Here is a 57,133-nt window from a genome sequence, read left to right as displayed (position 1 = left end):
CTGACCGACTTTTTTTGCTGCAAAACGGTTAAAATCCCCCTTATTCTGTCCATACTGGATAATCGTAGTTAGTAGTTCGGGAGAGGATGGCAGCCGATGCGAAATCCAGGAATTTGGTCAGATCGATTCAAAGTGTTTGTGTACCGACACCCCTTCATTTTCTTCTTAACCGTACTGCTGCTTATCGGACTTAATATATTGGTTTTTACCCGGATCCATTTTGTCTTCCATCCGTTGGCCGTTATTCTAAAGACGGTGCTGCTTCCATTTATTTTGACAGGCGTATTGTACTATTTGCTGAATCCGATCGTGGATTACTTCGAAAAACGGAAGATACGGAGAGTGTACTCCATAATCCTCCTTTATTTAGTCATCATTGGCATCATTTCGTTAATCGTCGGAACCGGCATTCCGATCATTCGTGAGCAAGTGTTAAGTCTAGTTCGTAATATTCCATTTTACAGCCAAACTATCAGAAGCCAGTTCGAACGGGTCATCGGCAGCGATTTGTTCAATCAGCTCACGCAAACGATTCATTTCAACTCCGACGAACTGATGAACACCATCACGGAGCGGATTACTGCCGTGCTGAATCGCACATGGTCAAGCTTAAGCGGATTTCTCGGGGTGCTGACGGAAACGCTGCTTGCCTTGGTGACAGTGCCGTTTATCCTGTTTTATTTGCTGATTGACGGCGATAGGCTGCCTCCCTACCTCTTGTCATTCGTACCGGTTGCGATTCGCGACCAGTCGTATCGGGTTATGCAGGAAATGAGTCACCAGATCAGCTCGTACATCCGGGGACAAATTATTGTGAGCTTCTGTATCGGCTTTTTGCTATTTATCGGGTATCAGGTCATTGGTCTGGATTACTCTCTCGTTCTTGCGGTGATCGCTGCCTGTACCAGCATCGTGCCTTATTTGGGACCAGCCATCGCCATTACTCCCGCTTTGATCGTCGCCAGCGTAACCTCACCGGTCATGCTGCTCAAGATGATCGCGATATGGACCATCGTCCAATTGGTCGAAGGCAAATTTATTTCGCCGCAAATTATGGGAAAAACACTGCACATCCATCCCGTAACCATCATCTTCGTTATTTTGACGGCGGGAAATTTGTTCGGTGTGCCAGGTATTATATTGGCGGTCCCCGGTTATGCCGTACTGAAGGTGATCATCACACATCTGTTCCTATGGTTTAAGTCACGATCCGGGCTATACGAGCCAAAGGACAACCAATAAAAAGCTTGCTCTAAGGCATCAGCCTGCGGCAAGCTCTAGCTGCGTTTAGCCATAGCCATAGGTTCGATCATGCAAAATGACTCTTGTGCTGTCCCTGGCGTTCAGCAGCGTTTCTACAATACGCTTCGCATCGGTGCCTACCCCTCCAAGCAATGCAGACCCTCTTGTATTCTGCCAAGCCTGGCCGATATAGTAGAGACCCGGAATCGGGCTTAGCCCCCCATCATGCAGCGGCTGGCCGGAACGATCCTTAGCCCCCTCGATCTCCATCCACTTGTACTCGGACACAAAGCCTGTCGCCCATAGGACATTGTCCACTTGCAATTGGGTGCTGTCGGCGAACGTAATCCAGTCGGAGTGGATTTTCACCGTTTTGGGCTTAATCCTGACTTTGCCCTGTTCGATCAGGCTCATTAGCTCCTTGCCGAAGATCGGATCCTTTTGTGCCCGCAGTCGGCGTCCCGCCCAGGAATTCCGTTGGAATCCCAGAATGCCCAGCTTCTTAAACCACCAAAATATACTTTTGCCCAATATCTCCATGGGAAGAAACTTCATTGGATGGCTGACGGATAAATATACTTCCCGCTCCGATGCCAGCTCAACCGCAATCTGAGCTCCTGAGTTACCTCCGCCAACTACCAGAACAGAGCCTTCGTTTAAACTCGACATATTCGCATAAGCAGATGTATGGATTTGCTTCACTCTCGGCGAGAAACGATCTGCAAAATCCGGTAAGCGCGGGCTCTGGAACGGTCCCGTAGCCACAATTACCTGTTGTGCAGTAATGGTTCCCTTAGTGGTTCGCGCTGCAAAGCCGGTATCGGTTCGGACAAGAGCTAAAAGCTCCGTACTAAGCTGGACTGGCAAAGCATACCGGACTGCATACCGCTGCAAATATTGAGCGACCTCATCCTTCCCTGCATACCCGTCCGGCTCTCCGTCCAATTTCATGCCTGGTAGCGAGCTGTACCACCTGGGCGTGAACAGAACCAAAGAATCGTATCGTCTGCTCCATACGTGACCAAGCTTTTCGCCTTTATCTATGATCAGAAAGTCGATATGACGTTCCTTCAAATAATAACCTGCCGCCAGCCCCGCTTGACCAGCTCCTATGACCAGAACCTCCGTATTCTGCCTCATATGTATTCCCCCATCTTTTGATGTATATATGATCATGTATTCATATTATATCCAGAACCATTTTATTGTCAATATTCGGATTTTGTTCAACCGAAAAAAAGAAGCTATGCCAAAGCAAGCTCCTCACTTCACTCTTATCCTACCTCGAAATAGTAAACCGATTCCCGTCGGGGTCGTACAGATGAAATAACGATACATTTCCTTCCATGTCGGAAACCTTAACCCCGCTTTGCAGCAAAATATTGTGATACGTCTGAAATTCCTGTGTATCGTGCATAACAACGTATGGCCGAACCGGACTATTCACGCACTCCTTGTGTGCCCCTTCCGGCAGACGCTCCAACACCCAAGTCGAAACATCGTCGGGATGATGTTCAAGGGCCAAATGCATTACAGCATAGCCTTCCTTCATATGCGTTGCGAAGACTTGCATGCCTAAATATTGGCTATACCAATCAATGCTTGCCTGCAGATCACTCACTCCGATACGGGTCCATGACGGTACAAAAAGCGGGGCATCCTCCGCGATGGTGTCATCTCCCTCCGCCGTTAGCCGTACTCCTTCAGCCGTTGCCCAGAAATCGAAGTAATAATGCCCGCCCGGGCCAGCATACAGATCGGTCACCCGAATTCCCTTCTTCTGAAAATCACTGTGTACCGCCTCCAGATCACGCGTTCTCCAGCACCAGCGCACATGTCCCTCAATCGCAGTCCGATCGGCTAAGACATGCGGTCTGATTTTGGGAATATAGGACTTAATCCATGTCCCGAAGCCCAAATGAGTTTGCCTGCGCATGATGAACCAGTCGTTCTCCCCGCTCTTGAATTGATCACGCGCTTTCCAGCCCATATATTGCTCGAACCATTGCACGGCTTCATCGTGATTATCCCATAATATTTCGATGTGCCATCCGTCGTAAGTCAGTTTAGGCACCGTCGTCCTTTCCGCTGACATTTGATTCTCTTCCTCTCAATTAACTTATTTATCCAACATTTCCATATTAAATGATTCTTCGATAAAATGTAAACGATGATTTGGGATTCGTTCCATTTACTGGATATGCATTGTGGTTAAAAAAAACCCATCCCCCCAAAGGGGATGAGCTCACAAGTTCGCTTGGTTGCGAAAATCATCGAACCGGTCGCGTTGACCGTGATCGTTTGTAGTGTTAATAGAGATAAAACTAAAACACCCTATCTCTGGCAAATAACCAGAAATAAGGTGTTCGCATTACAAAGCACTAAGGCTCAAATCCGTTCCTTTTCCCGAATATAGGCAAGTAATCGATCGCAACCTTCGTTCACCATATCGAACACTTCCTCGAAGTTTCCGGTATAGTACGGGTCCTGCACATCGCCGCCTTTGCGCTCAGGAATGAAATCCAGCAGCTTGCTTACATTCGCCTTTTGGAAATCCTCGGACAAGCTCTTCAAATTCCGGACGTTGGAATCATCCATCGCAATAATATACTGAAATCGGGTAACATCGTCCGCTTTGGTCTGCCGCGCCCGGATGCCGGTGTAATCTATGGCATTTTGCTTCAAAATACTGCGAGTGCCCTCATGAGGCGGCTCGCCCAAGTGCCAATCTCCCGTTCCGGCCGAATCGACGGATATCTTGTCTTCCAGACCCGCGCTCCGTACTTTGCTTCTGAATACCGCTTCCGCCATCGGAGAACGGCAAATGTTGCCGAGGCATACAAACAGCACGTGAATCAAAGTGAAATCTCCTTCCGATCTTATCCGTTGGCTCTGACCAATTGGTCGGTTACTTCAACCATCCAGCCGAACGGATCTTCCACTTCGCCTTTTTGGATGCCGGTCAACGTATCGTATAGCTTCTTGGACAGCTCGCCGGTCTTGCCTTCGTTAATAATCATTTGATGATCGTTCCACAACAACTGGCCTACCGGAGAGATTACGGCTGCGGTACCCGTTCCGAATGCTTCTTCCAATGTATTGTTGTTGTACGCTTCGTAAATTTCGTCGATAGACAGCTGGCGCTCTTCCACAGGAATGTTCCAGTGACGAAGCAGCTGAAGGATGGAATTGCGGGTAATCCCGTCCAAAATACTGCCGTTCAAAGCAGGAGTGACGACGGTTCCGCTAATTTTGAAGAACACGTTCATGCTTCCTACTTCTTCAATATATTTACGGTGAATGCCGTCGAGCCACAATACTTGGGAATATCCTTTGCTTGTCGCTTCCTCCTGCGCTTTCAAGCCCGCGGCATAGTTGCCAGCCGTCTTGGCCACGCCAGTTCCGCCTTTAACGGCACGAACATAATCGGACTCGACGTAGATTTTTACCGGATGAATGCCTTCCGCATAGTAAGCGCCGACCGGCGACATGATGATCATAAATTGGTATTGCAGCGATGGTGATACGCCCAGAGACGCTTGTGTTGCAATAATGAACGGACGGATGTAGAGCGACGTTCCCTCTTCATTCGGGATCCAGTCGCGGTCTGTCACGATCAGTTGGCGAAGCGCTTCTAACGCAAGCTCTTCATCCAATGCCGGAATGCTGATCCGTTCGTTGGAACGGTTCAAGCGCTTGAAGTTTTGTTCGGGACGGAACAACAGAACTTTTTCATCTGCTGTCAAATAGGCTTTCAAGCCTTCGAATACCGTTTGTCCATAATGGAACACACGTGCAGCAGGATCCAGCGTAATCGGCTGATAAGGTACGATGCGCGCGCTGTGCCAGCCTTTTCCTTCCTCATAATCGAGAATGAACATATGATCGGTAAAATATTTGCCGAATACCAGCTGATTCGATGCCGGTTTTTGCTTTGGATTCGTTGTTTTTTCAATGTGGATGGAATGGGCCGTCATTCGATACATCTCCTTATTTGGATACTAATAGTTGAATCGTACCACTCGTTTGAGTATATTAAAAATATCTGTTTTATGGGGTTCCCATACCTAAAAGGTATTGAGAAGGAGGGCAAGTATGGATATCCGTCAATTACGATACTTTCTCGCTATCGCCAGAGAAGGCCAAATTACCCGCGCCGCCAAAGCGCTCAATATGGAACAGCCGCCGCTGAGCCGCCAGCTGAAGCTGATGGAACAAGAGCTTAACGTGACGCTGTTTGACCGTAACGGCAACAAGCTGATGCTTACTCCTGCCGGTGAGCTGCTGCAGCGAAAGGCGGAGAATCTGCTGCTGCAATTCAATGAGACGCTTCAGGAAGTCAAAGAGCTGGACGACGGCGTTCAGGGGATCCTGTCCATCGGCTCCGTCGTTTCCTGTATCTCGCTGGTTCCGCCCAAAATTGAAATGTTCAGGAAAACCTATCCTCAGGTTACCTTTAAAATTTTGGAGGGAGATCATTTTTTGCTCGGCTATCATTTGGAAAAAAGACAGATCGAGCTCGTTGTCGCCCGTCTGCCGTTCGAATCGGACGAAGGAAGCGACCATTATTCGGTGCTGCCGCTGCCCTCGGATCCTTTCGTCGCAGTAGTACCTAGGAAATGGAGCGACGATCCGGATAAGACCACGATGAAAATGAGCGAGCTGGCGAGCTATCCGCTGCTCACTCTGAAGACGGACAGAACCACCGGGCTGCATGAGAAGGTCATGAACGAGTGCCGCCGCCACGGCTTCGAGCCTAATATCATATGCGAATGCTCCAGTGTTGCCATTATTATGGCTTTGGTGGAAGCAGGCATCGGCGTCACCGTATTCCCGAAATCGGTCATGACTTCCTTTCCCCTGCCTAACATCAGGGTCCTGAATATTATCGATGCGGAATTTCAATCCGACGTCGGACTGGTCTGGCTGAAGGACCGGTACTTGTCCAAAAGCGCACGGCATTTTATCGATATGTTCGCAAAATAAAGCTTCTGCCTGTGAGCAGAGCTAGTGCAGGCGCTAGCTGCGAGGCGCCCATAGCATAATGGATACGCCAACGATGCATACCGCGGCTCCGATCCAATCGTACAGATCAGGCGTTTTCCGGTCGACCAGCCATCCCCACAGGACAGCTAAAACGACAAATACACCGCCGTATGCGGCATAGACGCGTCCGAAGCTCGGAAAGCTCTGAAGTGTCGGTACAATACCGTATGCGATCAAGATCAGACTTCCCGCAATTCCATACCAAATCGATTTGGATTCCCTTAACCAAAGCCATACCAGATATCCTCCGCCGATTTCAGCCAGCCCGGCTATCAGGAATAATAAGACGGCTGAGACCATACCGGTAAAACTCCTTTTTCGACACCAACCGTTTGAAAACGGTTATTTTCTTCATCTTAGCGCAAGGAACCCGGTATAGCAAGCGGCGAATATGGGAAATCCGCAACAAAAAATCCGCCGGTCCAGCTATCGCTATCCGGCGGATGAGAAGATCGAAACCTTTGAGTACGGCTAACGTTGCTTCAGCAGCTCCTTATCGGTCCACGTACGCGATTCGTGCTTCGTCCAGTTGGTCAATGTATTACTGTAGCGATTGATAGAAAAAACATTACCACTACGGTCTCTATAGAAGGCGATATCGTCCATCGGATCGGGTGCTCCCGACAGTTTTTTCAATTGAAGGCTTGTATCCACCTCATACAATCCGTCTTTTTCAGGATCTCCATACTCCACCGTCAGTGGAAATCGGCCGGAGGAAGGATCGACTGCGCCCCCCTCTGCAACTTTCCTCGGTTTTCCGTACAAGCGGACTATTAGACTTCCCTTCGAATCCACAGGATTCCCGGTTAACTTCCGAATCCCGACGGGAGAGACATCCTGTTCGTCCCACAGCTCGTTGGCAAGTCGAATCGAACCATCGGTATCCATCAATGCCAGAAGTCCTGAGTTGAGATAGTATAAATTCCGGAACGGCTGCCTATCGCGGGCGATCCAGACGGTTCCATCGGCATTTTTCAGCACAAGCTCGGGTAAATAGGGATATTCCGTCACTGCCTTCAGTTTCCCGTCAACTATAGAGAACAATTGATACCTGCTATGAGGAGGCGGTCCGATTACGGCAATGGGGTAATACGTATATACGGCAAGCAGCTTACGTCTATCGTCAATGTCGTACAGCGTTCCTTCTATTCGCAGCGTGGTGCCTCCCAATTCGTTCTTTTCCTCGTCCCGCAGCTCGGACAAGGTCATGTTATTATAACGAAGCGTATTGCCATCCTTCTCTATAACCGCTTCCTTTCCCTCCACCCGGTTCGTGTCCCCGGATTGCTCGGCTTTCTCACGTATCGCCTGCTCCTCTCCTGTCTCCAGCCATTCCGGCGCAGCAGACAGCGATTTGCTCACCTTGAGCATCGTTTTCTCCTTATTAGTGCCCGTAGTGCTGATATATAGCGATTCTTCATCGTCATAAACGATCTGCTGCATAACGCGATCCTCTCCGCCCCACAAGCTTAAGCCCTCCTCCGGACTCCACTGTAAATCCATCATGAGCTTGAGATGAGCCAAGTCCCACGTCAGAGGCATATAGGTCACGTCCCGGAATTGCAGAAATGGATACGTTTGAGCCGTATTATCGACAGGCATCCCTCTGATTTCAATGGGATAGGAGCTTGGTACGGCATTGTATGAACGTTGGATCGCATTGTTCGCCGTCCCGGCTTGCGTGAGAGGAGGCTTCTCCAGTGCCGGGATATCCCCGTAATCGTTAGCGCAGCAGGTCCGGTATATTTTCAAGCCCTCTGTATCGCTCCATTCGCTGGACAACTCCAGTTCCCTCAGCAAATCCCAATTCAGTGGAAGATAGGTAATATCTTTATAAATGAGAAACGGATATTCCTTCTGCGTGTTATTAATGATCTGACCATTTACTTTTACTGGAAATTCCGTTATCCGTACCTGGACCGTATTTCCAGCCGCTCCTGCCTGCAGTGGCAGTACGGAGGCTGCCATTAGGCTGATCAGACTGGCCAGCATAGTTTTCTTCAGCATCTTCCCACACCTTTCCTCATTCCATAACACATTAGACGAGAGAAGGCTCCACAAGTTACGCTTCGGCGCAGCATTTTCCCATTAAATTTGTATGAATCGTATTGGAATAGGATGGTGACTCACGGCATGGCGCATTGTCGAAAAATGAAGTAAAATGAAGGTAATCTATCATCTGGACAAGGAGCGTAGGAGAAATGAGAGGCAGGCTTTTTCCGGTCTTATGCTGGGTTATCGCTCTTTTTATTATGATTGGCTTTCAAGCGGCCGCTCCCGTCGAAGCCGGCTTCTGGGACAAAGTCAAAGACGTATACAACATGCCCGATAAAGTAAATGAGCTTCAGGAAAAATACGATTCGACGATGCAGCAGCTATCCGAACAGGAGCAGAAGCTCAAGGAAGCTCAGCAATACTCTGAAATGCTTGTCAGCCAAAACTCCGAACTGCTCAAGCAGCTGGAACAAATGAAGCAGGAGCGAGAATCAAACCGCCGTACCTGGATTAGCATTGGTGCCGCTGTGGTACTGCTGATTGCGCTTTATATTTTATCCGTCCGCATTTGGCGGTTTACCGTATGGCGCAGGCAAAGAAGCCAAGGCAGCGGCTCGACCTTCGGCTCATGAACATAAGTGCACCCCCGCCATTAGAGCATGTCCGCGTATCGATGGAGGAAGCGGAATCTCTGTACATCCTGCATCCCAAGTCGATTATCGCGTACCAAGGCATGCCTCAGAACCGTCAGGATCAGCTGATGAATTTGACAGGAGTATACGGCAAAAAGAAGTGGATCCGCTCCCTGCTTCGAGGTCCCTGCCAAATGATTCTCGGTATTCCGGCCGGCTGCTCTCTGACTACCGTCGACCTCGGTGAACAGGAGGAGCTTCTGTTCGATCTGCGGCATGTGATGATGTTCTCGGAATCATTATCCATGAAAAGTGTCATCCAAAAAATGAAAACAGCCTGGATTACACGCGATTTGGTCCGTGTACGGTTCACGGGTCTTGGAGTTGTCGGACTGCTGACTGCCGGTGATCTGGCCACGCTGCACCTCGATCCGGTCAAACCGATTTTCGTCGACAAAAGCGCCTTGGTCGCTTATCCGCAGAATGCCAAGATCCGGCTATCCGTCTATGGTAATCAGCTGGCAAGCCAGCATATGAATGTACAGTGGGAAATTACCGGAACGGGGCCGATCCTGATTCAGACCGGCAGCCGCGATCACGAGCTGATGGCTCATCTGCAGGACGACAGTCTGTTCAAAAGGATACTGAGAGAGCTGCTGCCCTTCGGCAATGTCATTATTAAATGAAAACGTGCCGCTATTGCATCGTTGCAATGGCAGGCACGTTTTATTGCGTTTTACGGCGTATCAGGGTCAGGCTCTTAAGAAATCAAGAAAGATTCGTTTTAATATATGAAGCTGCTCCTCGGGCTCCATCTTAAGGTGCGGCAGGATGTGGTACCTTTGTGCCGACAGCTTCTTCGATACCGTGCCGAACGTATTGGCTATGGACCGCAAATAGGCATCGACTGAAATGTCCGAACGGATCGACCCGTCGGTCTGACCCTGGGCGAAAATGTCGGAGTAAATGCCGTTCAGCCTTCTCGAAACCTCCTCATACGCGGCTATATCCTCCATGGGCTCATGCAGCAATGAAGTGTAGCTCTCGAATGCTTCAATCAGCTTCGTATTGTCGCTATGCTCTTCTGTCACGAACGAAATGAACAAATCCAACAGCTTCTCGACCTTGACGAGACAAGGTACCGGCATTTGCGCAATTTCTTCGAAAGCAGACATTTGAGATTCAAGAATTTGCGTTGCTACGGCTACGATCAGCTTCTCCTTCTTAGGAAAATAGCGAAAGACGGTCGCCACTCCGATATTGGCTTCCTTCGCTACATCCTGCATCGTGCTCTTATCGAGCCCTTTGCGGACGAATACCCGTTTGGCCGCCTCTAATATATCCGTAAGCCGCTGATTCTTCCCTTCCAGCCGCTCCTGCTCCCATCTGTTTTTGGGACCCATACGATCCTTTCACGTCCCTTCGATCGTTGATTTGATAGCCATGCTATCAAAACTTGGTTCCAGTGTCAACATGATGGGAGGTGTTGCATTGTGGACTAAGCAATGATATGATTTATATCGTAATGATAGTCGTACTATCACATTGATATTATATAAATCATACCTAAGGAGACGATGATCATGACGAATAGGAACCAGGTTGCCGTTGTTACCGGAGCAGGAAGCGGAATTGGACGTGCGTCCAGCTTGAAGCTGGCTGCTAACGGATTTAAGGTTGTAGTGGTAGATTATAATATGGAAACCGGAGAAGAAACCGTTCAGCTGATCCGGCAAGCCGGAGGCGAGAGCATATTCGTACAAACGAATGTAGCCGTTGCTGCAGATGTGCAGAACTATGTTGCCAAATCGTTGGAAGCTTACGGGCGTATCGACGTATTTTTTAATAACGCCGGCGTACTGCAAACTTTCGCGCCGCTTACCCAAATTGAAGAAGCGGAATTCGACCGGATCATGTCGGTCAACGTCAAAGGTATTTTCTTCGGTCTGAAATATATCATTCCCGTCATGGAGCAGCAAGGCGGCGGCTCGATCATCAATACGGCATCGACGGCCGGACTCCGCAGCGAGCACAGCCTCGCGGCTTACTCGGCAAGCAAGCACGCCGTGATCGGCCTAACCAAATCCGCCGCGCTGGAGTATGTGAAGAAAGGCATTCGCGTCAATGCCATTTGCCCTGGCGGCGTCGCAACAGCATTGACCGCTGCCGTCGCCGATATGTTCGCGCAAACCGGCTATGTGCCGGAAGAGCTTCCGAACATGCGGATGGGCCGCTATGCAGAACCTGCCGAGCTGGCCGAGATGGTCGCTTTCCTCGCTTCTCCTGCATCCAGCTATATGACCGGTTCCGTTATAGCCGTTGACGGCGGATTGACTTTGTAATAAATCAAAAAGATTGGGCTTGGCTTCACGCCAAACCCAATCTTTTTTTTGTTATGATCTTACAAGACAAGGCCGTTTGGGATCGAAGGTCCATCCGGGGATTAAATATTGCATCGCTTTGGCATCATCTCTCGCGCCAAGTCCCATACTTTTATACAGCTGATGTGCCTCCTCGATCCGTTCCATATCCACCTCGATGCCGAGTCCCGGCTTGTCGGGTACCTTCACCTTCCCGCCAACAATCTTGAGAGGCTCCTTGGTTAACCGCTGGCCGTCCTGCCATATCCAGTGGGTATCGATTGCAGTAATCTTACCCGGAGCGGCGGCAGCGACATGTGTGAACATGGCAAGAGATATATCAAAATGATTATTAGAATGAGAACCCCATGTCATCCCCCATTCGGCGCACAGCTGGGAAACCCGCACCGAGCCCTGCATGGTCCAGAAATGCGGGTCCGCCAAAGGAATGTCCACTGATTGAATCTGTACGGCGTGTCCCAGCTCGCGCCAATCGCACGCAATCATATTCGTCGCCGTCTTAAGTCCGGTTGCTCGTCGAAACTCTGCCAGCACTTCACGTCCGGAGTAGCCCTTTTCCGCTCCGCACGGATCCTCGGCATAGGCAAGAACCGAATGCTTGTTGCGGCATAGCCGTATGGCTTCGTCCAGAGACCATGCGCCGTTAGGATCCAGCGTGATCCGTGCCTGCGGGAAGTGCTCAGCAAGCAGCGTAACCGCTTCGATCTCTTCTTCACCACGAAGCACGCCGCCTTTTAGCTTAAAGTCGTGAAAGCCGTACTTCTCGTGAGCAGCTTCGGCAAGACGTAATATAGATGTTGCTGTAAGCGCTTCCTCATTGCGTAATCGAAACCACTCATCTTGGAAGTCCAGCTCGCTGCGATAAGAAAGATCCGTCTTCATCCGATCTCCGATGTAGAACAAGTATCCGAGCATCTCGACGTCATCCCGCTGCTGACCTTCACCGAGCAAAGCTGCCGCCGGCACTTCTAGAAATTGCCCCAACAAGTCTAGCATGGCCGCTTCCAATGCTGTAACGGCGTGAATCGTCGTACGCAGGTCAAACGTCTGCTTCCCTCGCCCCTCGGCATCCCTATCGGCGAACGTTCGGCGAACATTGCCAAGAACTTGGTTGTACGCGCCAATCCTTTGACCCAGCACCAGAGGCTTGGCCTCCTCTAACGTTACGCGAATTTTTTCTCCGCCAGGTACCTCACCCACTCCTACACGGCCTGCATCGTCCTTCAATATGACGACATTACGGGTAAAGAACGGACTATGGGCTCCACTGAGATTAAGCAGCATACTGTCATGTCCGGCTACAGGAATTACGAGCATTTCTTTAATGCTTGGAGTTGCATGTCCTTTGGAACCATCTGCATTCACAATGTTTGCCCCCTCGTATGATCGGGATTGAACTACACTTTTCATTACATCGTATTTGTCAACATTATGCAATACGAAATTGGCGGTTTCCTGAAAGAAAAGGAATAAAATCAACCGTTCCGTTTACCCTAAGAGAGATGAATGTCTTCCCGAAGCGAAAGGATGAGTATCGATGGAAGCAGATGACAAGAAACGGCTTGAAGAGAAATTCGACAGAGATTTAACGGACGGGGAAGCTGCCGAGATCATGAACACCCCTGTGCTGCATTCGGACGATGAGAATTATTACGAGAACGACGATATGGATCTACTGGACACCATCCCTATCGGACTGCAATTCCGACAAAAAGGATGACTTCCCAGTCTATAAGGAGGTATTAATCCCGTGCCCAACGAACAAGTGGACAGAGAAACCGACGGTAATCCGCAAACGATGTATGAAGATACGGCAGTGCATGAGCGCCCAGGATTTCGGGTCGACGATGAGACTCCTCTGCGCAATTATGGCGAGCCCGGAGAGATGGAAGACGGAGTGCCTATAGAATAGAGGAAAAAAATAACCGTCCTGATCCAGGACGGTTTTCCTTACTTAACTTGCTTGCTGCATCGCTACGGTGCTCTCTTGCTTCCCGTCCTGCTGCCTGGACAGCTGGAACAGCATGAACCAGATCAACAGGAAGCCGGCGACTTGCGCCACTGTAATTTGCTGTTGGAATACAAGCCAATTCACCAGCACACCGATGGCCGGAAAGAACAGCTCCGCTAGTGTGGCATACGATGCTTTGGTCCCTGAGAGTCCCTTGTAGTACAGGAGCAAGCTCAATAATCCGGGCAAAAAGGCTTGCAGCAGCATATTTACCGAAACGGCGAACCATTCGGTCGGTTGGGCCGGCCAGTTCCAGCTCTCTCCTCCAACCCAGGCAGTTGCGAACAGCAGCGGCAAGGCTAGCGTAAAGCGCAGCGCCGTAACGGCTTCAAACGGCATTTTATCAAGCAGCAAACGCCCCATAACCGTAGATCCGCCCCACAAAGCTGCAGCACCTATCGATAACAGACCCCCGATCACCCCAAAACGGGAAAGTCCGTCAAAAGGAAACGTTATGCCGAATGTCAGCAAGTACGTGCCTGCCAGAGCCACAATAACCAGAATGAAAAACCGTGCCGGAAGCATTTCCTTCAAAATCCATCTTGCCATCAGGATGGCGAACAATGGCTGGAGCTTTTGCAGCAATAGTACGCCGTTCAAATCACCATGCGCAAAAGCTGAAGTGAACATGATCGTCGCGATAGCAGAGCCGCCCCAGGATATAAACAGCAATGCACCAATATGGCGCAGGTTCAAGCCGCGGAGCGATTTACGGTACAGCCACAATATCGGTACGGAGTAAAATAGCAAAAGCACGTGTTCGATAAGTACGATCTGAGTCGATGTAAAATACTTAAGCAGCAAAATGCGGAATAGCGGGTCTACGCCCCACAGGGCAGCTCCCAGTGCAACCAGCCATACTCCGTTGCGGATTCCCGTGCGGGACGGCTCTTGCCGTACGGACGGGTTAATCGATGATACATTTTCCATATCCAATCCAACCTCCTTATTTTGAAAAGGAAGCTTCGAAAGAAGTCAGCCCCGTTATCATTATGACAACGGGGCATACTGAAACAGGCTTGGATCTGGAACGTTTTTTCACATCAAAGTGAACGCACCAAACTACAAACTTGTTTTGACCTTCTCCCATCCGGACTATACCGTCGGCTTTGGAATTTCACCAAATCAGTCGTGCATCGCGGCTAACACGATGAACGAGTCGCGGGCTGCGGGTCATGACGTACGACCCTTTACCGCCGGTCGGGAATTGCACCCTGCCCCGAAGATCCTTTTTCAATTAGTTTGGATTTTACCATATGCTTTGCATTTTAACAAGATGCTAACTAAAAATTAGTTGCTTGTTTAACTATGTAAAATAATTTATACACAAAAAAAGCAGCCCGAAGGCTGCTTTTTTCCCGTTACTTCTTCTGATTCACCAGCTGCTGAATGGCAATGTTGGATTCTTCCTCGACAGCGCGGATAGCCGAATTGACATCCATGCTGCTTTTATAGATGTTGTCGAAAATTTTGGCCGTATTCACGTTGTAATCTACGAGTCCGTTAGCACGGGCAGCCGGCGGTTGAGCATTTTTGCTGTAATACACGGCACCGGTGTTTTTGCCTTTGAGCTGCGGCAAGCTTTGACCGTACAAATCGCGAACCGGCTTGCTCTTGAGCGGAGTCACGATCCCCTGCTTGGACAGCTCGGACTGGACTTCTTCCGACAATAAGTGCTGGACAATCTGGAAGGCTTGATCTTTATATTTCGAGTTCTTCGTTACGAAAAGCGAATATGTATTAGGCTGCATGCCGGTATTGGGCAGCTCTTTGAAGGAAGGCGGAGACGCGAGATCGAAGTTCAAATCTTTGTTGGCGTTGTACCAGCTTGTTACCTTCTCTGCAACATGGACACCGATAGCCGTCTGACCTTTAGGGAAGTCATCGATATTCGTATATGCGTTGCTTGGAATATCATAGAACCGTTTGAAATTTTCGATTAGCTGCTTCCACTTCTCGGTATTGATAGCCGCTTTGTTCTCCTTCAAATCCAAAGGATTGAGCGACAGCTGATTATAACCCATCATCACACCCGGATGCGCAGACAGACCTTTATAATCCACTCCGTCCACCGTTCGCGACATTTTCTTCGCAATATCGTACACTTCATCCCATGTCATACCGTCTTTCGGATACGGAACGCCGAATTTATCGAACAAATCTTTGTTGTAGAACATGACGATATTACTGAGAGTAAACGGCAATCCCCACAGCTGCCCCTCCGGGTTGGCGTTACGCACCTGTGCAAGCGCCGCATCATCGATTCGGTTCAGATCGAAATTATGCTTCTTGATCAGCTCAGACAAATCGAGAGCCAAGTCAAATTCTTTGATACGGGATAAAATATTGCTCTTGGACTCCAGCACGATGTCCGGAATTGTTCCTGCCGCGACCAGATCGGCGTAATCTTGGCCTTTTCCTTTATGAATATGCTGAATCGTTACATTGGGGAATTTCTTCTTGATGTATTGCCCGATCTCATTCTCGAACCCGCTTTCATCTGCATAAACAGAGTTTTGCGCCGTGAAAAAAATGAGCGTCACCGGTTCATTGCTGGCTTTGGGCGTACTTGTGTCTGCCGGGGCGGATGATGGTGCTTGGCCGCTTCCGCTGCAACCGCTTACTAACATGACCAAACCTAGAGATAGTGAGACCATCTTTGCTACGTTTTTCTTCATGCTTGTTCCCCCTCTTAAGTTAACCGCCTTTTACATGGTAAATCGGACTGGCATTACATAATTTGAATGGGTAAAAAAGCGCTTACATTTCCTATCATACTATATCCTGTTCACTGTTTAGGATGCAATTTATTCACTTACATTTGCACAATATTAACATCTTATTCATTTGATTAATGAACCTAATATTTAATGTTATTAATCATTTTCTCCAATCTTTTTTACAAAATCTATTTTTACCGGCAGTAGTTTATAACTAATCTCCCCCCTCTTACATTTCTAAGTCAGCCTGATTAACGAAAAAAAAGAGCCTCGAGGGCTCTTGATCCATCATCTTTATGCAGCTTTTATGAACGCATTAACTTCCTTCCTCTGAATGAGCAGCAGCCGCATGAAGAAGCCTACGGCCGCCAATGTCAAACCGATTGTAATTCCGACCCAATACCCGAACGGACCCAGATCTGTATATACCGCCAGCAAATAGCCAGAAGGGATACCGACGACCCAATAGGATACCAGAGCGGTTATAAAAGGGACGGTTACGTCTTTATAGCCGCGCAGCACCCCCTGTAAGGCAGCTTGGGCCGCATCGGATAGCTGGTAGAAGATGGCGAAGATGAAAAAATGCATCGTAAGCCCGACGACTTCCGGGTTGTCCGAATAGAAATAGGCGATCTGTTCCCGGAACAAGTACAAGAACACGGAGCTGACGCCCAAAATGCCGACTGCGCACGAAACGCCGAAGCTGCTGTACTGTCTTGCGTCCGCAAGACGTCCCGCTCCGATCTCATAGGCAACAAGAATGGTGAGCGTCATCGATATGCTAAGCGGCATCATAAACAAAAGGGAAGTAAAATTGATCGCGGATTGATGCGCAGCAATCGTGACGGTATCGAACATCATCCCCATCAGCAATGTCACAATAGAAAAAATGCTGGATTCAAAAAAGACGGAAAGTCCCATAGGAACCCCAATTTTCAGCTGCTCCTTCCATGCCTTCCAAGATGGTGCGGTCCAACTGCTGAACAACCGGTAAGCGCTTATGGGATGAACTCGGAATGTCATCACGATGCCAATAAGGAATATTAGCCAGTAGGTGAGCGCCGTAGCATAACCCGCCCCGATACCTCCCAGCTTCGGAAAGCCGAGATGACCGAACACGAGCAAATAATTGAGCAGCATATTGAACGGGACCGCGATGATCATGATCATCATCGTTATTTTGGTATTGCCGTGCGCATCAAAGCTGTAACAAAGAACGCTCCCTGCAAATAGCGGGACGATGCCGAAACCCAGTCCGATCAAAAAATGTTTGGCAATATGCTGTACTTCCGCATCCAGTTTCATAGCCGATAAAACGGGATTTAAACCTATACTGCCTGCCGCCAGCACGATCATGGCCAGCAAAACCGCCAAGTATAGTGCTTGTTTTATGGTTCTGCCGATTTGTTGGCTTTCTCCCCGGCCATTCAGCTGGGCGACCATCGGAGTGACGGCAAGCAAAATACCGTTAATGCCGACGGCAATGGGCATCCACAGGCTCGCGCCTATCGCAACGCCAGCCAAATCGTTGGTCCCTGCTCTCCCTGACATCATCGTGTCAATGACGGTCAACAAATTGTAACTGATTTGCGTGATCATGATTGGACCTAGTATGGTAAAAAATAGTGATGCTTTCTGTTTTAACGATTGTGCATGATACATAAATCATTCCTCCACTGCTTTTAAACAAACAAAAAGAAGGGCAACCGGTATCGCCCCTCTTCAGATTTCCATTTTGAAATTGACAATCAATGGAACTTCGAATTCGACCGCTTACTTGTATTTACGCCAATCCATGCCGCTTTGTTCAAGCAAATAACCGAAATCGCCTTCCAGACGTTTTTGTTCGGCCTTGCGGGCTGCTTCCGCTTCTTTGCGGGCATTCTCCCGCTTCTGGGCTTCCTCCGCTTTCATCTGGTTCGCCTGAGACTTCAATTGCTCCACGATGGACGGGTTCAACAGATCTTTTAACGTAGCCGGTTTATCTGAAGCAGCGGAGCTCGGGACCGCAGCCTGTTTTCTCTTTTTGACCAATGTAATCACCCCGTAACACGAATTCCTCTATTCCATACCTTACACGTATGGTACTCTCCTATTCCGCTTCTGTCAAATTGTTTTGGTTAACGGGCATGCAAAAAAACCGGTGGCGAGACGCATCAAGGATGCTTCCTTACGTCCGGTTTATTCATAGTACTCCCTATGCAAAGGTTTGGGCGGCGTCCAAGCTGCCCGAGGCCAGATTGCCTCTATGGAATACCGCAACTCTTCTCGGCAGTCTTGCCACGGCTTCCGCCGAGCAGCTGGCGTCTACCAGCACGCCGCTCGCTTCAACACCCGGTGCCGGCCACACCTGTACGCCCTTCTCGTCCAATGGTATTACACCTCCGGTGGCCAGTGCCAAAGCACGGGACAAACTATACTCGCTGGACCAGCCGTAAAGCTGTGCAGCCAGATTGGATTTTTGCAAAATATCGCCGGTGCCGAACGGAGACCAATGGTCTATTATGCTGTCATTGCCGAGCATGACCTCGACCTTGTTAGTCATAAGCAGCGGGATTGGCATCATTCCTTTGCCGGCGGGAACGGATGAGGCTATGGATATGCCCAATGACGCAAGTCTTCCTGCAAGCTCCTTGTCTTCTCCCGGAGCGGCGGATGCTAGAGAGAATGCATGGCTGACGGTGACGCGTCCTTGAAGTCCGGCTTCCTCCGTCAGATCGGCTAGGCGGCGAATCGTATTTAATCCGGTTTCGCCTCCGTCGTGGAGATGAATATCAATACCGGCTTCGTATTCTACGGCAAGCTCGATGATCATCTGCAGCGATTTTTCCATATCCCCGTCCACTGTAGCAGGGTCGATCCCTCCGACATGGGTCACTCCCATCTTCATAGCCTCTTTCATAGAAGCAATGACGGAAGAGGCCACTTCGGGACGCACGAGCCCATGCTGCGGGAAAGCGACGATTTCATGCGAAATTTTATCCTTATAATGATCCAGGGCGCGAAGCAGACTCTCCAAATTGTTCACGCCAATGACCGGATCGATATTGCAATGGCTTCTAACGTAGGTAGAGCCGTAGCCTAAAATCATCTCGATAAGCTTCTCCGCTCTCTCCTGCGCCGTTGGCAAGAGCAGCGGCAGCAGCTCCTGCTCCTCGCGGATTCGGTCCCATTTTCCGTTAGGGGCAGGCCGAACAGCTCTCCACGGACCGCCGTAGAATGTTTTATCAAGGTGAATATGCATTTCTCTGAACGATGGAAGCAGCAGCAGTCCTTTGGCATCGTAGCGCGGCAGCTCGGGAGGCAGAAGGGCTCCCTTGCTCAACACTTCCGATATCATTCCATCATCGATGCGCAGATTGAAAATGGCCGTTTTCGTTCCTGTCACCTGATCGTCTTCATATACATATCCGGTTTCCAGGAGTACGTTGGTCAACAGGTATGAAGAGTACTGTGTGGTTTTCATCTTAGACATGTCATCATCCTTTTCCTTACCCGCCATACTTGCTGCAGCAGGCATCATTCGCTTACGAACCCGATCTTACTATGGCTTCAACTTCAATTTCTACCAAAAGATCCGGTAGTTCGATATTTCTATAAGATTATCGTCGGGGTCTCTGATGTACACAGACACGATATCTCCTATAGCTCCGGTTCGTTTTACCGGTCCTTCTTCTATAGGGACGCTCATCGCTTCCAGCTGCATCACCACTTCTTCAAGCGGGGTCTGCGTAATAAAACAAACATCGGCGGATCCCGGCGTAGGAAGCTTGGCTTTTGGCTCGAATTCTTTGCCTGCTTCATGCAGATTGATCTTTTGCTCCCCGAATACCAGCGCCTTGCGGCTGCCGCCGAACTCCACCGGCTCCATACCCAACACCTCGGTATAGAAGCGGATCGCCGCCCCTATGTCCCGGACTGTCAACACAATATGGTCTATGCGCTCCAGTTTCAACTCTATCCCTCCTATGTATCTAGTCGTGTCACCATATCATATCGTGTGGTAGAGGGTGGGAGCCGCCGCAGCCATCGCCGATAATCTCATTCAGCAACCCCGTTTCTCCCAAGCGACAACAAAGCGCATATATCAATCGCGATACCACCGCGGCTTCACCATCTCAAAGTAGTCATGGTCATCCAGTACGCCATATAAGCGGTTGAGCATTTGCTCCGTCTCGTCCGGCTTCACCTTCAAAATCCAGACTACGGACGAAATCACCGTCATAGCGGTATACAAGGAATACAGCTTCCAGAACATATCATCAGGTTGTTTTCCCTCAAAGTATCCATGAATTTGTCCAATAGAAAAAGGTACGCTGACTTCCTTGCTGAACATCCCGATTTTCAAAAATTCGTGCACCGGATCTCCCCAGTCGTAACGATTGAAGTCAATAACGCCTGCAAGCCGGCCCTCTTTCACAATAAGATTGCTAAGATGAAAATCATCGTGCTGAAACGAATTAGGCCGGTTTTTCATGAGCTCCAGGTGCTCGTCAATAAAAGAAATCATTTTATGATCATCTCTGATCCTTACGCCGCACGCTTTATATTGTTCGCTATAGCGCCGGTATTTGGATACTTTGCTTTCATACCAATCCGGTGCGTGCCGAGGAGCCTGCAGCTGATGCATCTTCCACAGCTCCTTGCCCGCCTCGAGCCCGATTTGATATTGCACGCTATCCGAATAATGGGGCAGCTCCTCCGATGCATCAACACCTTCTACATATGAGAGCAACATGTAACCGATCTCAGCTTCCGGCAGCTGTCCGAATTCCAAAGGCTTGGAGCACCTCACTCCATATTCCTCCATCATGGCCAATACGTCGTATTCTCGCCGCTTGCTTTCGGAGCTCTTGGCAGCAAAAACCCGCAGCAGAAAATGCTGTTCACTAAGACTCACTCTATACTTGCGATCGCTGGAGTATCCCTTGTCTATTAATGTTAATTGACAATTCTTCCCTTGGAGCAAGTGAATTTGTTCTTTCAACCGTTCACCTTCGATTTCCATTGGCAGCATGTCCGGCCTCCTAAAGATAGTTTTTTAAGAAAAAAACTGTTGCTTACGGATTCGCCAATCAATCGAGTGGGTTGCGCCCACCAACGCTTCAGCTTGCATCGGAATTATCCAATGTGAATTCAAGTAAAGGAAGCCGCAAATTAGAATCGGCGCTGGACGGTTCCCACCCTATTCGCTTAGCGCCTAGTTTCCTGTAAAAAGCTTCCGCATTCGGATCACTTACGATTCGAAATCGCGATATTCCAGCCTTTTTAACCGTTTCCAGCAGATGCTCCCAGAGAAGCTTACCTAGTCCAAGTCCGATCCATTCGGGATTAACGAACAGCCATTTTAATTCCGCCTCGCACCCGATCGATCGAAAATAATAGAAACCGCGAATTACGCCGCGGTCCTCAATAACATATACTGCGTCCTCTTTGACCTGCTGCTCCGTCACAACCAGATGCTCCTTAGCAGCTAGCATATAGATGGCATCATAATGCCAATACGATTTGGACTTGAAAGCTATATCGCTTAAGAGCCCGGCTTCTGCAGGATCCGCACGTCGAATTTCGATACCCCATCGCTCCTTTCCCCCAAAAAAAACGATTACCGATCCCTTACAATCTGTTGAATCGATACAAAACGGAATCCAGGACGGGACGATATCCGATCACGGAATAAATGTGATTGGAGGTCGGATTCGCCAAATCGGTATACAGGCTGCAAAACCGGTAGCCTTCATCCAGCAGACGCTGACTTAATGAAGCCACGCACGAAGATGCATAGCCTTTCCCTCTCCACTCCGGCGGAGTGTAAACAAAGCTAAGGACGATTCCGTTACGGGTAGGTCTTGTTTTTCTTGTCATGCTCACCGGAATCCCGTTCTCGTCCTGCCACATATATAACGAACCGTCCCTCAAGCACTCGAGAGCTTTGTTAGCCGCTTCTTGACGTGACATGTTCTCGTTAACCGATTCCGCAAAGTCGTACATCCAGCTTGCCGCCGTCTCATGGTCTTGCATGCCGGCCTGTCTTAACCTCCCAGGGGCATAGGGAATCTCATTCACTCGATCCAACAGGTATATTCTCTGATTCATCCGGACATACGGCTCCAGCTGCATCTGTGCTGCCCACTCCAGCGCCAATGAGCGTGCGGCGTCAACCGGCCCGACAACGCCCGGAACCTCCAATCCACGCTGCCGGATGTCGGCTATTGCCATTTTGACGGCTGCTTCGGTATCCGCATCGTCTCCGTAACAGTACAATATTAAATTTTTGCTGTTTAAAAGAATGGCCAAAATCGGGGTTCCGCTGCCGCATTCCACGGTATACAAAAGGTTTCCGGCTGTCGATTCGCCTCTTTGCTCCTTTTGCACCAAAATATTCGATAACCCAAGCAATAAATTGTTCGCTGCTTCGTTTTGTTCCAGGAATGCTCCGGCAGCAGCAAGAAAATCGGCCGCGCGGGTGTATACAGTCGACTTCATAGCAAAACTCCCCCTCTACCATCCTGATCCGTATCCCTGGTAGAATTCATAAGGACAAGGTTCAAAAAGTAAATTTTATCCATATTACCACAGCCTCCTAGCCGCGACAAGCTTCAAATTGTGAACTGCATTCCTTATGAACAGCAGCTCATCACTCGCGTGTTTCTTTGCAATTTCCGCAAAGTGTACTATAATTTTCTTTATGCTTATTATTTTATTACCTGGTCATGAAGGTTGCCTATATTGATTCAATGAAGGAGATTATTCTAATGAAAGAACCGCAGGAGCTGAAAGTCCTCGTAGTAACCGCGGTCTCCGCCGAAAGAGACGCCGTGCAGCGCGGGCTTGCCGATAACCCCCGGTTTGAGGTTATCGCCGCAGGTGTGGGGCCGGTGACGTCGGCCATCCGCACGACGAAAGCGCTGGCTGCCGCGCGCTACGATCTTGTCGTCGTCGCCGGCATCGCAGGCGGCTTCAGCGGTCGGGCGGACGTCGGCTCGCTCGTCGTAGCGAGCGATATCATCGCCGCCGACCTTGGCGCCGAGACGCCTGAGGGCTTCTCCACCCTGGACGAGCTCGGCTTCGGCTCGTCCAGGGTGCCCGTCGACGCCAGCCGGGCGAAGCGGCTGGCAGATGCGTTCGCCGCTGCGGGGATTCCTGCGCAGCTGGGGCCGGTGCTCACCCTGTCCACGGTGACAGGGTCCGCTGCTACGGCGGCCGCGCTAGCCGAGCGCGTGCCCGGAGCCGCTGCCGAAGCGATGGAAGGCTTCGGCGCAGCCAGCGCAGCCCAGGAATACGGCTTGCCCGTATTGGAGCTGCGCGCTATCTCGAACGCCGTTGGACCGAGAGATCGGTCGGCATGGCGTATCGGGGATGCTTTGGCCGCATTGGAAGCGGCCGGTACCGTACTACAGGAGGTATTGAAATGAAGATTGCCTTTTCACCTTGTCCTAATGACACGTTCGTCTTTCACGCTTGGGTTCACGGGCTGATTCCCGGCGCACCCGAGCTTGAGGTTACGTATGCCGATATCGACATCACGAACAACTGGGCAGCATCCGGCACCGGGCCGGAAGTGCTCAAAATCTCTTATGCCGCATTGCCATGGGTATTACAAGACTATGCGCTGCTGCCTTGCGGCGGTGCGCTGGGTCGCGGCTGCGGCCCGCTCGTCCTTACGTCGGGCCGTTTGACGGCAACGAGCGACCCTTCCGTGCTCAGCGGCCGCCGCGTTGCGGTGCCGAGCGAACGGTCCACCGCTTACCTGTTGTTCCGCCTTTGGGCTGCTCAGAACGTTCCGGGCGGAGTCGGCGAAATTGTCGTGATGCCTTTTCACGAAATTATGCCCGCCGTTCGCGACGGTATCATCGATGCAGGGCTTGTTATCCACGAAGCCCGCTTCACTTATCCTTCCTACGGGCTGACGCTGTTGGCCGATATGGGAAGCTGGTGGGAGAGCGACACCGGACTGCCGATCCCGCTCGGCGCCATTATCGCCCGCCGTTCCATGGATTTGGCCTCTCTGGCTGAATGGACTCGCGCATCCGTTGAGTATGCATGGGCACATCCGGAGCTATCGAGACCCTATGTGATGAGCCATGCTCAAGAGCTGTCTCCCGAGGTGGCGCAGGCGCACATTGATCTGTACGTGAACAAATTCACGGGGAATTTGGGTGAGGACGGCTATGCCGCTGTAACCGCACTGCTTCATCGCGCTTCACAGGAAGGCCTTGTTCCCGAGTTTGATCTCTCGCTGCTGCGGTCGTAATACCGCTGCTTAACGGCAAAAAGCCGACATTCCATTGCCAGTCAATCGGCATGGGATGTCGGTTTTTTTGCAATGGAGATCGACAATGCAGAACGATCCATTCCATATCGCCCCATGGAACTTGCTTGTAAGTCCCGCGCTTGCGTAATCTCTTTTCTCGAGAAAGGATCGATTCCGGATAACGGTTCATCCAGCAGCAACCTGGTTACGTTACACCGTCGTAACTCAGGTCCTCAAGAACATGTCGCTTATGCCCTTCCTCTGCTTACTTTCCCTTGCAGAACGCCGAGCAGCATATCCGCCAATAGGGCGAGCAGAGCCGCCGGGATTGCGCCGGCATAAAGCCTTGCCGGATTATCCATGTTAATGCCTGCATAAATTTCGCGGCCAAGTCCTTCGCCTCCCACCAGCGGAGCAATGGTAGCCACCCCGATAGCAATGACGGCAGCGACCCGGATTCCCGTGAAAATGAACGGCAGCGCAAGAGGCAGCTGTACCTTGAACAAGAGCTGCGACGTGCTCATTCCGACCCCTCTCCCCGCTTCCGTAATCGCCGGATTCACCTGGGTAAGTCCGACATAGGTGTTGCGGATAACAGGGAGCAGTGAATACAGGAACAGCCCTACGACAACGGTTGTAAAGCCGAGTCCGAACGCAATCATTAACAATACGAGCAAAGCCATGCTCGGAAATACTTGTATGATGTTGGCGAGCATCAAAATGAGGTTAGTGAGCTTGGGAACCCGCGCCGCTACAAGTCCCAACGGCACCCCAACCACCAAAGCCAGCAGTAAGCCAAGAATCACCATCAAGATATGCTGGTAAGCAAGCTCCAGTAAATACGTCCAGTTTTCTCCTACATATCGGAAAAATAACGCCAATAGTATCACCTCCGGAATCCAATTATTTGAGAAGACCGACCTTTTTCAAATACTCCTCCGCGACCTTTCTCTCATTCCGCTTATTGACGTCCACTTCGTAATTCAGCTCGATCATCGTGTTCACGTCGATTTTGCCTGTCAGCAGGTTCATGATTTCATTCAGCTCCGGATGCTTGGCGAGAATATCTTTGCGGATAACCGGCGAAGCATCGTACGGAGGGAAGAACTGCTTGTCGTCCTTCAACGACTTCAGGCTGTATTCCTTGATGCGCGGATCGGTGGAATAAGCGAGCACTATATCGACATTTTTACTCGCAACCGCCTTGTATACGAGCGCGACCTCCATCGGAAGCGTCTTGCCGAATGTGATGCCGTAGTGCTTCTGAAACGCCGGATAACCGTCGTTTTGCCTCTCAAGCCAGGTCGTATCGACGCCAAGCGTCATATTACCAGCCGTAGGTGCGACATCGGATATCGCATTCAAATTGTTTTGCTTCGCCACATCGTCCCTCACGGTAAAAGCATACGTATTCTCAAAGCCGTACGGATCGAGCCATTGCATGCCGAAATGCTTGTCAAACCCTTCCTTGGCCTGCTTCAGGACGCTGGCGCGATCTTTTGTCGGCTCAATCGGGAAATAGTTATCGAATATCATGCCCGTGTACAAAATCGCCATCTGCACGTCGTTGCTTTTCATCGCTTGCAGAACTACGGTACTAGAGGCCAAATCCGGAAGCACGTCGACCTTCAAATCCGTCCGGTCCTCAATGAGCAGCTTATGCATTTGCGCGAGGATTTTGGGCTCGGAATACGTTTGCGTGCCGATAATGATCTTATCACCGGTACCGCAGCCGCTTAACACGGCCGTCCAACCGATTGCAGCTGCCAGCAGCAAGCCCATTCGCCGTGTGCTCTTCATCAATGACCACCCCGGTTTCCGGTTGACGCCATAGCCGCTGGGTTTGCGCGTGCGGTCACCTTTTTCTCGGCAAGGTTCAGTAGAAAATCCGTAATTAATGCCAGCAATACGGCCAAAATGGCTCCTGTGAAAATGAGCTCCTTCTTATTCGTACCCATCCCGGCAAAAATAAGCTGGCCCAAGCCGCCGGCACCGATCAGCGTAGCCAAAGTCGCCCAGCTGATAATGTACACGGTGGTGACACGAATGCCCGACATAATGTAAGGCAAAGCCTGCGGCAGTTGAATTTGCAGCAGCGTCTGCTGCTTGCTGTACCCCATTCCTTTGGCTGCCTCGATCAAATTCGGGTCGACCGACTGGAACCCGGAATACGTGTTGCGCAGAATCGGCATCAACGAATACAGGAACAAAGCGAAGATGGCGGGAACCCTGCCAACGCCCAGTAAAGGGATCAGGATCGCGAGAAGAGCGAGGCTCGGGATCGTTTGCAAAATATTGGCGATAACAAATACCAGGCTGTTCACCACGCGTATGCGATTTCCCGCCAACCATATACCGACAGGGATGGCAATGATGGCTCCGATCAGTACCGAAACGAAAGAAATAATCAGATGCTCTTGAAGAGCACGCAGGATATCGGCCTGCCGGCCGGCTACAAATTCGAAGTATTCTCCGATCATACCGCTCCCCCGCCTTTCACTGCCTCAGGAACGGCATCATTAAGAGCTTCGACCGTCCGTTCTTCCGTGTTATGCGGCTCTGCTTCCACAGGAGTATATACTTCCGCCAAATGTCTTACGATGCTTCCTTTGGTTATCAGACCGGCAAAACGTCCCCCGCGAATAACCGGGACATAAGGAAGTGAATAATCATTCATCAGCGCTATCGCTGTTGCCAGCGGTGTTCCCGATTCAACCACATGCTCGAAAGGCTTCATTACATCCGCAAGCGTCGTGTTTTCTTCCCGGTAACGGTCCAGCACCCGGAATATCGTTGCAAAGCCTAGCAGCTTCGATTGACGGTCCACGACGATCAACGAATCGACCTTGCGCTTCTCCATCAGCTTAATGGCTTCCGCCATCCCTCGGGTAGGGAATGCCGTTACCGCGTTCTCGTTCATGACATCGTCCACGGTTAACAGTTCACCCGGCGACTCTGTTTGCAGTCGTTTCTCGCCGATGAAGCTCTTCACGAAATCGTTGGCAGGGTGGCGCAATATTTGCTCCGGCCGCCCCATTTGTACGACTTCGCCATCTTTCATCAATACGATGGTGTCCGCTATTTTCAACGCTTCATCCATATCGTGCGTGACGAAAACTATCGTCTGCTTCAATTCCTGCTGCAGCCTTACTAGCTCCTCCTGCAGCTGCTCTCGGCTGATCGGATCCAATGCGCTGAAGGGCTCATCGAGCAAAATAATTTCCGGATTCGCCGCCAGCGCGCGAATGATGCCGATCCGCTGCTGCTGCCCTCCGCTCAGCTCTGCAGGATAGCGGTTACGGTACGTGTCCGGTTCCAGGTTAACCAGCCTCAGCAGCTCATCTATTCTGCTATCGATGCGAGCCTTATCCCAATGAAGCAGCCGAGGCACTACGGCCACATTGGCTGCAATCGTCATGTGCGGGAACAAGCCGATGTTCTGAATGACATAACCGATGCTGCGCCTTAGCTCGACCGGGTCTATCTGGGATAAATCCTTGCCGCGGATGGATACCTTGCCCGAGCTCGGATTGTTCAGCCGGTTGATCAGCTTCATTAAGGTCGTTTTCCCGCAGCCGCTCGGTCCGATCAGGACGGTGAGCTCCCCTTCCTTGAATTCAAGATCGATGTTCTTGAGTGCTACATAGCCATCTTCATACGTCTTTTTGACATTTTCGAATCGTATCAATCGTCCCAACTCCTTTATATTTTTATGGTTTACCCCAATTTCCATTAATTGAATCATTTATTTGCAACGTTCCTTTATTACTTGAGAAAATATGCACAATAGCTGAAGCTGTGTCCGATCGATCACTGGATCTTGCTTCCCTCCACGGAATACAAAAAAGACCTCATGGTCTGAGGTCTTTCAATCGTTTGGTCCAGAAGCCGCCGCGGAAGGTGCGCGGCTCATAGGAGATAACGAACGCTTTAGGAGCAAGCTCCGTGATTTGCTGCATCAGCCGCTTCTCCTGATTTCTCCGGGTCAGCACCTGCATGACCAGCCGCGGACCATCTCTTCCTTCCGCTGTCCAGCTCGTGACGCCATAGCCTTTTTCTCGTAAGGTCATTGGAATTTTCGTCGATTCATAATCGACTACAATCTGCAATATGGAGTAGCCGAGCGCGATCCATTCTTCAATCATGATGCCAAGCCAGACGCCCGCACCCCACCCGACGCAGTAAGCGGCCAAATTCAATGGATCATCGATGTTGCTCAACACGATATTTAACGCCATTAAATACACAAACACTTCGAACATGCTGATGAAGGATGCCAAAATCCGCCTTGCTTTCATAACAAGAATAATCCGTATCGTAAATAGCGAGACGTACACAATGTTCATGACGATGATCGTAATTATGGTTTCCGCAACTTTCATCCTTATCGCCTCTTTCTAGCTGTAGTTTGTATGCCATGGCTTGGCTTTATTCTAACTCATTCGCTTCTTCTTTCCAAATTCAGGATTCTGCACACGACAAAAAACCATCCGGAATCGGTTCCGAATGGTTCAAGTTTCGAGCCGTACAGCCATATCGACTCCCTACTCTAGATTGGCATGTCTGCCGTACATCGCAGATGAGCTTAGCCCGCGCTTGGCCATTAGCCCTAGAATAACCGCATCGTAGAACAATAACAATGTCTGTTCATACAGCGAGCCCATCGGCTGTATGGTCTCCACGCCGCTTCCGGCCGATTGGTCTTTAGTTACCCCTGGCAGAGTAACTACAACATCCGATTTTCGACCTAGGGTTGATTCAGCGTTTATGGTGACCAGCGCCACTTGAGCATTCAAGCTCTTGGCTTTATCCGCCATCGATACCAGACTCTTCGTCTCCCCTGAACCGGAACCGATGATCAGCAGGTCGCCTTCTCGCATTCCCGGTGTTACCGTCTCCCCTACCACATAGCATGTAATCCCCAAGTGCATTAACCGCATGGCGAAAGCACGCCCCATCAGCCCGGATCGTCCTGCTCCGGCCACATAGACGTGGGCGGCTTCTGCAATAGCATTCTCCAGCTTGTCGGTCTGCGCATGGGCTATATACTGTACCGATTGCTGCAGCTCGCGAGCAATAGCTTCTGCATAATGATTCGTCGGCATGGGGTTAGCCTGCCTTGATCATTTTTTGCATTTCTGCTGCTACCGCTCGTTTGTCCTGCTGCCCGGTAATTCCACCGCCCACAATAACCAGATCCGGCTGTGCCTTGATAACCTCCGGCAATGTGCCTAGCTTGATGCCTCCGGCAATCGCGGTTTTAGCATTTTTGACCACCCGCTTGATCGTAAGCAGCTCATCGAAGGAGTTTTTGCCAACGGCTTGAAGGTCGTATCCGGTATGCACGCATATATAATCTACTCCCAACGCATCGATCTCTTGTGCGCGCTGCTCGATATTTTTTACATTGATCATGTCGACCATAATTTTCTTATTTTGTTTGCGCGCTTCTTCAACGGCACCTTTAATCGTCATATCGTCGGTTGCGCCGAGCACGGTGATAATATCCGCTCCGGCTTCGGAAGCTTTCATAATTTCATAGCCACCCGCATCCATAATTTTCAGATCGGCCAGTACTTTCAAGGAAGGAAAGGCTTCCTTCAATTCTTTGACCGCACGCAATCCTTCGTTAATGACAACCGGTGTGCCGATTTCAACTATATCGATATATTCCGCTACTTCCTTGACCAATTCCTTCGCCTGAGGAATATCCACAAGATCCAATGCCAGCTGTAATTCCATTATTTGCTCACTCCCAAGATTTGATTTCGATCACAAGCACATTGTAGCCCGGCTGAAAAAATTTAGGAAGAAGGCACTTTCAAGTGGGGTAGGCACTTCCACGAAACCAATCGAGCCGATCTCGGGGTACAAAAAAACGACGTCGTCTGAAGAAAAGCTTCAGATTCAACGCCGTTTGTTCCATGCTATTATGGCTTGGCAGGAGCGATCAGCTCAAACCGTTTATTATCATTGACTGTAATCGGCTCGACTCCATCGGTCGAATTAACCCATCCTCGTGCCAATAAAGATACTTGGCCTGAATTGACTTTGATCTTGCCTAAATAGATCCGCTCGCCGCATGTTTTATGATTGCCGAAATTAATATGGTACAGCTGTGTTCCGTTCGCCGCGATAGTCGTGGGCTTCCCGGGAACGATCGTCGATCCGATATCCCGATAAGACGTCCCTTCCTCTGTGAACGAGGTTCCGTCCTGCTTGTAAAAGAACAGAGTTACATTCGCGGCTTCATCCGATGCGTTGGACAATTGAAACGAAACGTCCAAGTCGTCTTCCTGGCTGCAGTAATTGTTCATTGGCAGCTGAAACGCCATCTCGCTTGGCAGCGCCAGCTGCGGCCGTTCGGCAGGTGCCGGCTCGTTAGCAATGGCGGGGATGATCAGTACAAAGCTGAGCGCCACAGCGGCTGGTAACATCGCGGTTTTCCATGAGATAGTCATAAATCCGGTCTCCTCTACTCTCGTAAACTGTCATTTTAACTCTACTGGATAACTATCCCGCTTGTCCAGTTCCGCAGGACCTACGAGGATAATCCGGGTTCATGCCGGTAAACCCCGTTCAGCGGGCTACACGGTCCATCGGACAGCAAAAAGCAGGCTGCAATACGCAGCCTGCCCTCTTACCGCCAGATCGTTACTCCGGCTGCATAGGCAAAGATTCAAAGTCGGGGACATCCACCAAATACAAGTTGCCATAGCCGGTCATGTCGCTGGTAAACAACACCTTGCTGCCGTCAGGGCTAAATCTCGGATGAACGTGCAGCTTCTGCGCCTGAAAGCTTCCGCGGTGTCTGCACAAAATACGAGGACCTTCCATCGTGCCGTCTTCTCTGCGTTTCCACAGACAGACGGTGTCCTGATACTGTGCGCCGTGATAAGCGCTTGTTTGCTGTCCATCGCCCACAATCAGGCTGGCATCATTGGAATGGACGTGCATATTTTGAAAAGGAAACGCGCTCTCGGCTTTGTCCGTATTGTCATACTTAATCGAGCCGATGAACTTGCCGTCTTTATTGTGAAGCGACTCCGTATAGCCATGGTAGCCGATGGTCACGCCGTCTTCATGCCAGTACTCATGTCCTACGAACACGTTGTCTTCGGAAGGACGAATTTTCCAATGCTCTCCGGTCTCCATATTGAGACACCAAATCCGATGGTCCACCAGATCCCACGGACCTTCATGACAGAAGCTCAGCAGATGCGGCTGCGTCGGCGAAGTATTGACATGGCCGATCCATACCTTATCCTCATGGATGACTTGAGACTCTCCTCCTGCGGTAGGAATCTTCACGATCTTGCAATGAGGCTTCGCTCTCGCCGTCTCCTCGAACCCGATATATCCCGCACCAAGAGAAGTAGGGATCCGGTCAGACAAGTCTTCCTTCACGCAAGTGCACAGCCAGACTCCATCCGACGTGCTGCTCAGATTGCCTAAGAGAAACCCTTCCGGCGCTTGATACAGCACCTTTTCCTCCAGCGTTTGCAGATGAATCGCTATGATTTGTTTGCCTTTGGAGAAATAAGCTTCCAATCCGTTGGCGTTAATAAACGCTTGCTGGATTCCAACACCTGCATCCTGCGTGTAATCCGTCAATTGAGTAATTTCCCCTGAATTCAAATCCAGGCTGAATAAATTCGTGCTGTTGTTGCGGTCCGAGCCGAACAGCAGCTTGCTGCCATTAGCATACCAGCCGTTGTTAGTGAAATAAAGGTGAAAGCTATGCGCCAAATAATTGGTCAGTTGACGCATCGGAATTCCTGTAATCAGGTCTTTCGTCGTTTTCCATTCTGCAGGCCAAACCTTTCCTTTACCAGAAGAACTCATCTTAGCCACCCCTTCAATCCGTCTAGATTCCTCGATAAGCGTACCGGATAAAGGGATTGCGGACAATCTCACTTTTTTGAAAACGGCCTGATTGCGGCTAGCACTTTATTTCCCGTCTTGCACTTTTTTGAAAAGGCTTGTCACACAGCGGATATCCGTTAGAAATAACGGTACCTGATCTGTAAAACGATGTTTTTGACTACATTTTCGGCTTTGCCAAGCATTGTTGTTTGCTTGTTGATTTTATCGACGAGCCCTTGTCCGGTTAAAGTCGGCACTCCGGCCGTAACTCGCTTGACAAGAACATCGCCTGGATTGTTCAGTCCATAATCACCGGTATAGTAATAATGGATTCCCGCTTTATTCCCGATATCGATTAGCGACTGGGTATACCGGCCGTGGGGCAGGCACAGGACGGATAGCTTATTGCCCAGCTGCTGTCGGAGAATCGTTTCTGCTTGCGTCAAATCGTTCAGCACTCTGCTGCTGTATTCCTCTTCGGTCTCCATGCGGCCTAACGCATCCGACCAGTTAGGGTGAGTTAACGGAGACAGCTGTTTGCCCTTAGCATCCACACCGAATCCATGGGCATCATACGTATGAGAATAAAAATCAAAGCCGTCCTTCGCCATCTGCTTGACTTCATCCCAGGTCATGAACGGCGTTTCCGCCGACCGGTCTCCTACGGATTTTACAATGAGAAAGTTGGTGGCGGGCATCCCCTGCTTCTTAAGCTCAGGATAAGCATAACGGTAGTACGATTCGTAACCGTCGTCGAACGTAATGACTACGGCGTTCGGCGGAACCGGCTTGCCGTCCTTCAGGAAGGCTACGAATTGCTCCGTGGTGATAACGTTGAACTGATTCGCCTTCAAAGCCTCGAGATGGTCCCTTAACCTCTCCGGAGAGATTGTGTACTCTGATTCCACCGTATCGACATGATGATAGGTCAATACGGCAACCTGATTGCGGAAACCGGTTGACCTGCTGTCCACCGCCAACCATACCCCGATACAAATAATGACTGCAAGACTGATTAGGATGATTCTTTTACGCATAATAGCTCCTTTAATATGTATCTGTTCCCGAGCGAACTCGATTCAGCGATAGAGGCTGCAGTGCCTCGCATTCCTATGTGGAATCATACCAGATTTGCATGCGTTAGGAAACTTCCGCCCCAGCTGCGGACGCCATTTCCCTGTGCAAGTGATGTCAGACATTCAATCATTTGTCACAACCAGGTAAACCGGCCGGGATCATCTAACTACTTACGATGCTCCATTGCTTCTGGTTTCGCCATTTCGCCAAATGAACATCTATTGCAGCCCTTCCGCAAGGGACGCGCCGCTGGTTCTTCATTTCCTGCAGGATTCGTGATATCATTAGAACCAAATTTCGTTTGCAGGCAGGTGCAGCCTTGAAGAACATCATCTGGATTTCCCTGTTGTTCCCACTCCCTTTCGCCATCATCTTTTATATGAATTCCCGCGATGGGGTCGAGTGCGCCATTTATTACCTTCTGTTCGTGCTCATCCTGCTGATCTCTTTGTACCTGCATAGACGGAAACCGAGAAGCGATAAAGATTACGACGATTATATGATATAGTATCGAACGGCAAAAAAACCAGTCTGCACCGGCATCGGAGCAGACTGGTTTTTTCATGCTTTTACCGCTTATTTCTTCTTGCTTTCGGCATAGGCGTCATTCATTTCCTTAATATATTCCGTACCGCCGTTTTTCTTCCATAGCTCCATCTCCGCCTTGAAGCCGGCCTCGTCGATTTTGCCGACGATGAACTTGATTCTCGCGTCCTCGACCTGCTGATCGAGCTGAGCGCCTTTTTGCGTATAAGTTGCAGAGATTAACGGCTCACCCGGATTCGCCAGCGCAATCTTTTCGTTGGCTGCCTTCACCACATTCGCTTTCTCCCTCAGAGGAGTACCGGCTTTGAAGGCAGTATCCAGCACGTTAGGCACGCCGACCAGCAGCTGGTTGAGGCTCTTGATGTTAATATCCGGCGCTTGCGGCATGTCGGAGGACAAGATCGTAACGAGCTTGCCGTCCTCCACCTTATAATGCGTGCCTTCGAGTCCGTATGAGATTAAGATCTGGTATTCTTTATCGTCGATTTTATCGAAGAAATTAAGCACTTTGCGCAGCTCGGCTTCCGACTTCACCGCGGTCTTGGAAATGAGGAAGATACCGCCGTAGCCTGTCGTCGCAGGGGTAACGGGTCCCTTAGGTCCATTGATTGCGCCGATGATGTCCATCTCGCCCTTCACATTGCCCGACTTCATTTTCTCATCGATTTGATAAGAACGGTCCACGACGTCGACGGCTACCCCCGCTTGATTGTTAATGATCGGATCGTTCCATTTGGCCGAATCGTATACGGCGAAGTCCTGGTTGACCAGCTTTTCGTCATACAGCTTTTTGAAATATTTCAGCGCATCCATATACTCCGCGGTCAAATGAGCGGGAACGAGCTTGCCGTCCTTGTCTACACCCCATTTGTTCGGAGCGCCGAACCACGTTTGCATAATATCCCAAGGGCCGGAATATTTGGTTACTACCATGCCGTACGTATCGTCTTTGCCGTTTTTGTCCGGGTCCTTCTCCTTGAATGCTTTGAGCATGTTATAAAAATCTTCCGGTGTTTTCGGCTCAGCCAGCCCGACACTTTGCAGCCAATCCTTACGGTACGAAATCGCGAAGCGGCCTAACGGTCTTGCCGTGTACAAGCCGTACGTTTTTCCGTTCACCGAGGTGTTGTTCAATATGGTCGTATTCATTTGGCGCAAGTTCGGATAGTCCTTCAAGTAAGGTCCGATTTCCCAGAACGCCCCGCCTTTAATGGCATTAACGATCGAAGGCAGCTTGGCGTTGGCAGTGAAAATAACGGAAGGCATGGAACCGGAAGCAAGCGTAATGTTCAGCTTGTCGTTATAAGCCGCGTCCGGCGTAAACAACACTTCCATCTTCGTATTCGTGTACTCTTCTACTTTTTTCCAAATTTTACTTTCCGCTGTAATCGCGTCATTCTGGAAGCTTTTCATCATGATCGAAATTTTGTATGGAGCTTCTTTGGCCGGAGTGCCGCCTTCCGCCGGTGCTGCCGGCTTCGTTTCCGAGCTGCAGCCTGCAAATATACTCGCTAGCAGGGCGATGCTAACAGCTGCTGCCGCCGTTCTTTTAGACATTTTGACATTCCATCTCATGTTTGTTCCTCCCTTTTCTTGTCACAGAAATGAACAACTTGTATGATACGCAGGCGGCTTACCGCTTCTGACGGGGATAAGCACCGGCTATTATCAACCTGAATCAATAGAGTAGCAGCGTCCTTAGCCCTTTACGGCGCCGAGCAGCACCCCTTTGGCAAAATGCTTTTGCAGGAACGGGTAGACGAGCAGTATTGGCAGCGTCCCTACGACGATGACGGCCATTTTGATGGACTGGTCCGGCGGCTTGACGTATTCGGGGTCCATCGTCGACATGTCGAGCGACCCGGAGGCGAGCAGGATCAGCTGGCGCAGCAGCACCTGCATGGGCCATTTTTTGGCATCGCTAATGTAGAGCAGCGCGTTAAAGAAATCGTTCCAGTGACCGACCGCGTAAAATAGCGCAAACGTTGCGATGACCGGCTTGGATAACGGCAGGACGATACGCCAAAGAACGCCAAGGTCGGTGCAGCCGTCGATTCTCGACGATTCGATCAGCTCGTTCGGAATGTCTTGAAAGAACGATTTGATAACAATCAAATTGAATGCGCTGATCGCCGTTGGAATCATGACGGACATATAGGAATTGAGCAGTCCCATGCTCTTCACAACGAGGAACGTCGGAATGATGCCGCCGCTGAACAGCATGGAGAAGACCACCATGTTCATGACAATATTGCGTCCGACCATATTGCGCCGGGATAATGCATAGGCCATCGTGAACGTGAAGAACAGATTGACCAGCGTACCGGCTATGGTGACGAACACCGATACAAGCAAGCTGCGCGGCAGCGCGTTGTCTTTAAACACGTACTCATAAGCGTTCAACGTGACCGTCTTCGGAATGAGGAAGAACGCGCGGTTGCTCAGCTCAATCTCGGTAGCGAACGAGCCGGCCACGATATACATGATCGGCAGAATCATGCTAAGGGCCACCAGGCCAAGGAACGTGTAGTTGGCAACGTCGAAAATTTTACCGCCTAACGTGTTATGTCTCACGGCTGAAGCCTCCTTCGGTCTAAAATATGCCGGAATGTCCGGCTCTCTTGGCCAAATAGTTGGATGACAGCACGAGGATGATCCCGATCACCGCTTTGAACAAACCGACCGCCGTGCTGTAGCTGAATGCGCCTTGCGTAATCCCGATCGTGTAGACGTACGTATCGAACACCTCGGCAACATTGCGGTTAAGAGCATTGCTCATCAGCAATACTTGCTCGAACCCGCGGTCCAGGAAGTTGCCCATGCGCAAGATAAGCAGGACAATAATCGTTCCTCGGATGGCCGGAAGCGTAATGTGCCACAGCTGGCGAAACCGGCTCGCACCGTCCACGATGGCTGCTTCATACTGCTCCTGATCTACACCGGCCAGCGCGGCGAGGAATATAATCGTTCCCCAGCCCATTTCCTTCCACAGGCTCTGGGTAATGATTAGCGGCCTGAACCAGTCCTCACTGGTTAGGAATTCGATTTTGCGGCCGATAGCCTGGCCGAGCAGCTCGTTAATGATGCCCCCTTCGGTAGTCAGCATCAAATACGTAATACTTGCGACGATAACCATAGAAATAAAATGCGGGATGTAAATCATTGTTTGAATGAATCGTTTGTAGATCGAAATGCGGACTTCGTTGAGCAGCAAAGCCAGAATGATTGGAGCAGGGAAGAAAAATACCATGTCATACAAACCGAGGAGCAGCGTGTTCTTCATTAACCGGAAAAAAATCGGGTCCCCGAAAAATTGCCGGAAATTATCGAAGCCGACCCACTCGCTCTGGAAAAATCCGAGAAACGGCTGATAATTTTTGAACGCCAGCAGCACTCCCCACATAGGGACATACTTGAAAATAATGAAGTAGGCCAAACCGGGCAGCAGAAGCATCAGCAAATATTTATCCTGCAGAATTCGTTTCATTAACGTGTTCTTTTTGCGAGCTGCGCTTGCGGAAACGTCCGTAGGGAGCTGTTCTGCACGCGATACTTTGTCCATTCCTCTCACTCCTTTTTCTCGATCTATGCCTCTTGTCGCAGCATTTTGTAACCGCTTACTAAACCCAACATATACGCCGCCTTATTTTCCGGCAACCACACTTTTTTGGAAGCGCTTTTTCGGGCTCTAGTACTTTTTTAATAGGCTTAATACTTTTTTGAAACCGTTGTCCCGTCTGGGTTTAGAAGCGTTTTCGCCTCACTGGCGGACCTTCCCGACTATCGACAACTCAAGCCTTTCCTCTCCCCGAAATAACGCAAAAAAAGCCGATGCCTGTAATAAGACATCGACTTGAAACGTTATTTCCCGCATGCAGATGCTGCATGTTAAATGCGGTGCATATCCCGATATTGACTCGGGGTAAATCCCGTATGCTTTTTGAATATGCGATTGAAGTAACTGTGCTGATAACCAACCTGTACCGCGATATCGTTGATTTTATGCTCGGTGTCGCGAAGCAGCTCCTTCGCTTTATCCATGCGCAGCTCCGTCAAATAGTCGATAAAATTAATACCGGTCACCTGCTTAAACGCCTTGCTTAATGCGACGGCATTCATTCCGGTATAATCCGCGCATGTGTCCAAAGAAATTTCCTGCATGTAGCGCTGCTGCAAATAGATTTTGGCGGTTTCCACGACCTTTTTCAATTGAACGTCCGATCTTGCCTCCAATTCGCGGACAAAGGGGCGGATGATCTTGTGGCTGAACCAGCCAAGCATCTTGTCGGGCTCCCGTAAGCTCGTGAACTGCTCATACATATTGGCGGTCCCGAACAACTGATTCGGATCCATTCCGAGCTGTCTTATAGCGTGGAAAATACTGAACAGCAGCTGCAGCATCGACTGCTGAACCTCCATCTCCTTGGCTCCCCGCTCCAGAAGTGCATCAAGAAATGAGGTGATGAGCGCTTCAGCTTCAGGCTGCTGACCGGTACGAATCGCTTGGACAATCTCCCTCTCCAGCGCAAACGGGTACCGCTGCTCGTTTGTTTCCTTTGCCGTATCGATCGATTCGAGATCCATAATTTGATTTTCGCTCACGAAATTACGGTAGCCCGAGGCTTGCTTCGCTTCCTCATAGAAGGAAGGGATTTGATCGATCGCGGTGGCGGGCTTGCTAATAATAATCGACACTTGAAGCTTTAATATTTTATTAATGCCATTAACAATATCGCTGCTAAGCTCATAAAGTGCCTCTTTATACTCCTCCTCAGACGGCAGCATGATCAGCAATCCTAAGGATAAATCGTGAAAATTGATGACATCTGCTTGGGACAAGCGGCTGCTTGACAGCTCTTCCACCATATTCGCGGCGGCAAAGGTGATCAAGCCCTCGTCCCCCTGAGTAAAACGCCCCTCCAGGTTCGCCAAGCCGGTTAATTGAACGTGCATAACGATAAACTGTTTCCCGTCCACTTCCCAGCCGTAACCGCGCATTCTCTCGCGCAAATCCTCCTCGGAGTAAGAATACAGGAAGCCCTGAATCAACTGCAGCAAAAATCCTTCTCTGACATGTGCCAGCTGCTCCTCGAGCTTCGACTGCAGCAGGTTGCTTTCCCGTGATAGATGCACCCATTGCTTCTCGATTAACGTAAATTCATCGTGATGCTCGGCCGCTGAATTCGTAATTGTTTGATGTCCGTTCAACAGTGCGACAAGCCGGCGTACCGGCGAATAAATTTTCCGGGAAGCATACCAGGATAAGATCAGAGCTAACAGCAGCGCTGCCGCGCTGGCCGACAAGATCAGCTTGGACACAAAATCGACCGGCTTCGTTATCGCGCTGATCGGTGATGCCGAAACGTACATCCACTCCGTCCCTATGCGCTGAAGCGTCCCATATGAAACCGTATACATATTCTTGTTGTAATCGAACAGGAAGGAGCCTTCCCTTCCGCCTCTACTTACGACTTCCTGCTTTAGGATTTCGTTGAAGGATGCCGAATCCGGGCTTTTGGAGCTGGTCAGCAGCATGGTCCCGCCGCTTTGCATAAGGAACGTTTCCCCGACATTATACGGCGTTAACGTTGTTAACAGATTCGCCGCCTTGTCTTCGTTGATTCGGACAATGACAGCACCGAACGGGTGGGTATCGACTCCGGGAATTTTGTGGACCAGCGCAAGGCTTTGCTCTTGCAGATCCGTAGGATCCGCGGCCAGCTGCATCCAGAACGCCATATTGTCATGTGTGAAGATGTCCTGATACATCGCCTCCACCGCTTTATCGGTTACCGCATCATACTCGGGATGGAAGCGCGTTGACTGCGGACCGCTTAAATACAGCTCGACATTTTTGGCTAACGGCGTTGAGCCCTGCATGACATTCAGCGTCTTCGTAATATCGCGGGCAATTTCAAAGTCCCGGTAAAACAACGTTTCGTACAGGTTGCTGTTGAACTTCGGATCAAACGCCCAATGAGCCAATGACGTCTCCATATAAGCGAATTGATCGTCGACGTTGGACGCTCTCTGCACGATCTGGCTCTTGTGCAGCTGGAGCAGCGCTTGTTCCAGCCATCCGCCGGCGATCCCGTAGATGACTCCTCCGACGATCAGACCGGGAATGCTTGAAATGACCAGAATTAAAGCAAGGCTGTTGCGAAAATATTTCCCTCTTAGCATAGCTGCCTCCCTTAACGGAACGATCCTACTGTGCCCTATTATTGCTGCTGCACCTGTATGTAGATATAGTTCTACCCCGGACGTCTAAAGCCCTCTATCCTCATGGCGGTTTACATTAAAAAAAAAACCGGCTTCCATCGTCATCTCACATGACAACAAAGGGAGCCGGTCGTTCGATTATCTAAGGTTGCTTAGGCGGAAAGCGGTAAATATTCTTAAGGCTGGGCTTGGCCCGGTGTAGGTGTCTGATGGGCCGCCTTCTTACGCATGATGCTGTCCAGCGCATCCGGCTCCGAGTAAATTACGGACTCATTCGCATTTACATCCAGGACTCCGTTATTATACCGGATTCCGACCAGATGTGCTCCGTCAGGTGATACAATACCAAGTGCCCGTCCCGTCGTAGCGACTCCGTTCAGTCCTTGGTTCTCTCCCGGCGTGAATACCGCCAACAGCTTATCCGCGCTCAAATCCTGCTCGGTCAGCTGATAGTTTTGCCTAAAGTCACTGATATCCAAAGCATAACAGCAGGGCTGCTTTTTGATCCAGATCACTTTCGTCTCCTTAGGCCTGATGATGCTGTCCGTACTATACTTGTCCTTCGTTATGACCCATTTGTTCGATTTGCCTTTATCAAACGGAAGCGCGGGATCGTAATAATAGTACAGCTTGTAGCCTTCCAGATCGATCTCGTGATCACTGTTATTGTAGATCTCGACATAATTGAAATTGCCCTTGCCGTTCGAATTAGGAACCACCTCCGTAATTTGCAGCGCTGTTGAAATCGGCCGCTTCACGACGGTTTCCCCGGTCTCTTTGCTAGCTTTTTGCAGGACGAAATCGACCGTAACAGGATAATGATCGCTCGGGTATTGACCGTCCAGAGTGGAGGTTACGATCTCCCCCCGAATGACATTTACTTTACCGCGGTACAGGATCCAGTCGATCCGCTTGGAGCTTCCGCCTCCGATTGGATCCTTATAATTATGAAAAGTCCCCAGGGTATCGTTAACCCGCTGGTGCGCATCAAGGAAGGCATCGTGCAGTCCTCCGTCTATGAATGCCGAATAGGTAGCTCCTCCGGGATACGTATTGAAATCGCCCGTCAAAAGAACCGGAACGTTGGGATCGAACTCCTTCAACCTGTCGATGATTAATTGAGCGCTTCGCTGCCGCGCAGGTTCCGATTCATGATCCAAATGCGTATTGACCATATAAAACGTCTTGCGGTTATGCAAATCCTGGAATCGCACCCAGCTGACCATTCTTGGAATCCGGTTGCCCCAGCCGGTGGAGCTAATATGATTCGGTGTGTCGGATAACCAGAAATGATCCTGTTCCAAAGGCTTTAGGCGTGTTTTGTTGTAAAAGATTGCCATATATTCGCCCAAGCTGCCGCCTTCTCTGCCTACGCCGATCCAGTCGTATCCCGGCAAATCGCTCTCCAGATCCTTGATCTGCCTCTGAATGCCCTCCTGCGTCCCTATAAGATCGGGCTGCTCCTGTTCAATCAGCTGCTTCATAGCCGGACGCCGCTTCTCCCAAGGCTGATCGTCTGCCGCGTTGGCGGTCCGCAGATTGAACGTCATCAGCCGCAGAGGCCCCGAATCCGACGTACCCTCCGACTCAGCGCTTGCCGCTGTTTGACCCAGTACTTGTCCGAATGCTGTGAGCAGCAAAATAATAACAGCGGCTCTCATACGATACTTTCTCATTCTTTCTTGCCTCCTCGTCATAAGTTCGAGCTTGATTGGTTTCCCAACGTTTCCCATATCCGATCATACCTTAAATCATGCGTTTCCGGTATTAACCATTTTTTAGATCATTGTCCCTTTATTATAAAATGTTGAATGTAAAAGATGCGAATGGCTGTACACGTTCGTCTTCTTTTGGTTAATGCCGTTAAATGAAAAACACCCCTATCGAAATCCATCGATAGAGGTGCAGAAAGTCCTCGGCCATCACTGTTATTATTTCATTTAGCTTGCTTCCACCTTCACTTTGCCAACCGAGGTGACGGAATGCTGAGCTTGCTTTTTATTTCCAATTTTCCAATGCAATACAAGCATGAACACAATTAATACAGCCAAGCCCGCAAACGGCTGCGTAAAGCTGCCTGTTACATCGTGCAGCCAACCTACGAATATCGGGCCGAACGCGCCGATAATATAGCCTCCCGATTGGTTCATAGCCGACCAAGCGCTTGCGGCTTCCGCGTTGCCGGTTTCGTCAAGCGGCAGCATCAGCGCCATCGGGAACAAGCCGCCCGCTCCGATTCCCAGCAGGATCGATACGATCCAAGGGCTGCCGCCCATCATGAACACCATAAATCCTGAAAGCTCTAGCAATGCGCAGCCCATCAACCAGTACATCCGTTTGGGAAAACGCTGTGTCAGGAACGGCAGCACCAAGCTTACAGGGATTTGAATGAATGTAAATAACGTTAGCACGCCTCCGGCAACCGACTTGTCATAGCCCATACTTTCCACAGCAGGCGCTAGCCACGCAGTAATTGAATAAAAGATGGTAGCCATGAGTCCGAAAAACAAGGTCAACAGCCATGCTCGCTTATTTCCCCATGGAATCCGTGCACTCGAAGCAGCGGGAGCCGCGGCCGCACGTCGGCTCGCTTCCGCCGGTTGCTGGTCATGCTGTTGGCCCGCTCTCGCCAATCTCCACCATATAGGGAGCGCGATCAAGGCAAACACCGCCCACAAAGCCAACGAGCCTCTCCAGCCGTTCAGCAGATGCTGAAACGGTACGGACAACCCCGCACTCAATGCCGCCCCCAGCACCATCGCCATAGAGTAAATGCCAACCATCGATGAAGCGCGGCTGGCAAAATATTTCTTGATAAAGCCGGACAACAGAGGTCCTGCTATCGCAATCCCCATCCCCGCAACAAACGCGGTAATCAGGATTAGCAGCGATGATCCCGCGAAAACCCGAAGCACGGTTCCCACTCCGATCAGCAGTATCGCGAGAGTCAGCATCCGCTCGACTCCCCAACGTCCGCTTAGTTTCACCGCTGTTGGAGAAAATAGCCCCATACATAAAACCGGGATGGACGTCAGCAAGCTGGCGGCCGAACCGCTCATTCCCAGATCACCTCGTATCGACTCCAGAAGCGGTGAAATCGATGAGATAGCCGGCCGCAAATTTAATGATGCAAGAAAAAGCGCACATATCAAGTATCCATACTTGAAGCGCATGATTGATCCCCTACCTTTCACACTGTGTCATATTGGACTCCGGTTATTGTAGTGTAAGAGGAATCATACGATTGATCAATACAATTATTTCTATTATTATCATTGGTATCACCAATAATGGAGGGCTTACTTAATGGAGCTTCGACAATTGGAATATTTCATTGCCGTATGTGAGGAGCTGCATTTCACTAGAGCTGCCGAGAACATCGGTATTTCCCAGCCAACCTTGAGCCAGCAGATTCGCTCTCTGGAGGACGAGCTGAACATCCCGCTCTTCGACCGTGTCGGGAAAAAGATCGCCTTAACCGAAGCCGGCAAGATCCTCTACGATCAAAGCATTCAGATCATCCGTAATTTGCAGAACGTCAAAGACGCGATATCGGAGCTTCAGAGCTATCAACGGGGGTCATTGCGGATCGGGACGCTGCCTTCCGATCTCGATTATCGCATATCGGCACTGCTGGTGGATTTTTATCATGAGTTTCCCAAGCTCCAGCTCACCGTCCGCTCATCCGTGGAAATCGTCGAGCAAGTGCTGGAGAATGAAGTGGACATTGGTATAGGGATCATGCCTTATCCCGACGACAGACTGGTTCGAATCCCGATATGTACGGAAGAGTATGTGCTCGTCGTCTCCGAGAATCATGCGTTGGCCCATCTGGAGTCCATAGCGCTCCATGAGCTGCGGCATATCGAGATGGTCATGTTCCCCAAGGGCATGATCGGACGGGAGATCGTCGATAATTGCTGCCGTGAGCAGGGATTTACGGTCACCGCGACGATGGAGACGTCCTCCATCACTTCTGTCATCCATCTAGTGCGGGCTAATATAGGCGCAACGGTACAGCCGCAGCCGCTGATTCAATCGATGAACGAGTCCACGCTTCGCTGCATTCGTATTGAGGATGAAGCCCCCACTCGGAGCCTGGGCATTATATATCGCAAGGACCGTTTTCTCGGCCACGCGGCTCAAGCTTTTATTGGCAAAGTACAGCAGTATTTTGCACAGTATACCCTATAGAGAAGAGCAATATTTGCTTTCTGCTCCGCGGTTATATTATGCTTTTGACTAGGATACCAAATTGAATCTCCGGATTCGCTGGAAAGGGGCTTTACCGTGAATACACTGCCTATGGAACAATTCCGCAAGTTTAAGAATGAAATCACGCGATTTTTAATGGCCTATAAATTCGCTCTGGACGCATTCGAGACCAAGCTCGAAATTTTAAAGGAAGAGTTTCAGCTTTTCCATGACTACAACCCGATTGAGCATACGAAATCCCGGCTGAAATCGCCCGAGAGCATTTTGAAGAAGCTGCACAAAAAAGGCCATGATATATCTCTCCCCAGCATCAAGAACCATATCCAGGATATTGCCGGGATCCGTATTACGTGCTCATTCATCTCGGATATTTACCGGATCAGCGAAATGCTGCAAAACCAGGGCGACTTAAAAATAATCGAGATTGAGGACTACATACAATATCCGAAGCCGAACGGCTACCGTAGCCTCCATATGCTCGTGGAGATTCCTGTCTTCATGTCCGACCGTCAGGAAAATGTTTGCGTCGAGGTACAGATTCGGACCATCGCGATGGATTTCTGGGCCAGCCTCGAGCACAAAATCTACTATAAATATAACCGGACAGTACCGACCCGTTTGCTGCAGGAACTCAAAGAGGCATCGGATTCCGCTGCCGCGCTTGATCTGAAGATGGAGCGTCTGCATAATGAAATCACGGAAGTGAAGGAAGCTCAGACCGGAGAGCTGCGTGAGGAGCTGAAGCAGATCAGCATCAGCAACCAGCAGTACCAGCTGCCGGAAGCTCTGCTGCGATTGATCGGCGATGTTCCGGTAAATGAATAATCGTGCCGTGAATGCACGAAAGCCCGGGAAATTCATTCCCGGGTATTTGTTTTATTTCCCCAACAATATTTCCTGGGTAAGCGCAAAAATCGATTCCAATCGCCGTCAGCCGTTCGTTTTTAGCGATTTTTGTTGACGCGTTGGGATATATGCATACAGCAGTCGGCTTACCGCAGGTAATAATGGATGGCATTGTCGATTAAATGCGAATTCATTACAAATAATGTCTCTGTTGTATAGTACGCGTGATGCGGAGTGCAGATAACATCCGAACGCAAGCATATCCTTTCGTTAACGGCAGGCTCTACTTCAAACACATCCAGCGCCGCGCCGAACAATCTGCCGCACTCCAGCGCTTCTTCCAAAGCGGTATGGTCTACAAGCTTTCCTCTCGCCGTATTGATCAGCATGGATCCATGCTTCATCATTGCAATACGTTCTCGGTTCAACAAGGGGGTATTCGCAGCACGGGTCGAGGCATGGATCGTAACAATATCCGCTTCCTTCAATACATCCTCCAGCGGTATCATTCCGTCCGCATCAGTGCCCTCTTTTGCAGCGAGTAAGATGGTCATCCCTAAAGCTTTGCCGATGGCGGCTACTCTTTGTCCGATGTTTCCATATCCAATAATACCCAGCTTCTTACCATACAGCTCAAGGTTGGGTTGCAATCCGTCCCGCCATCGTCCGCCTATGACATTGTTGTGAGACTGGAGAATTCGTTTGGAAAGAACGAAAATTAAGGCGAACGTATGCTCAGCAACCGAATGCTCACCTGCCTGGGGAATGCCTGTAATCGTGATTCCCAGCTCTTCCGCCGCTCTTCGGTCGATATAGTCGGTGTTGTGAGCTCTAATTCCTATGTACTTGCATTTAGGAAATTCTCTTATTAGTTGATGATTCAATCGGGTATGAATGAGCAGCAGCTCCGACTGCTTGATATGCGCTGAAAGCGGCTGGGAGAAATCTACGTAGATTACATCAAAACAATCCTGTAGTCTGGCATGCTCTCCCGGAGATAAATGAATGTTGTGATCTACCGCACAAATGGGCTTTACTACGATAATCGTCCCTCCCTTCCTCACGGAACGCTTTTATACAGCACTTCATCCTTCACATTCGTCCCGACAATGGCAAAAGGAAGCAGTGTTTGAGACCGGTCCCTCACTGCGTAAAAAAACCGGACCCCGTCGTAATTCGAGTATACGATATCGTCTGATTTTCCGTTAAATGTAACTTTAGTGATGTTGCTGTTGTTGATCTGCCCCACGAGCAGTGTCGTATTGTTCCTCTCGCTGACTCTCCAGTCAATCTGGTTCCCTTCTTTTATATGAAAGAAAGGCCTTACCATCGTTACTTCATTTCCCTCCATACTGACAGCGTATATTTTGTCACCTGACACCGGTTTTACGAATAAGATGCGTTCCGTAGCGGTAATAATCTCTTCCTTCAAGCTGTTTTTTTGCAGGATGTCGCTTATGCTGGATTGCAAAACTTCAAATGAATCCACTCGAAAGTACTTCATATACACAAACATACCGATTCCTAATAACAGCAGAAATACCGCAGCATAATAAATCTTCCGCATCGTCCCTCCCCCTTTTATATTTCTGGTTCTAACAAACATTCATGTTATTAAATAACGCTATGGGCTCCTAAAATAAGTGCTATACAACGGATGAATCGTTCATATACTCATGAACCGATTCGAGATAATGCTCCACAGGCTTGGATGTATCCACTATCAGATAGTTCCCATCCAGAGGCCGTTTGCTATCTGCAAGGCGTTTGCGAAACCCTTCTTCCGAATGGACCTCGGCGATCTGGCTGATCATGCGATCTCTTTGTTGAAGCCGTCGATTCACTTCGGCCATATCCTCCAGGCAGCATTCCACATATTTATAGGCCGCACCATGCTTTCGGGACAGCTGTTCACCATTGTCCAACATACTGCTATAAAAGCACGGGCTATCGTGAATAACGCTATGACCATGCGACAGATGAAAATCAATGAGAGCCCATTCAATAGAATAAGAGACGTTGCCGGTATCTTTATTGTTAACGCTCTCATTCATAGCCTCCATTAGCGCGGTCTTGACCACATCGTGGTCTATCACAACAGCTCCTGTATGCTTTGCAATGGATCTGGCCAACGTCGACTTGCCAGAGCCCGGAAATCCGGACATTTGCAGCAAAAACAAACGAATCCCCACCCTTCATACTATATCGGCAAAAGTCTTGCAGATGTTCAGTATTTCCAACCCTTCTCCATACAAATACAAATCCTTATATATTATATCAATATATGAAAATAATGGAACTTAAAAAAAGGTTTACCAAACCCATACCGGATTGGCAAACCTTTTCTCAACGTTTTATTTCAAGGTTTCCTGTCCGATAGGGAACTTGGAATCCCATGTTTGCAGCACGCGGATGATTTGTTGAACCGTATCTTTGCAAAAAGCATCAACAATAGGCTCTGTTATATAAAGCGGGGCAACCCCGGGCTCTGTCGCAATCAAATCGAACCAATGCACGATTCTTAATCGCCAGCAATGAATTTCGTCAGCTGAGAGATAGGGCTCCGGATTGTAAGACGGTGTTTGTATTAACTGCTCCCACACACGATTTTTCCAAGGTTTTGTGCGGTAATAATCAAAATCAATTTGGTCCGTATCCGTGTAATAGGCTTTACGGATCGAATCGGGATCTAACCCTTCTTCCATGGCCCTTTCCTTAAAAGGCCTGTAAACCTGATGCAGCCAATAATAATCGGTCATCAAATGAGCAAAATAGCCGCGTACAAACCATCGCCACGACTCATCATCGGACAGATGCAGGAGACGGTGATATTCTTGTCGGGAGTAATCCAATGATTCTCCTTGAGCTTCAATGTCCAGGTGGGTAAATTTCTTATCTTCTCGTGTTGTATGCTTCCTCATGTGAATCGCATCCGGCGCTATACTTCCAAGAAGGAATGGCGCGGGAACGTCTTTCTCATCGAACATGCTCACAGCAACTTGCAGATGAATCATTGGCAGCGGCATCCTAAGCAAACACCCCTTTGATTATATTCATCTACAAACTTACCACTTTTATCCATATATAGGAAGACATAATGTAATGATAATAGGCTGATATCGTTATGTAATTAATTCAGCAATCCTCTTGCTCTTGCCAAAAATAACCCAATAGCCAATCTCGAATCGGTCCATGTATGATTGGCAATTTTCTTGAACGCCTCATCGATACTTACATAAATCACCTCGATGTCTTCGTCTGCATCCAAATTTTGTTCAACCTTGCCAATGATCTTATTCGTAAAAAATAAAGTAATGACGATAGGGCTCGTCGGAATGCTGAACGTACCCAAGGGGATCAATTCTTTGGAAATCAGGCCCGTTTCTTCTCTTAACTCACGGATCGCACCAGCAGCGATGTCTTCGTGCTTTTCGATTCGCCCGCCTGGCAGCTCGTAAGTTGGCCCTTTTTTGCCGGCTCTCGATTGCTTAACCACGACAAGTTGATTGTTATGAATGACGACAATTTTTGCTCCTCTAATTTCAACCTTGTCCATGTCTCCTCCTTAGATGGCTTTTGCCGCGGCAATGAAATCATTCCTTGTTATCCATAGTTCCCATTATTTGGGCCATTGTATTCGTGCCGATCCCGTGACAGATTCGCCGGCCTTTTTATCCAGGCAGTTCTTTAACCTATTTAACCTTTTCCAGCACTTGTTTAACAATGGTGTCGACAGGCAGACACCCGTCAATAATGTAATCACTGTTCGGTTTTATTGTGTTCAGCATCTCCAAATAAGCGAACCTCCCGCGAGACAAATAACCCTTCATATCCACCTGCAGCTCATCCATAGGAGAATCCGCAAAATTTCTCATGATTCGTCTTGCCATCGCTACATCCAGCGGAGTATCAATATAAACCGTATAGTGAATATATCGGCTCATCCCGTGATGCATATAAGCGAAGGGATAGTCGAGAATAATGTAATCCAGTCCTTGCTCCGCCAAGGAACGCTCTACATCTTCTATCAACGGCTGCAAGTTCCACGCATTATAATCCGATCCCTGTTCAACCCAATCGCAAACATCGTCCGGTACCCCATCGAAATCGTAATCATCAAAATATAATGCCTTGGAGTTGGGCAATCTGTTAAGCAGTTCTTTGACGGTAGTTGTTTTGCCGCCGCCGGACACTGCTGCTATGGCAATAACTTTTGGCTGCTTATTCCTCATTTGCCCCTCCGCCTTTCGGTACCAGATGCTGATTTCCATGAAAAATATCCAAAATAAACGAGCGGTCCGGCACCTGCAGCCGTTCATAGGATTGTAGAAAATCCGTGTTATCATAAGGCACTTCTATTAAGCTGGCATCCAAACGGTTCACAGACAGGTCCACAATGCCGTAACGCGCAATCGGTTCATGATGACAGCCTAACGCACCTGGGTTTAAATAGAGCCTTGCGTCGGTCTTAAAATAATGTACCGGGTGGTGATGACCGAAACAAACGAGATCATATCCTGAGTTCAAATAACGGGTATCTAATTTGTCTCCACTGGGTTCGTTGTCGATCGCATCGAGCTTATCGTTTGTCCTATGGTAATGGACCATCAAGATCTTATGGCCCTCTGCTTTCCATTCCAGAGATACAGGCCGCGCCTGCAGCTTGGGAATCCATTCCGGATTCAATCGACTCGCAATCCATTCATGATGCTTGGCAGCTTGTTCATGCCCGGACAGTATTCCTTTGCCCGCTAAGATATGAAGAACTGCTTCTTCATGGTTTCCCGACAAGACGGACATATCGTCCCGGCTAAAAATCGTCTCGAGGACTTCATTTGTATATGGCCCAATACCAATCATGTCCCCAAGACAGTAGATATGGGAAATCGACTTCCGTCGTTCGATATCCTCCAGTACCGCTTTCAAGGCCGGGTAATTGCCATGCACATCCGTAATGATAGCTATTTGCATCAGGATCGGATCACCTCGTCATTCTATTTCACCTATATAAACGCGCTCTTGCCGTCCCTCTTTGTAAGCCACCGCTATGCGTTGTCGGAGCTCCACGGGAAATAATGGTTCATTCAGGACGTTTTCCAAGCTAATCCATTCTACGCCTACTTGAGCGTCATCCCTGTTGAATGGTACCTTATGCTTTAGATTCACTAGTTCAGCCTTAAATATAAATTCGATTCTATGAATCCCTTCATCCTTAAAGCATTCCCTTACAAAAAGCAGATCGTGAACCTCGATCTCATAACCGGTTTCTTCTCTGCACTCTCGGACGAGGCAGTCTTGGAGCTTCTCTCCGGCCTCTTGTCCCCCTCCGGGAAGTAAATAGAAGAAGCCCGATTCATCCGCAAGCTTGGTCACAAGAAGCTTTTGATCATGTATGAGATGGCTTTGGCTGAATTTCGTATTTTCAAGGTTCGTGACGCACCTCACGTTATCTTATAATCAATTACTTGATGTACCTGCTAATGACAGTGTCCGACCTGATCTGGACTTCGATATATCTCTCCGGACCTTTCGATCCATCTTGATTCCATTCCTGTGGCTAGCCATACTGTTCTAATACATTCATTATTTCGTACTTGTTGTATACGGTTCCTCTATATGGTTTCCCTCATGTTTGTCAGCTGTGGCGGCTTAATTCATGCTATCCGCACTATCAATTAGTTCCACACTGCCGTCGAGATGCCCGACAATGACTTTGCTCGCCATAAGAGGAAACAAACCATTTTCGACCACACCTGGAATCAGATTCAACCGTTTATGGAGCTCTATGGGATCCAGAATTTTTCCAAATTCACAATCGACGATTAGATTGCCGTTATCGGTCACGAAAGGCTTTCCCTCAACGGTTCGGATGGTCGTAGTGCAATCAAGCTGCTGTATTTGACGGATAGTTAAAGACTCCGCAAAGGGAACTATTTCGACAGGCAGCGGAAAATGGCCCAGATGCTCCACCTTTTTGGACTCGTCCACAATGACGATAAATGTCTTGCTGTTCGCAGCGAGTATTTTCTCTCTGAGCAGCGCACCGCCTCCGCCTTTGATCAGGTTTAGTTGGCTATCGACCTCGTCCGCGCCGTCTATCGTCACATCAATAAGCTGAATATCCGAGAATGGCACAAGAGGAATTCCCCCTTGCTTGGCAAGCTGCTCTGAATGGTTGGAGCTGGCTACGGCGCGAATATTCAACCCTTCCCGAACTCTTTTTGCCAACGCTTCGATTGCCCAATAGGCTGTAGATCCGGTACCTAGTCCAACTATCATACCGTCTGTAACATATTCTATCGCTTTATCAGAGGCTAGCTTTTTGGGATTCATCGCGATCACTCCTCCATATGGTTCCCATATTATACCACTATTTTTAGCGAGAAAAAAAGCAAAGCAGCCCTATGGCCGTCGCTGGTTCAAAGATAAAAATCTTCAATGAAACGTTCCCGTAATGCTATTCTGACTTTCACTTATCCATTTTGTTAGTAGTACAATTTGTCCTGTATGATAACTATAATGCTCACAGACTTGAACTAGCATAATTTCAATATCCTTTGAATAATGAGCTTCCGTTTCAAGTGTGGAACGTACAAGCATTTTGTTCCAATCTTCGATAGAATAGTGTATGGTTACACTTTTTTGAAGATCCGTTTCCTTCAGTCCTTCAAGAATGCCGGATGATTGCCGTCTTACATCGTGAAGCAGCTGCAATAAATCTCGGCCGTTCATTCCATTGTTTTCAAGAAATTCTCGTGATCTCGTTCGCTGAAAAGGCAAGTTTCCTATACCGCTAACAAAATGCTGATATTCATTTCCTGCCAAATGCAAACATAAATTGCCGATGCTATTCATGGTTGGTTTAAGCTTGTACCAAATCTGTGCTTCTGACAAAAGGTTTATACAGGCTTCAATTCTACTTAGCTGTTTGTTCATTTCATTTAGAACCACAGTGTTTAATTTCAATGATAGCCCTCCTTATCGTATAATAATAATTTATATTACATATTTATACATTACGATATTCTTCCTATACCCTTCAAGTATAAAGAAAATCGCTCCATCTCTAAATAAAAAGGGTATTCGGATTTTATGGTGGATACAAAATCAAAATCAAAACACTTCACTTAAAAATCGGAGAATATGGTGGTATTTTTCTAAAGACTTGATTTGTAGCGATATCTTAGTACAATGGTTTTATGACTACTCAAAAAATAATAAATGATGAGCTCAGAGTCAAAATATTTAAGGCTTTAGCTGATGAAACAAGATTGGACATCATACGAGCTCTATACGCCAGCAAGAAGGAGATGAATTGTGGAGAAGTAGGACACATTCGCGATACTACGAAATCGAATACTTCGTATCACTTGCGTACTTTAAAGGAGGCGAAATTGATCAAGGTACGAAAAGAAGCTCAAGCAAAGTATATGAGCATCGATTTGGAGACATTTCAAACTTACTTACCCGGATTTCTGGATACGTTGTAGAAAGAAATTCTTTTTTTTTTTCATTAGTCCAATAATCTTTGAACTATAGAACTAACTACAAAGGGTGAATAGAATGATCAAATTAACTGCTTTATTTTTCCTCATCATGTTTGTTATTGGTACGGATACGTTTTTGATTTCTCCGCTCATCCCCACTCTTCAGGACTTGTTTCATATCCCGACCGAATATTCTGGTTGGATGGTGGGGTCTTATGCTTTAGGTTATGCCATTTTTGCACTGATTGCTGGACCGCTTTCCGATGGATGGGATCGCAAAAAAGTAATGCTTTCCGGCATGATCTGCTTCTCGGTTTCAACCATGCTATGCGGCTTTGCCACAGGTTTTTGGTCGATGTTCTTCTTCCGTTTTTTAGCCGGAGTCAGCGCAGCATTTACGGCGCCTCAAGTCTGGGCCTCGATCCCTACTCTGTTTTCAACGTCAAAAATCGCCAAAGTATCAGGGATCGTCATGGCAGGCTTGGCTGCTTCCCAAGCGTTCGGCATCCCTATTGGAAGTCTGCTTGCCTCAACCCATTGGTATTATCCTTTTTTTACAATCGGTGCATGTGCATTATTGGTAGCAGTATTCATCTTCTATGCTTTGCCCGAAATGAAACCGAATCAAGGCCAAAAAACCAAGACTCCGATTTTCAGTAGATACATCCCACTATTGAATAGCCGAATGGCGAGAAAGGCTTTCCTCGCTCATTTCTTATTTCAATGTGGATTCTTTGCTGCCTTTTCTTTCATTGGAAAATGGGTGACGGATCGCTTTTACCTTTCAATTGATCAAGCGGGGTACGTGATGTTTTTTCTTGGTCTCGGGAATATAGTCGGGAGCTTCGGTGGTGCCTATGTAATCAAAACGTTAAACCGTTTCAATACGCTGGTTGTGGGCTTTCTTGTCTCTATCGCATGTTTTATTGTTTTGCCTCACTTGCCGTCAGTTGCGGCTTTCGAAAGTGTTTACTTTTTTATATTCGTTAATATGGGAATCGCTTTTCCCCTAATATTGGGAATGCTGAATTCATTAAATCCAACCATCCGCGGCACGATCTCCAGCTTGGCCAATTCAATCATGTACGCTGCGACAACGCTCGGCTCTTGGGTCGCAGGCCTGATTTACGCGACTTTTAACGGTTTTTCCGCCGTAGGCATGTTTGCGGCTATATGCTTTGCCGGTTCGTTGTTATCTTTCATATTCAGCGGTATTTTGACCAGTCACGCGAAAACAAAGAAGGAGTTTGCATCATAAATGCATAGAAGAAATTCATATGGATATTTTAAATCTTTCAAAATTCAACATCCTAAATATTAGTGAGAATGAATTTGATTTTCTAATACAAGTGGTGACGAACTCTCCACCTTTGGCTTGCCCTCATTGTGGATGTATAGCCAACCTCTACAAACACGATATCAGGGAACAGATCTGTATGGACTTGCCTATTCACGGCAAGCGTGTAGGCCTTCTTATAAAGCGTCAGAGGTATCGCTGTAGAGACTGCAATCGCACCTTTTGGGAACACTTAGACCACACCATAGACGAAAAGCGAAACTGTACCAAACGATTATTGTCTTATATAGAGAAGCAAAGCCTTAAACGCACGTTTGTCAGCATATCCGAGGATGTTGGATTGCATGAAAAAACGATACGTAACATCTTTCGTGATTACATCAATCGTCTAAAAGAAACGCATCGATTTGAAACTCCTAATTGGCTTGGGATTGACGAAATACACATTATTAAGCCAAGATGCGTTATAACCAACATGGAGGAACGTACTTTGTTAGATGTTTTGCCCAATCGTAACAAGGAAACCGTTGTAGGCTACCTCTCACGCCTTCCAAATAGAGGACAAATACGATATGTCACAATGGATATGTGGCAACCGTATAAGGACGCCGTGAGGGCTATATTGCCAAAAGCTCTTATCATCGTCGATAAGTTTCACGTTGTCCGTATGGCAAACCAAGCGTTAGAAACCATTCGTAAACAGCTCCGAGAAGGATTATCGCCAAAAGAACGCCGCGGACTGATGCACGACCGTTTTATCCTCCTAAAACGCCATATAGCGCTTACAGAGATGGATAAAATTACGCTTGACCTTTGGACAAAGAATCACCCTTCTCTCGGCACTGCTTATGACTTAAAGGAATCATATTTCGATATTTGGGAATGTGATAGCAGACAGACGGCATTCCTTAAATACAACGAATGGAAAACTAAAATACCAACTGAACTGCAATCCGCTTTTGAACCACTTACAAAGGCTATGAAGAACTGGGAAGAGGAAATATTCGCCTACTTCGACCATCGCATTACAAACGCTTATACGGAGTCTCTTAACAGCCTTATTCGAGTCATTAATCGTTTAGGCAGGGGATACTCTTTTGAAGCCCTACGAGCCAAAATACTCTTTACAGAGGGACTTAAAAAGCAACGTAAGCCTAAGTACCAGAGGCGGTTTGATAGCTACGATCTACGGGAGGAAAACTTCCCGATGTTTCATATGCCACCAATTGGAGTTGTTCGTGAGCCAGAAGAAATAATCTTGCTGGGAATCGATTTTTCCACCTTGATCGAGAAATTGGAGAAGGGCCAGCTATAAGCCCTTCTCCACCATAAAATCCGAATACCTGTGTTGGAAATTTTTGGGTAATAGAGTGTTTAAGTTAATTTAAAAAATACTACTCGATCCTATTGAGTAGATTCGGTAGTGACTTCTACTAATAGAAGATCAAATACAGAGATGCATTCCAGCCAGTAAAAAAGGGAGCAGCTGACTGACTCGCTAGCGTCCCCCTAAGCTTTAAGCCTGAATTGCTTAACACCTTACATATTTTCGCTTGAAACCAACTTGGCCTTTATCTACTGCCTTCTGTATATTTTCGGAAGCGTTAAGAAACTTGCTTTTGGCCTTATCCCGGTTGACTTCTACTGGACCCACTGCCATTCCGGTCCTAACCGCTTTATCATGGAGAGGCTTATAGGATATTGCTACCGTATAAATAAAATTGTTCATAGCGTATTTGGTTCGTTCAGGGGAATCGTGAATCGTTTGTTCAACCAAGTCAAGCATCTTGGCAAGTTTGCTTTCAGAAAATTCACTGTCCTGCCGACTCCCCAACAGCCAGCAGTAACAGCTCCAGCCCGCAGACATTCTCAGCTCTTCTCCGCTTGCGATCCATTTATCGGCAACTTCTTGCGCAATATCAGTTTCCGCCAGGGTAACTGCAACTACATAATCGGATAGCATGAAAAAATAAGCCGCATCGATCCAACGTTCAAAATCTGCCTCGGTCATGGCCTTCGGATCAGCAATGACACCCGCAAAGTACATGGCGTCGTAATTCCCCGTATTATAGAGCTCCTCGGCTAACGGTTGATTTTTTTTGATTTTTTTGGCGATGGGCTTCATCCCGCCTGTTGCCACACCAAAAAGCGGTTCCTGCGCCCCATTGGATATGTAAATTTTCTTAGTTCGTTCTTTGCCGAGAGCCTCGAGCTCGTCCATAACCATATTTATATTCATTAATTAACACTTCCTTATTCTGAAGTAGTCATCAAGTATATTATAACCATTTATAAACTTCGCTGCCTCCTCTTGAATCGTTCCTATGGTGCTATGCTTGCTGGCAATGAAATGCAATTAACCCAGCCTTGTTTAAGGCCGGGTTATTAACGAAGACACTTTTAGCTCTCGATTTCAGTATATATCTGAAAGGTTACTCCAAATTTGTCCGTGACATCACCGAAAGCTGGGCTAAAAGGAGTTTCTTCAAACGGCATATTCACTTGGCCGCCTTGGCGTAAGGCTTCAAAAAATCGTTTTGACGTTTCCACATCGTTAGTTGTAATACAAATGGTTACCTGTTTGCCCTTGGGAATCTGCGATCCTGTTGGAGCATCCGAAAACATGATCTCCGCTTCACCAACCCGCAGCTTTGCGTGAGCCACCAGATTCTTCAACGAATCCGTGAAGGTATTAGGCATTTCCGGCATATCTCCGTAAGTTACGATGGAGACGACTTCGGCACCTATCGCTTGTTCATAAAACTGAATAGCTTCCCTTGCATTCCCTTCCATATTAAAGTACGGTGTTAGTTTTACTGTCATTTTGATCAACTCCTTTTTTTCAATCATAGCAAATAGATGATGAGTTGATTTCTTTTAGATTGCTAACTCTAATACAATGAACTATCTCTTACTTACATTGCGCTTTGTTGAGTCCTTACTCACAAGGTTGCTTAAACCCGATCGCATCCTTCTGCGGCAGCAAAATTGAAGTAGGGTTTCAATAGGAATAGAGAGACGCACATCTTTTATAGTTGACTTAAACCATGGTTTAAGTCGTATCATATTCTTGTCGACAATGAAAGATAGGATGTGGAGGCCTCCAGAATGAAGTATTATTCCATAAGCGAAGCTTCAGATAAACTCAATATTCCAGAATCCACGTTACGCTATTATGAAAAAAAAGGATTACTGCCTCTAATCGAGCGTGATAATGCAGGAAGGCGATTATTTTCAGAAGACCAAATGTCGCTTCTTGAGACCGTTGTTTGTTTGAAAAACACGCACATGCCCAT

At 48.7% G+C, this 57,133-nt stretch carries 61 protein-coding genes and 1 riboswitch (1 of these 62 running past the window's edge); of the genes, 15 read left to right on the top strand and 46 right to left on the bottom strand.

Features of this window, described 5'->3' with window-relative positions:
• Window positions 1–96 precede the first annotated feature (96 nt).
• Window positions 97–1,242 carry an AI-2E family transporter gene (locus ACFQ88_RS04205; protein ID WP_239635171.1) on the top strand — a complete coding sequence of 382 codons (1,146 nt, stop codon included), beginning with the start codon at window positions 97–99 and terminating at the stop codon, window positions 1,240–1,242.
• Window positions 1,243–1,287: 45 nt separating this feature from the next.
• Here the strand turns inward: ACFQ88_RS04205 and ACFQ88_RS04200 are convergent, their stop codons facing one another.
• From ACFQ88_RS04200 to ACFQ88_RS04185, 4 genes are all read right to left on the bottom strand, one after another.
• Entirely contained in the window at window positions 1,288–2,382 is a 1,095-nt protein-coding gene (locus tag ACFQ88_RS04200) for a flavin-containing monooxygenase (RefSeq protein WP_379452236.1), read from the bottom strand.
• A gap of 139 nt (window positions 2,383–2,521) precedes the next feature.
• The gene (locus ACFQ88_RS04195) at window positions 2,522–3,337 is read right to left on the bottom strand and encodes a VOC family protein (RefSeq protein ID WP_379452234.1); all 816 of its coding nucleotides are present in this window, start codon (window positions 3,335–3,337) and stop codon (window positions 2,522–2,524) included.
• A gap of 293 nt (window positions 3,338–3,630) precedes the next feature.
• A complete protein-coding gene (locus ACFQ88_RS04190) occupies window positions 3,631–4,101 on the bottom strand; it encodes a low molecular weight protein-tyrosine-phosphatase (RefSeq protein ID WP_379452232.1) in 471 nt (156 codons plus the stop codon).
• Window positions 4,102–4,121: 20 nt separating this feature from the next.
• A complete protein-coding gene (locus tag ACFQ88_RS04185; protein ID WP_379452230.1) occupies window positions 4,122–5,219 on the bottom strand; it encodes a branched-chain amino acid aminotransferase in 1,098 nt (365 codons plus the stop codon).
• A 118-nt stretch (window positions 5,220–5,337) separates the two neighbouring features.
• On the opposite strand from ACFQ88_RS04185, the gene ACFQ88_RS04180 reads away from it, so the two are divergent.
• Window positions 5,338–6,228, top strand: coding sequence for a LysR family transcriptional regulator (locus ACFQ88_RS04180; RefSeq protein ID WP_239635166.1), 891 nt, complete (start codon window positions 5,338–5,340; stop codon window positions 6,226–6,228).
• A 33-nt stretch (window positions 6,229–6,261) separates the two neighbouring features.
• On the opposite strand, the gene ACFQ88_RS04175 is transcribed toward ACFQ88_RS04180, so the two are convergent.
• Both ACFQ88_RS04175 and ACFQ88_RS04170 read right to left on the bottom strand, forming a co-directional pair.
• Window positions 6,262–6,588, bottom strand: a complete 327-nt coding sequence (locus ACFQ88_RS04175; RefSeq protein ID WP_239635165.1) for a YnfA family protein — start codon at window positions 6,586–6,588, stop codon at window positions 6,262–6,264.
• Window positions 6,589–6,759: 171 nt separating this feature from the next.
• Entirely contained in the window at window positions 6,760–8,295 is a 1,536-nt protein-coding gene (locus ACFQ88_RS04170; protein ID WP_379452227.1) for a hypothetical protein, read from the bottom strand.
• A gap of 194 nt (window positions 8,296–8,489) precedes the next feature.
• Between ACFQ88_RS04170 and ACFQ88_RS04165 the strand changes: the two genes are divergently transcribed.
• Both ACFQ88_RS04165 and ACFQ88_RS04160 read left to right on the top strand, forming a co-directional pair.
• Window positions 8,490–8,915, top strand: coding sequence for a hypothetical protein (locus ACFQ88_RS04165; RefSeq protein WP_379452225.1), 426 nt, complete (start codon window positions 8,490–8,492; stop codon window positions 8,913–8,915).
• Window positions 8,867–9,601, top strand: coding sequence for an AIM24 family protein (locus ACFQ88_RS04160; protein ID WP_379452223.1), 735 nt, complete (start codon window positions 8,867–8,869; stop codon window positions 9,599–9,601). Before ACFQ88_RS04165 ends, ACFQ88_RS04160 begins: the two co-directional genes overlap by 49 nt.
• A 66-nt stretch (window positions 9,602–9,667) precedes the next feature.
• Here the strand turns inward: ACFQ88_RS04160 and ACFQ88_RS04155 are convergent, their stop codons facing one another.
• Entirely contained in the window at window positions 9,668–10,318 is a 651-nt protein-coding gene (locus tag ACFQ88_RS04155; protein WP_379452221.1) for a TetR/AcrR family transcriptional regulator, read from the bottom strand.
• Window positions 10,319–10,498: 180 nt separating this feature from the next.
• Here ACFQ88_RS04155 and ACFQ88_RS04150 point away from each other — a divergent pair, with 180 nt between their 5' ends.
• A complete protein-coding gene (locus ACFQ88_RS04150; RefSeq protein ID WP_379452219.1) occupies window positions 10,499–11,257 on the top strand; it encodes an SDR family NAD(P)-dependent oxidoreductase in 759 nt (252 codons plus the stop codon).
• Window positions 11,258–11,308: 51 nt separating this feature from the next.
• Here ACFQ88_RS04150 and gudD read toward each other — a convergent pair whose 3' ends face one another.
• A complete protein-coding gene (gene gudD, locus ACFQ88_RS04145; protein WP_379452216.1) occupies window positions 11,309–12,661 on the bottom strand; it encodes a glucarate dehydratase in 1,353 nt (450 codons plus the stop codon).
• A gap of 172 nt (window positions 12,662–12,833) precedes the next feature.
• Here gudD and ACFQ88_RS04140 point away from each other — a divergent pair, with 172 nt between their 5' ends.
• Both ACFQ88_RS04140 and ACFQ88_RS04135 read left to right on the top strand, forming a co-directional pair.
• Window positions 12,834–13,016, top strand: coding sequence for a hypothetical protein (locus tag ACFQ88_RS04140; RefSeq protein ID WP_239635159.1), 183 nt, complete (start codon window positions 12,834–12,836; stop codon window positions 13,014–13,016).
• Window positions 13,017–13,046: 30 nt separating this feature from the next.
• On the top strand, window positions 13,047–13,208 hold the full coding sequence (locus tag ACFQ88_RS04135; RefSeq protein ID WP_379452214.1) for a hypothetical protein: 162 nt from the start codon (window positions 13,047–13,049) through the stop codon (window positions 13,206–13,208).
• Window positions 13,209–13,250: 42 nt separating this feature from the next.
• On the opposite strand, the gene ACFQ88_RS04130 is transcribed toward ACFQ88_RS04135, so the two are convergent.
• From ACFQ88_RS04130 to ACFQ88_RS04090, 9 genes are all read right to left on the bottom strand, one after another.
• The gene (locus ACFQ88_RS04130) at window positions 13,251–14,237 is read right to left on the bottom strand and encodes a DMT family transporter (RefSeq protein WP_379452212.1); all 987 of its coding nucleotides are present in this window, start codon (window positions 14,235–14,237) and stop codon (window positions 13,251–13,253) included.
• 144 nt (window positions 14,238–14,381) lie between these two features.
• Window positions 14,382–14,538, bottom strand: a riboswitch (FMN riboswitch).
• A 130-nt stretch (window positions 14,539–14,668) separates the two neighbouring features.
• Window positions 14,669–15,985, bottom strand: a complete 1,317-nt coding sequence (locus ACFQ88_RS04125; protein ID WP_239635155.1) for an ABC transporter substrate-binding protein — start codon at window positions 15,983–15,985, stop codon at window positions 14,669–14,671.
• Window positions 15,986–16,321: 336 nt separating this feature from the next.
• Window positions 16,322–17,689: an MATE family efflux transporter gene (locus tag ACFQ88_RS04120; protein ID WP_379452209.1), complete on the bottom strand. Its 1,368-nt coding sequence runs from the start codon at window positions 17,687–17,689 to the stop codon at window positions 16,322–16,324.
• A 111-nt stretch (window positions 17,690–17,800) separates the two neighbouring features.
• A complete protein-coding gene (locus ACFQ88_RS04115) occupies window positions 17,801–18,061 on the bottom strand; it encodes a YqkE family protein (protein WP_379452207.1) in 261 nt (86 codons plus the stop codon).
• Window positions 18,062–18,224: 163 nt separating this feature from the next.
• Window positions 18,225–19,493, bottom strand: coding sequence for an amidohydrolase (locus tag ACFQ88_RS04110; RefSeq protein WP_379453568.1), 1,269 nt, complete (start codon window positions 19,491–19,493; stop codon window positions 18,225–18,227).
• A 99-nt stretch (window positions 19,494–19,592) separates the two neighbouring features.
• Window positions 19,593–19,982, bottom strand: a complete 390-nt coding sequence (locus tag ACFQ88_RS04105; protein ID WP_379452205.1) for a VOC family protein — start codon at window positions 19,980–19,982, stop codon at window positions 19,593–19,595.
• 132 nt (window positions 19,983–20,114) lie between these two features.
• Window positions 20,115–21,044 carry an aminoglycoside phosphotransferase family protein gene (locus ACFQ88_RS04100; protein WP_379452203.1) on the bottom strand — a complete coding sequence of 310 codons (930 nt, stop codon included), beginning with the start codon at window positions 21,042–21,044 and terminating at the stop codon, window positions 20,115–20,117.
• An 88-nt stretch (window positions 21,045–21,132) separates the two neighbouring features.
• A complete protein-coding gene (locus ACFQ88_RS04095) occupies window positions 21,133–21,507 on the bottom strand; it encodes a GNAT family N-acetyltransferase (RefSeq protein WP_379452201.1) in 375 nt (124 codons plus the stop codon).
• Between the two features lie 136 nt (window positions 21,508–21,643).
• A complete protein-coding gene (locus tag ACFQ88_RS04090) occupies window positions 21,644–22,513 on the bottom strand; it encodes a GNAT family N-acetyltransferase (protein ID WP_379452199.1) in 870 nt (289 codons plus the stop codon).
• 251 nt (window positions 22,514–22,764) lie between these two features.
• Here ACFQ88_RS04090 and ACFQ88_RS04085 point away from each other — a divergent pair, with 251 nt between their 5' ends.
• The gene (locus ACFQ88_RS04085; RefSeq protein WP_379453566.1) at window positions 22,765–23,442 is read left to right on the top strand and encodes a futalosine hydrolase; all 678 of its coding nucleotides are present in this window, start codon (window positions 22,765–22,767) and stop codon (window positions 23,440–23,442) included.
• Window positions 23,439–24,281, top strand: coding sequence for a 1,4-dihydroxy-6-naphtoate synthase (locus tag ACFQ88_RS04080; RefSeq protein ID WP_239635148.1), 843 nt, complete (start codon window positions 23,439–23,441; stop codon window positions 24,279–24,281). The genes ACFQ88_RS04085 and ACFQ88_RS04080 overlap by 4 nt, the downstream gene beginning before the upstream one ends.
• 248 nt (window positions 24,282–24,529) lie before the next feature.
• Here ACFQ88_RS04080 and ACFQ88_RS04075 read toward each other — a convergent pair whose 3' ends face one another.
• The 17 genes from ACFQ88_RS04075 to ACFQ88_RS03995 all read right to left on the bottom strand — a co-directional run bounded on the left by ACFQ88_RS04075 (window position 24,530) and on the right by ACFQ88_RS03995 (window position 43,165).
• Window positions 24,530–25,162: an ABC transporter permease gene (locus ACFQ88_RS04075; RefSeq protein ID WP_239635147.1), complete on the bottom strand. Its 633-nt coding sequence runs from the start codon at window positions 25,160–25,162 to the stop codon at window positions 24,530–24,532.
• 22 nt (window positions 25,163–25,184) lie between these two features.
• Window positions 25,185–26,081, bottom strand: coding sequence for a glycine betaine ABC transporter substrate-binding protein (locus ACFQ88_RS04070; protein ID WP_379452196.1), 897 nt, complete (start codon window positions 26,079–26,081; stop codon window positions 25,185–25,187).
• On the bottom strand, window positions 26,081–26,761 hold the full coding sequence (locus tag ACFQ88_RS04065; RefSeq protein ID WP_239635145.1) for an ABC transporter permease: 681 nt from the start codon (window positions 26,759–26,761) through the stop codon (window positions 26,081–26,083). Before ACFQ88_RS04065 ends, ACFQ88_RS04070 begins: the two co-directional genes overlap by 1 nt.
• Window positions 26,758–27,969 (bottom strand): ABC transporter ATP-binding protein, encoded by a 1,212-nt coding sequence (locus ACFQ88_RS04060; RefSeq protein WP_239635144.1) that lies wholly within the window; start codon window positions 27,967–27,969, stop codon window positions 26,758–26,760. Before ACFQ88_RS04060 ends, ACFQ88_RS04065 begins: the two co-directional genes overlap by 4 nt.
• A gap of 163 nt (window positions 27,970–28,132) precedes the next feature.
• Window positions 28,133–28,663 carry a DUF2179 domain-containing protein gene (locus ACFQ88_RS04055; protein ID WP_239635143.1) on the bottom strand — a complete coding sequence of 177 codons (531 nt, stop codon included), beginning with the start codon at window positions 28,661–28,663 and terminating at the stop codon, window positions 28,133–28,135.
• Window positions 28,664–28,825: 162 nt separating this feature from the next.
• Window positions 28,826–29,386, bottom strand: a complete 561-nt coding sequence (gene hxlB, locus ACFQ88_RS04050) for a 6-phospho-3-hexuloisomerase (RefSeq protein WP_379452192.1) — start codon at window positions 29,384–29,386, stop codon at window positions 28,826–28,828.
• A 4-nt stretch (window positions 29,387–29,390) separates the two neighbouring features.
• Window positions 29,391–30,023, bottom strand: a complete 633-nt coding sequence (gene hxlA, locus ACFQ88_RS04045; RefSeq protein ID WP_379452190.1) for a 3-hexulose-6-phosphate synthase — start codon at window positions 30,021–30,023, stop codon at window positions 29,391–29,393.
• Between the two features lie 188 nt (window positions 30,024–30,211).
• Window positions 30,212–30,742 (bottom strand): hypothetical protein, encoded by a 531-nt coding sequence (locus ACFQ88_RS04040; protein WP_379452188.1) that lies wholly within the window; start codon window positions 30,740–30,742, stop codon window positions 30,212–30,214.
• 193 nt (window positions 30,743–30,935) lie between these two features.
• A complete protein-coding gene (locus tag ACFQ88_RS04035; RefSeq protein WP_379452186.1) occupies window positions 30,936–32,126 on the bottom strand; it encodes an oligogalacturonate lyase family protein in 1,191 nt (396 codons plus the stop codon).
• A gap of 158 nt (window positions 32,127–32,284) precedes the next feature.
• A complete protein-coding gene (locus ACFQ88_RS04030) occupies window positions 32,285–33,184 on the bottom strand; it encodes a polysaccharide deacetylase family protein (RefSeq protein ID WP_379452184.1) in 900 nt (299 codons plus the stop codon).
• Between the two features lie 206 nt (window positions 33,185–33,390).
• Window positions 33,391–33,789 carry a hypothetical protein gene (locus ACFQ88_RS04025; protein ID WP_379452182.1) on the bottom strand — a complete coding sequence of 133 codons (399 nt, stop codon included), beginning with the start codon at window positions 33,787–33,789 and terminating at the stop codon, window positions 33,391–33,393.
• Window positions 33,790–33,800: 11 nt separating this feature from the next.
• Complete coding sequence (locus ACFQ88_RS04020) at window positions 33,801–35,345, bottom strand: extracellular solute-binding protein (protein ID WP_379452180.1); 1,545 nt, start codon at window positions 35,343–35,345, stop codon at window positions 33,801–33,803.
• Between the two features lie 123 nt (window positions 35,346–35,468).
• Window positions 35,469–36,344: a carbohydrate ABC transporter permease gene (locus ACFQ88_RS04015; protein ID WP_379452178.1), complete on the bottom strand. Its 876-nt coding sequence runs from the start codon at window positions 36,342–36,344 to the stop codon at window positions 35,469–35,471.
• Window positions 36,345–36,363: 19 nt separating this feature from the next.
• The gene (locus tag ACFQ88_RS04010; protein ID WP_275590485.1) at window positions 36,364–37,257 is read right to left on the bottom strand and encodes an ABC transporter permease; all 894 of its coding nucleotides are present in this window, start codon (window positions 37,255–37,257) and stop codon (window positions 36,364–36,366) included.
• Window positions 37,258–37,658: 401 nt separating this feature from the next.
• A complete protein-coding gene (locus tag ACFQ88_RS04005; protein ID WP_379452176.1) occupies window positions 37,659–39,953 on the bottom strand; it encodes a helix-turn-helix domain-containing protein in 2,295 nt (764 codons plus the stop codon).
• Between the two features lie 215 nt (window positions 39,954–40,168).
• Window positions 40,169–41,668, bottom strand: a complete 1,500-nt coding sequence (locus ACFQ88_RS04000) for an endonuclease/exonuclease/phosphatase family protein (protein ID WP_379452097.1) — start codon at window positions 41,666–41,668, stop codon at window positions 40,169–40,171.
• A 264-nt stretch (window positions 41,669–41,932) separates the two neighbouring features.
• Window positions 41,933–43,165, bottom strand: a complete 1,233-nt coding sequence (locus ACFQ88_RS03995) for an MFS transporter (protein WP_379452095.1) — start codon at window positions 43,163–43,165, stop codon at window positions 41,933–41,935.
• Window positions 43,166–43,298: 133 nt separating this feature from the next.
• Here ACFQ88_RS03995 and ACFQ88_RS03990 point away from each other — a divergent pair, with 133 nt between their 5' ends.
• Both ACFQ88_RS03990 and ACFQ88_RS03985 read left to right on the top strand, forming a co-directional pair.
• The gene (locus tag ACFQ88_RS03990; protein ID WP_379452093.1) at window positions 43,299–44,186 is read left to right on the top strand and encodes a LysR family transcriptional regulator; all 888 of its coding nucleotides are present in this window, start codon (window positions 43,299–43,301) and stop codon (window positions 44,184–44,186) included.
• A gap of 96 nt (window positions 44,187–44,282) precedes the next feature.
• Window positions 44,283–45,032 carry a GTP pyrophosphokinase gene (locus ACFQ88_RS03985; protein WP_239635129.1) on the top strand — a complete coding sequence of 250 codons (750 nt, stop codon included), beginning with the start codon at window positions 44,283–44,285 and terminating at the stop codon, window positions 45,030–45,032.
• Window positions 45,033–45,199: 167 nt separating this feature from the next.
• On the opposite strand, the gene ACFQ88_RS03980 is transcribed toward ACFQ88_RS03985, so the two are convergent.
• The 10 genes from ACFQ88_RS03980 to ACFQ88_RS03935 form a co-directional block, all read right to left on the bottom strand.
• Entirely contained in the window at window positions 45,200–46,117 is a 918-nt protein-coding gene (locus ACFQ88_RS03980; protein ID WP_379452091.1) for a 2-hydroxyacid dehydrogenase, read from the bottom strand.
• Window positions 46,114–46,620: a hypothetical protein gene (locus tag ACFQ88_RS03975; RefSeq protein ID WP_239635127.1), complete on the bottom strand. Its 507-nt coding sequence runs from the start codon at window positions 46,618–46,620 to the stop codon at window positions 46,114–46,116. Before ACFQ88_RS03975 ends, ACFQ88_RS03980 begins: the two co-directional genes overlap by 4 nt.
• Before the next feature lie 79 nt (window positions 46,621–46,699).
• Entirely contained in the window at window positions 46,700–47,233 is a 534-nt protein-coding gene (locus ACFQ88_RS03970; protein WP_379452089.1) for a P-loop nucleotide/nucleoside kinase family protein, read from the bottom strand.
• 174 nt (window positions 47,234–47,407) lie between these two features.
• Entirely contained in the window at window positions 47,408–48,067 is a 660-nt protein-coding gene (locus ACFQ88_RS03965) for a zinc dependent phospholipase C family protein (RefSeq protein ID WP_379452087.1), read from the bottom strand.
• A gap of 116 nt (window positions 48,068–48,183) precedes the next feature.
• Window positions 48,184–48,609, bottom strand: coding sequence for an NUDIX hydrolase (locus ACFQ88_RS03960; protein ID WP_239635125.1), 426 nt, complete (start codon window positions 48,607–48,609; stop codon window positions 48,184–48,186).
• A gap of 136 nt (window positions 48,610–48,745) precedes the next feature.
• Entirely contained in the window at window positions 48,746–49,285 is a 540-nt protein-coding gene (locus ACFQ88_RS03955) for a nucleoside/nucleotide kinase family protein (protein WP_379452085.1), read from the bottom strand.
• Window positions 49,275–50,024, bottom strand: a complete 750-nt coding sequence (locus tag ACFQ88_RS03950) for a metallophosphoesterase family protein (protein ID WP_379452083.1) — start codon at window positions 50,022–50,024, stop codon at window positions 49,275–49,277. Before ACFQ88_RS03950 ends, ACFQ88_RS03955 begins: the two co-directional genes overlap by 11 nt.
• An 18-nt stretch (window positions 50,025–50,042) precedes the next feature.
• Entirely contained in the window at window positions 50,043–50,426 is a 384-nt protein-coding gene (locus tag ACFQ88_RS03945; RefSeq protein ID WP_379452081.1) for an NUDIX domain-containing protein, read from the bottom strand.
• 276 nt (window positions 50,427–50,702) lie between these two features.
• Entirely contained in the window at window positions 50,703–51,386 is a 684-nt protein-coding gene (rpiA, locus tag ACFQ88_RS03940) for a ribose-5-phosphate isomerase RpiA (protein ID WP_379452079.1), read from the bottom strand.
• A gap of 102 nt (window positions 51,387–51,488) precedes the next feature.
• On the bottom strand, window positions 51,489–52,019 hold the full coding sequence (locus ACFQ88_RS03935; RefSeq protein ID WP_379452077.1) for a DinB family protein: 531 nt from the start codon (window positions 52,017–52,019) through the stop codon (window positions 51,489–51,491).
• Window positions 52,020–52,252: 233 nt separating this feature from the next.
• Here ACFQ88_RS03935 and ACFQ88_RS03930 point away from each other — a divergent pair, with 233 nt between their 5' ends.
• The 3 genes from ACFQ88_RS03930 (at window position 52,253) to ACFQ88_RS03920 (ending at window position 55,152) form a co-directional block, all read left to right on the top strand.
• Entirely contained in the window at window positions 52,253–52,543 is a 291-nt protein-coding gene (locus tag ACFQ88_RS03930; RefSeq protein WP_039273287.1) for an ArsR/SmtB family transcription factor, read from the top strand.
• A 73-nt stretch (window positions 52,544–52,616) separates the two neighbouring features.
• Window positions 52,617–53,798, top strand: a complete 1,182-nt coding sequence (locus tag ACFQ88_RS03925; protein WP_379452074.1) for an MFS transporter — start codon at window positions 52,617–52,619, stop codon at window positions 53,796–53,798.
• A gap of 19 nt (window positions 53,799–53,817) precedes the next feature.
• Complete coding sequence (locus ACFQ88_RS03920; RefSeq protein ID WP_379452072.1) at window positions 53,818–55,152, top strand: ISL3 family transposase; 1,335 nt, start codon at window positions 53,818–53,820, stop codon at window positions 55,150–55,152.
• Between the two features lie 216 nt (window positions 55,153–55,368).
• On the opposite strand, the gene ACFQ88_RS03915 is transcribed toward ACFQ88_RS03920, so the two are convergent.
• Together ACFQ88_RS03915 and ACFQ88_RS03910 are read right to left on the bottom strand one after the other, a co-directional pair.
• Window positions 55,369–56,076 (bottom strand): DNA alkylation repair protein, encoded by a 708-nt coding sequence (locus tag ACFQ88_RS03915; protein ID WP_379452070.1) that lies wholly within the window; start codon window positions 56,074–56,076, stop codon window positions 55,369–55,371.
• 161 nt (window positions 56,077–56,237) lie between these two features.
• Window positions 56,238–56,660, bottom strand: coding sequence for a VOC family protein (locus ACFQ88_RS03910; protein ID WP_239635116.1), 423 nt, complete (start codon window positions 56,658–56,660; stop codon window positions 56,238–56,240).
• 285 nt (window positions 56,661–56,945) lie between these two features.
• Here ACFQ88_RS03910 and ACFQ88_RS03905 point away from each other — a divergent pair, with 285 nt between their 5' ends.
• On the top strand, window positions 56,946–57,133 hold the beginning of the coding sequence (locus ACFQ88_RS03905; RefSeq protein WP_379452068.1) for a MerR family transcriptional regulator. 196 nt of this gene lie beyond the right edge of the window; 188 of the gene's 384 nt are visible here — the first part of the coding sequence; its start codon is at window positions 56,946–56,948; the stop codon falls past the right edge of the window.

Origin of the sequence: Paenibacillus sp. NPDC056579 (assembly GCF_042793215.1) — a bacterium.
Taxonomy (GTDB): Bacteria; Bacillota; Bacilli; order Paenibacillales; family NBRC-103111; genus Paenibacillus_S.
The sequence above is the reverse complement of the archived record's forward strand: the minus strand, read 5'-3'. Positions and strand labels throughout refer to the sequence as shown.

Excerpts from the sequence above, each read along its gene's own strand:
- ACFQ88_RS04205 (WP_239635171.1), top strand. The coding sequence starts at position 97 with ATGCGAAATCCAGGAATTTGGTCAGATCGATTCAAAGTGTTTGTGTAC.
- ACFQ88_RS04200 (WP_379452236.1), bottom strand. The coding sequence starts at position 2,382 with ATGAGGCAGAATACGGAGGTTCTGGTCATAGGAGCTGGTCAAGCGGGG.
- ACFQ88_RS04195 (WP_379452234.1), bottom strand. The coding sequence starts at position 3,337 with ATGTCAGCGGAAAGGACGACGGTGCCTAAACTGACTTACGACGGATGG.
- ACFQ88_RS04185 (WP_379452230.1), bottom strand. The coding sequence starts at position 5,219 with ATGACGGCCCATTCCATCCACATTGAAAAAACAACGAATCCAAAGCAA.
- ACFQ88_RS04180 (WP_239635166.1), top strand. The coding sequence starts at position 5,338 with ATGGATATCCGTCAATTACGATACTTTCTCGCTATCGCCAGAGAAGGC.
- ACFQ88_RS04175 (WP_239635165.1), bottom strand. The coding sequence starts at position 6,588 with ATGGTCTCAGCCGTCTTATTATTCCTGATAGCCGGGCTGGCTGAAATC.
- ACFQ88_RS04170 (WP_379452227.1), bottom strand. The coding sequence starts at position 8,295 with ATGCTGAAGAAAACTATGCTGGCCAGTCTGATCAGCCTAATGGCAGCC.
- ACFQ88_RS04165 (WP_379452225.1), top strand. The coding sequence starts at position 8,490 with ATGAGAGGCAGGCTTTTTCCGGTCTTATGCTGGGTTATCGCTCTTTTT.
- ACFQ88_RS04160 (WP_379452223.1), top strand. The coding sequence starts at position 8,867 with ATGGCGCAGGCAAAGAAGCCAAGGCAGCGGCTCGACCTTCGGCTCATG.
- ACFQ88_RS04155 (WP_379452221.1), bottom strand. The coding sequence starts at position 10,318 with ATGGGTCCCAAAAACAGATGGGAGCAGGAGCGGCTGGAAGGGAAGAAT.
- ACFQ88_RS04150 (WP_379452219.1), top strand. The coding sequence starts at position 10,499 with ATGACGAATAGGAACCAGGTTGCCGTTGTTACCGGAGCAGGAAGCGGA.
- ACFQ88_RS04140 (WP_239635159.1), top strand. The coding sequence starts at position 12,834 with ATGGAAGCAGATGACAAGAAACGGCTTGAAGAGAAATTCGACAGAGAT.
- ACFQ88_RS04130 (WP_379452212.1), bottom strand. The coding sequence starts at position 14,237 with ATGGAAAATGTATCATCGATTAACCCGTCCGTACGGCAAGAGCCGTCC.
- ACFQ88_RS04125 (WP_239635155.1), bottom strand. The coding sequence starts at position 15,985 with ATGAAGAAAAACGTAGCAAAGATGGTCTCACTATCTCTAGGTTTGGTC.
- ACFQ88_RS04120 (WP_379452209.1), bottom strand. The coding sequence starts at position 17,689 with ATGTATCATGCACAATCGTTAAAACAGAAAGCATCACTATTTTTTACC.
- ACFQ88_RS04110 (WP_379453568.1), bottom strand. The coding sequence starts at position 19,493 with ATGAAAACCACACAGTACTCTTCATACCTGTTGACCAACGTACTCCTG.
- ACFQ88_RS04100 (WP_379452203.1), bottom strand. The coding sequence starts at position 21,044 with ATGCTGCCAATGGAAATCGAAGGTGAACGGTTGAAAGAACAAATTCAC.
- ACFQ88_RS04095 (WP_379452201.1), bottom strand. The coding sequence starts at position 21,507 with ATGCTAGCTGCTAAGGAGCATCTGGTTGTGACGGAGCAGCAGGTCAAA.
- ACFQ88_RS04090 (WP_379452199.1), bottom strand. The coding sequence starts at position 22,513 with ATGAAGTCGACTGTATACACCCGCGCGGCCGATTTTCTTGCTGCTGCC.
- ACFQ88_RS04085 (WP_379453566.1), top strand. The coding sequence starts at position 22,765 with ATGAAGGAGATTATTCTAATGAAAGAACCGCAGGAGCTGAAAGTCCTC.
- ACFQ88_RS04080 (WP_239635148.1), top strand. The coding sequence starts at position 23,439 with ATGAAGATTGCCTTTTCACCTTGTCCTAATGACACGTTCGTCTTTCAC.
- ACFQ88_RS04070 (WP_379452196.1), bottom strand. The coding sequence starts at position 26,081 with ATGAAGAGCACACGGCGAATGGGCTTGCTGCTGGCAGCTGCAATCGGT.
- ACFQ88_RS04065 (WP_239635145.1), bottom strand. The coding sequence starts at position 26,761 with ATGATCGGAGAATACTTCGAATTTGTAGCCGGCCGGCAGGCCGATATC.
- ACFQ88_RS04055 (WP_239635143.1), bottom strand. The coding sequence starts at position 28,663 with ATGAAAGTTGCGGAAACCATAATTACGATCATCGTCATGAACATTGTG.
- hxlB (WP_379452192.1), bottom strand. The coding sequence starts at position 29,386 with ATGCCGACGAATCATTATGCAGAAGCTATTGCTCGCGAGCTGCAGCAA.
- hxlA (WP_379452190.1), bottom strand. The coding sequence starts at position 30,023 with ATGGAATTACAGCTGGCATTGGATCTTGTGGATATTCCTCAGGCGAAG.
- ACFQ88_RS04040 (WP_379452188.1), bottom strand. The coding sequence starts at position 30,742 with ATGACTATCTCATGGAAAACCGCGATGTTACCAGCCGCTGTGGCGCTC.
- ACFQ88_RS04035 (WP_379452186.1), bottom strand. The coding sequence starts at position 32,126 with ATGAGTTCTTCTGGTAAAGGAAAGGTTTGGCCTGCAGAATGGAAAACG.
- ACFQ88_RS04030 (WP_379452184.1), bottom strand. The coding sequence starts at position 33,184 with ATGCGTAAAAGAATCATCCTAATCAGTCTTGCAGTCATTATTTGTATC.
- ACFQ88_RS04025 (WP_379452182.1), bottom strand. The coding sequence starts at position 33,789 with ATGAAAAAACCAGTCTGCTCCGATGCCGGTGCAGACTGGTTTTTTTGC.
- ACFQ88_RS04020 (WP_379452180.1), bottom strand. The coding sequence starts at position 35,345 with ATGAGATGGAATGTCAAAATGTCTAAAAGAACGGCGGCAGCAGCTGTT.
- ACFQ88_RS04010 (WP_275590485.1), bottom strand. The coding sequence starts at position 37,257 with ATGAAACGAATTCTGCAGGATAAATATTTGCTGATGCTTCTGCTGCCC.
- ACFQ88_RS04005 (WP_379452176.1), bottom strand. The coding sequence starts at position 39,953 with ATGCTAAGAGGGAAATATTTTCGCAACAGCCTTGCTTTAATTCTGGTC.
- ACFQ88_RS04000 (WP_379452097.1), bottom strand. The coding sequence starts at position 41,668 with ATGAGAAAGTATCGTATGAGAGCCGCTGTTATTATTTTGCTGCTCACA.
- ACFQ88_RS03995 (WP_379452095.1), bottom strand. The coding sequence starts at position 43,165 with ATGCGCTTCAAGTATGGATACTTGATATGTGCGCTTTTTCTTGCATCA.
- ACFQ88_RS03990 (WP_379452093.1), top strand. The coding sequence starts at position 43,299 with ATGGAGCTTCGACAATTGGAATATTTCATTGCCGTATGTGAGGAGCTG.
- ACFQ88_RS03975 (WP_239635127.1), bottom strand. The coding sequence starts at position 46,620 with ATGCGGAAGATTTATTATGCTGCGGTATTTCTGCTGTTATTAGGAATC.
- ACFQ88_RS03965 (WP_379452087.1), bottom strand. The coding sequence starts at position 48,067 with ATGATTCATCTGCAAGTTGCTGTGAGCATGTTCGATGAGAAAGACGTT.
- ACFQ88_RS03960 (WP_239635125.1), bottom strand. The coding sequence starts at position 48,609 with ATGGACAAGGTTGAAATTAGAGGAGCAAAAATTGTCGTCATTCATAAC.
- ACFQ88_RS03955 (WP_379452085.1), bottom strand. The coding sequence starts at position 49,285 with ATGAGGAATAAGCAGCCAAAAGTTATTGCCATAGCAGCAGTGTCCGGC.
- ACFQ88_RS03950 (WP_379452083.1), bottom strand. The coding sequence starts at position 50,024 with ATGCAAATAGCTATCATTACGGATGTGCATGGCAATTACCCGGCCTTG.
- rpiA (WP_379452079.1), bottom strand. The coding sequence starts at position 51,386 with ATGAATCCCAAAAAGCTAGCCTCTGATAAAGCGATAGAATATGTTACA.
- ACFQ88_RS03930 (WP_039273287.1), top strand. The coding sequence starts at position 52,253 with ATGACTACTCAAAAAATAATAAATGATGAGCTCAGAGTCAAAATATTT.
- ACFQ88_RS03925 (WP_379452074.1), top strand. The coding sequence starts at position 52,617 with ATGATCAAATTAACTGCTTTATTTTTCCTCATCATGTTTGTTATTGGT.
- ACFQ88_RS03920 (WP_379452072.1), top strand. The coding sequence starts at position 53,818 with ATGGATATTTTAAATCTTTCAAAATTCAACATCCTAAATATTAGTGAG.
- ACFQ88_RS03915 (WP_379452070.1), bottom strand. The coding sequence starts at position 56,076 with ATGAATATAAATATGGTTATGGACGAGCTCGAGGCTCTCGGCAAAGAA.
- ACFQ88_RS03910 (WP_239635116.1), bottom strand. The coding sequence starts at position 56,660 with ATGACAGTAAAACTAACACCGTACTTTAATATGGAAGGGAATGCAAGG.